Raw genomic sequence first — 57,671 nt, forward strand, 5'->3', positions numbered from 1 at the left:
TACAATGCAAACACCACGGTTTATGTAAGAACTATTTCTGCTTTCTGTCCGATAGAGGTGAAAACCATTGATTTTAAAATTGGTGCGAAAATCAGTTTAATAAAAACGATTCATCTTGATGAAGAATGTGATACAGATTTTGACGGAATAAAAACCGTTGATTTAAGTGTTTATATTTCGAAATTCACCATTGAAAATGGGGTAACTCCAACCTACTTCAAAACGTTAGCTGACGCACAAAATAATGTAGGATCAATTCCTAGTAATGTTTCAATTACCAATAGCGGCACCTATTATCTGCGTTTTCATAAGAATGGGATTTGCGATAATATCGCCACTATAACAATTAAAATTAAAGTTCCAAAGAAATCAACCATTCTGTCCGATAAAAATATCTGTCCTGAAGCAAAAATTACTTTAGACGCAGGTCCTGGTTTTAGCTCTTATTTATGGAGCAATGGTTCTACGGCGCAGACCATTATCGTTCCCGTTGGCGATTATTGGGTTGATCTTACTTTCGATGGTTGTATTTATAGACAAGTTGTTTCTGTAAAAGCAGTTTCACTCCCGATAATTACAGGTGTAGAAATTCAGGGCGGTACGGTAACGGTCTTGGTATCTGGCGGAAAACCGCCCTATCAATATTCCATCAATGGCGTTGATTATCAAGCATCGAACATCTTTAGCAATCTTCCTTCTGGTGATTACACGATCTACGTAATTTCTGCCGATCAATGTCTTCCGACTACTACAGAAATCAATATTCTTAGGATTTTAAATGTAATCACCCCAAATGATGATGGCAAAAACGACATTCTGAACTATTCAGATTTGCTTCGAAAAGATAATCCGTCTTTAGAAATATTTGACCGGTACGGAACATCTGTTTTTAAAGGTGATAAAAACAACAGCTTTTCCTGGGATGGTAAAACTGCCGGAAAAACAGTCGCTACAGGAAGTTACTGGTATGTATTGCAATGGCAGGAACCAGGCTCACCAACCATTTCCAAATTGACCGGTTGGGTTTTGGTGAAAACCAGAGAATAAATTTCTTATCATATTATAAAAAAACCTGAACTCGATTGAATTCAGGTTTTATATTTGGCCAAAACTTTAGTTATAGCGCCGTTATTTCAGTCAGTATTTTCTTTGTTTCTGCTTCCAGTTCTTCTAAACCATCATTATTAAAAATAATATAATCAGCTAATTTCACTTTATCTTTCTCTGGCATTTGTTTTAGCATAATCGATTCAACTTCCCGATAGGTTTTGTTATCGCGATCCATCACTCTTTTTAATCTGCTGTTATCATCAGCCGTAACCAATAAAGATTTATAGCAACTTTCATTCAATTTAAGTTCAAATAAAAGCGCGGTTTCTTTAAAAACAAATCCAGCGGTTTGCCGTGCAACCCAATCTTCAAAATCGATTTTCACTGCAGGGTGAATCAGTGAATTGAGTTTTAAGAGTAATTCATTATTGTTAAAGACCATCTCCGAGACGTACTTTCGATCATAAAAACCATTATCATCATAAGAATTTGGCCCTAGGATTTCTTTAATCTGTTGCTGAAGCTGTGGATGATCATTCACAATATTTTTCGCACGTATATCTGAATAATATACAGGATAACCCGCTTCTTCAATCAGTTTCGACACGGTTGATTTCCCGGAGCCAATTCCGCCCGTGATACCAATAATTTTTGATTTCCCCCTGGGTTCAGGTTCGGCTTCTTCTTCTATCATACTTATTTTTTAATTTTCTAAACTATCTAATTTTAAATAAAGAGGCAACTTCTTTATCTCCTTCTTTTTGATTTAATTCTGCAAAAGTACGCAAAATTGCAATTTAAGATTTTCACAATGGAAGATTGCATTTATGAAAATTTATGGTGAAGTCTCGAACTTGGTTGATCCTCATCAGAAGACAATGATAACGATAATTTAATAACCGAAAACCTCATTCATACTGAAGGTTTCATCCAATCGAATTCCTTTTTCTGTCATTTTTAAAGAAGCGAGTTCGTTGTGCGCATCATGTTCAAAAAACAGAAGATATTCATTATCAATACATTGTTTCAAAAATTTCGCTTTTTCTTCCATCGTCAAAAGTGGTCGGGTATCATATCCCATCACATAAACTTGCGGAATATGTCCAACCGTCGGAATTAAATCTGCTGCAAAAATAATCGTTTTTTCTTGATATTGTATGACAGGAAGCATTTGTTTTTCCGTGTGTCCATCGACAAAAATGACATCCATTTTCAAGTCTGGCGCAAAACCATAATTTCCATTTTGTGGAGTTGGCAAAAAATTCAATTGTCCACTTTCTTGTATCGGCATAATATTCTCCTTCAAAAAACTTGCCTTTTCTCGCGGATTTGGTTGTGTTGCCCATTTCCAATGTTCCTCATTCGTCCAAAATTGTGCATTTTTGAAAGCCGGTCTGTAACCAGTTCGGTCATCATTCCACTCGATTGCTCCACCACAATGGTCAAAATGAAGGTGCGTGAGAAAAACATCGGTAATATCTTCTTTTACAAAACCATATTTTTTTAAATTTTTATCCAAAGTATCATCGCCCCAAAGTGAATAATGCCCGAAGAATTTTTCGTCTTGCTTGTTTCCAAGTCCACAATCAATTAAAATTAATTTTTTGCCATCTTCTACCAAAAGTGAACGAGTTCCCAATTCGATGAGATTTTTTTCATCGGCTGGATTGGTTCTTTGCCAAAGAGATTTCGGAACAACGCCAAACATTGCACCGCCATCAAGTTTAAATTTTCCGCATTGGATTGGATATAGTTTCATAATATTTTTTTTATACAAAGTTTTCACCACTGTTTTTTTCTTAACGCGAAGAACGCAAAGATTCTTTTTACTTAAATGCTGTTTTCAATCTTCTAAGAAGATCGCAAAGGCGTTTCACTTAGCAATGGGATCATTTTTCATAATTTGTTTACAATTCTTTTTACACCATTTTTGAATAATATAGAATGAAAATTTAAAATCATTCCTAATTTAACATTGGTAATTCTCAAATAATTTAGCAACTGAAAGGAGTGATATTCATTAATTTCCGGGACTGCTTTAATTTCGACAATCACTTTTCCTTCAATCAACAAATCTACTCTAAATGCTTTTTCTATCGTGAGTTCTTCATATTCGATCGAAATATTCTTTTGCGGTTCAACTTTTAAACCTTTCTTTCGTAATTCATAAATCAAACATTCTTCATAAACTGCTTCATAAAGACCAATCCCAAGTTTTCGATGAATTTTTAATCCACTTTCAAAAATAACCTTAGAAATTTCATTTTCAGTCATATTTAAACAAATTTTCATTTAAAAATTTTACCTTTCCAAAGTGAAACGCCTTTGCGAACGGAAAATCAGAACATCAAATATTATTACTGTGCGTCTATTGCGTTAAAAAAACATTCTAATTCTTAATACGTTACTTTTCAACATCATTTGCGAAAGCCCTTGCTGAGTGAAACGCCTTTGCGAACGGAAAATCAGCACATCAAATATTATTTCTTTGCGTCTATTGCGTTAAAAAAACATTCTAATTCTTAATACGTTACTTTTCAACATCATTTGCGAAAGCCCTTGCTGAGTGAAACGCCTTTGCGAACGGAAAATCAGCACATCAAATATTATTACTTTGCGTCTATTGCGTTAAAAAAAATTATATTCACGAATTTTCTTCATTTTTTCCGCGATTTGTTTTTCGTTTTCTTGAGGAGATTGCTCTAAATTAAGAATTATATTTTGATAATCTGCTTCTTTTCTATTTTGAGATAATTTTTGTGAAATATCAATTTCGGTCGGATAAATTTTAATTCCGAAGGCACCTCTCATTTCATTTTCCACGTAATCTTTTCCCATTTTTTCTACCAACATTGGACATTTTTGCGAATTTTCATATTTTGCTGTCAGTTTATCGAGATGGTTGTAAAGTTCGTCATTATTCATCAATTCAATTTTTCCGTAAATTTGAACTGCTTCATAATTCCACGTCGAAACATTTTTATGGTCATACCACGAAGACGAAATATAAGAATGAGCGCCCAAAAAATCACATAAAACCTCATCGCCATTTTTGATTGTTTTCGCTTGTGGATTCGCTCTGGAAATATGCGTTTCCAAAAAAGGAACTTCACTTTCATTCCATAAAAACATCGAATGTGAAGCCAAAATTTTATGAGTTTTATTTGAAATTAAAAGCGCAAAACCATTTTCATTAATGATGGATTTCATTAATATTTCGTCTTCGCTTTTGTAGATTTTTGGAATGTACATTGGTTGTAAAACAATAGTTTAAAACTACAATTTCCGTTTTAAAATTCAATTATAAATCAGTTTTCATCAATCATTAGAAAAGTTCATCCGGTCTTCTTGGAACCGCAATTTTCAAGTGTTTATACGCTTTTTCCGTTACTTCTCTTCCTCTCGGAGTTCGAATAATAAATCCTTCCTGAATCAAAAATGGTTCATAAACTTCCTCCAAAGTTTCGGGATTTTCTCCGATCGAAGTTGCTAAAGCCGAAATTCCTACCGCTTTTCCACGGAAGTTTTCGATCATCACGCGCATAATTCTGTTATCCATATCATCCAATCCGAATTCATCCACATTCAAAGAATTGAGGGCAAATTTGGTAATATTAATTTCGATTTCTCCATTTCCTTTTATTTCTGCAAAATCTCGAACTCTTCGCAAAAGTGCATTTGCAATTCTCGGCGTTCCTCTACTTCTTCTTGCAATTTCAACTGCGGCATCTTCATAAATTTTCACATCCAAAACCCGCGCACTTCTCTCGATAATCATGGATAAAAGTTCAATCGTGTAATATTCTAATCTGCTCTGAATTCCGAATCTTGCGAGCATTGGTTTGGTCAACATTCCGCTTCTTGTTGTTGCACCAACCAAAGTAAAAGGATTTAATCCGATCTGAACACTTCTTGCATTGGGACCACTTTCGAGCATGATGTCGATTTTATAATCTTCCATGGCGGAGTACAGATATTCTTCTACGATCGGCGAAAGTCGGTGAATTTCATCAATAAATAAAACATCATTTTCCTCTAAATTCGTGAGTAATCCCGCCAAACTTCCCGGTTTATCCAAAACTGGACCTGAAGTTATTTTGCAACCAACTCCCAATTCATTGGCGATAATATTGGCTAAAGTTGTTTTTCCCAATCCTGGTGGACCATGTAACAATACGTGATCCAGAGCACCACCACGGTTTTTCGCGGCGGCCACGAAAACCTCCAGATTGTCTAAAGTTTTACGTTGGCCGGCAAAATCCTGAAAACTCTGCGGGCGGATTTTTTCCTCGTGCAGTAATTCTTCGTCAGAAAAATTCTCTTGATCGGGATGCAGAAAATCGGGCATTTTATTATTTTAAATTTTAATCATTCAAAGATAAGTTTTTTAATAAACTTTGTCAAAATGATAAACCTTTACTTTATCAAAGTTTTGTTTTTAGCGTTTTGCACTTTGTCAAAGTTTTCAGAAGCATTTTTGTTACTTTGACAAAGTTTTAAAATAAAACATAAAATTCTTATTTTTACCTCATGAAGATAATCGGACCTTTCAAACAAATCGTTACACTTGCCAATCTTCCTTTGCGTGGAAAACTTTCGGATCATCAATTAGAAATCATCGAAAACGGAGGGGTTTTATTGAACGAAGAAAAAATCGAGAAAGTAGGGTTTTTTCAAGATTTAAAAAATGATTTTCCCAATGCTAAAATAGAATTCGTTGAAGGCGAACAAATTGCACTTCCTGCTTTCACCGATTCTCACACGCATATTTGTTTCGGTGGAAATCGCGCGAATGATTTTGCCATGAGAAATGGCGGAAAAACATACCTTGAAATTGCAGAAAGTGGTGGCGGAATTTGGAGTTCGGTTCAACACACCAGAATTGCGACCGAGGAAGAATTATTAAAAACAACTTTAGACCGAATAAATTTCCTGATTTCCCTCGGAATTACCACCATTGAAATAAAATCTGGTTACGGGTTGGATGTGGAAAATGAGTTGAAAATGTTGCGCGTCATCAAAAAAGCTCGAACTTTCACAAAAGCGACTTTGGTTCCGACATGTCTTGCAGCACATTTGAAACCGCGAGATTTTGAAGGAAGTTCTACTGAATATTTACAATTTATCGTCGACGAAATTTTACCTCAAGTAAAAGAAAAAAACTTGGCAAATCGGGTGGATATTTTTATTGAAAAATCAGCGTTTTTACCCGACGAAAGCAAAGCGTTTTTATTAAAAGCGAAAAATATGGGTTTTGAAATTACGGTTCACGCCGATCAATTTACTTCGGGAAGTTCCAGAGTTGCAGTAGAAGTTGGCGCAAAATCTGCCGATCATTTAGAAGCAACTATTGATGAAGATATTTTGTTTTTAGCAAAATCAAATACGGTTGCAACTGCACTTCCTGGAGCAAGTTTGGGTTTGGGCGAAAAATTTACTCCAGCTCGAAAAATTTTAGATGCAGGTGGAATTCTCGCCATTGCTTCGGATTGGAATCCCGGTTCTGCACCGATGGGAAACCTCATCAACCAAGCGAGTATTTTGGCGACTTTCGAGAAATTATCAACTGCAGAAGTTTTGGCGGGAATTACTTTCAGGTCTGCTTATGCCTTAAATTTAGAAGATCGAGGAACTTTAGAAAAAGGAAAGAAAGCCGATTTCGTCACTTTTAAAACCGATAATTTTCAGAATGTTTTATATCATCAAGGAAGTTTGAAAGCAGAAAGTATTTACATTAATGGAGAAAAATATACAGTATGAATGAAAATATAAATCAAATGAATGCAACATATTTAGAGTTCTGGAACTGGTTTGAAAAGAACGAAAAAGACTTTTTCAATGAAGTGAAAAATCATGAAAAAATCGAGGAGAAATTTTTAGATATTGTTCTTCCTAAACTTCAGGAAATTAATGAAAACTTTTATATTCTCACAGGAATGTGTGATGATTCTACGGCGGAACTAATCGTAACAGTGGATGGAAATATCAAACAAATTGTTTACGCAGAAGACTTTATCAACACTGCACCGCGTTTAGAAAATTGGAAATTTACCGCCTTAAAACCCGAAACGGATATTGAAAATGTAAATATTAAAATGGGTGATTTTCATTTTAATAAAGACAATATCTTTTTTTATTCGGAAGAGGATCCCACTTATCCGGATGAAATTATTTTAAAACTTGTTCATGTAGATTTAAATGAGGAAAATGCAAATGAAATAAGCAACGGCACCTATATTTTTATAGATAATTATTTGGGTGAACTTAATTTTGCCACTCAAATAGATAGTTTTGAGATTATTGGACAAAGTGAAGCCGAAAAAGAACTGGTTCCGATCTGGAAACTGAAAGATTTTTTGAGTTGGCGGGAAAGAGAATTTACCGAAAAATACGCTGGAACCAAAGTAACTATCGAAGATTCTCATTCTCTTCTGGAAGGAACTTTGCACAACGATTTACCCATAATTGCAGTCTTGAATACGGATTTATTAAAATGGGATTTGAAAGCATCGCATCCATGGCTTTCTGTTTTGCGAATTGAATTTGACGGAGAAAACACGAATGGATTGCCCGATACCGAAGATTATGAAAAAATGAATGAAATTGAAGATGGATTAATCAGCCAACTTACTTCCGAAGAAGGACATGTAAATATTGGCAGGCAAACCGCAGAAAATATACGGGAAATTTATTTTGCGAGCAAAGATTTTAGGAAAGTTTCGAAAATTTTGGACGAAACAATCAAAGAGTTTTCTGCGTATAAAATGTCCTCGGAAATCTATAAAGATAAGTATTGGCAGTCCTTTGAGCATTTCGGAATCAATTAAAATCCTTAACTTTAAACCATCAAAATTACAACAATGAGCAACTTAGATCTATGGGAAGTTTTCATCCAAACAAAACCGGGACTTTCGCATAAACACGCCGGAATTGTACAAGCAGCAACTGCAGAAATGGCGCTACAAAGCGCACGAGACGTTTATACCAGAAGAATGGAAGGAACTTCAATTTGGGTAGTACCTAGTAAATATATCGTGACCTCTGAAGGCGTTGATAAAGAAGCGTTTTTTGATCCAGCTGACGATAAACTTTATCGCCACCCGACCTTTTACGAAATTCCAAATGATGTGAAGAATATGTAGAATTAGATCGGAGATGGGGAGATTTTAGATATGAGACTTTCTTATTCTTAATTATTAGGTAATGATAAAGACTTACAGAAAATTTCACCCACCTTACTAACAGTGGAAATCATTTACTTTTTACTTTTTACTTGGCTCTTTTATTATTAATTCTCAAATCTCATATCTCTTAATCTAATGTCTAAAAATTTAATAAGATGAATCCACTATATAATTACACTTTAAAATTAGCCGATGATACTTTGATTTTTGGTCAAAGATTAGGCGAATTGTGCGGACAGGGACCTTATCTGGAAGAAGATATCGCCTTGACGAATATCGCTTTAGATTATCTCGGACAGTCCAATAACTTTTACAAATACGCAGCCCAAATTCAAAATCAAGGAAAATCGGAAGATGATTTGGCTTTCTTACGATTAGAAAAAGAATACCTGAATTGCCAGTTATCCGAACTTCAGAATGGTGATTATGCGAACACCCTTTTGAAGGTCTATTTCTTTTCGGTATATCAGAAAATTCTTTACGAAGAATTAATGAAAAGCAGCGATGAACAAATTGCGGCAATTGCTGAAAAATCTTTGAAAGAAGTAAAATACCACTATACCCACACTTCAACTTGGATTAAAATGTTTGCCGGCGGTACCGAAGAAAGTAAAATGCGTGTAAAAAATGCGGTTGAAAATCTTTGGGAATATACAGGCGGAATGTTTGCGGAAACTTTTGGAGAAGAAGATTTGGTTAAATTAGATGTCGTTCCCGAGGGAAAAAACATTCATGAAATCTGGAAAAAAACGATCATCGAAGATTTCAAAAATTTCGGCCTTGAAATTCCAGAAAGTGACTTTATGCAAAAAGGTTCACGAACTGGTTATCATACCGAATATTTTGGTTTTATTTTGTGCGAATTGCAATATATGCAAAGAACATATCCAAATTGCGCGTGGTAACTATTAGTTGATGGTTGATGGTTGATGGTTGATGGTTGCAAAATTCTTAATTTTTGACTTAAACTTCACTCAGCGATATCTTTACCAAAAAAAATTGTAAACTTTGTGTTTAAAATATTAAATCAAAAAATTCGTGGTTAAAATAGAAAATAACTTATTCGAACTCCTTTCCCAAATTCCCGATCCCGAAATTCCGGTGATTAATATCGTGGAACTCGGAATTGTTCGAGACGCCAAAATGATTTCTGAAAACGAAGTTGAAATTGTAATTACTCCAACTTATTCGGCTTGTCCGGCCATGTTTAATATTGAAGAAGATATTGTTAAACTTTTTAGAGATAAAGGAATTTCTGCTAAAGTAATCACGAAAATCGCTCCGGTTTGGACTACCGATTGGATTACCGATGAAGCTCGGGAAAAACTTAGAGCCTACGGAATTACACCACCAGAAAAAGGAAATCACGAAGATCATTTGAATGTTCCAAAAAAATGCCCAAGATGCAATTCTGAAAACACCAAGCAAATTAGCCGATTCGGTTCTACGCTTTGCAAAGCCAGTTACCAATGCAATGACTGCTTGGAACCTTTCGATTATTTCAAATGTCATTAATAAATGGAACAGTTTATCAATTTACCAGTGTAACGATTATTAGGCGGTGTTTTAGTTGATCCAAAAAATAGGATTTCGAAATTGATTTTAGTGATGCTTGTTCCCTATTTTATCGACATCAAAAATTGACAATAGAATTTAAACTGCTTATAGCATAGAAAATTTATGTGAATATAAATCTATAATTGGTATATTGGTAAATTAATAAATTGGTAAATTATATAAACATGTACACACATCTCGAAATAGAATCTCACCTTGATGGGAAATTACAAATCGCTTATCTGAATGACGAGAAAACCTTTAACAGTTTAAACAAAACTACGCTTGCTGAACTTCGCACTTTTATTTATGAAGGAAGTCGGGAGGAAAAAGTTCGTTGCCTTGCCATTTCAGGTCGTGGAAAAGCCTTTTGTTCCGGCCAGAATTTGAAAGATGCTATGTCATTCAGCGATCCTGATGAAGAACGAGTGATCCAGCGAATCGTAATCGATTATTACAATCCTTTGGTAAAAGAAATTGCTGAAGCCAGAAAACCTGTTATTTCTTTGGTCAATGGTCCGGCAGTTGGCGCTGGAGCAATGTTGGCTTTAATTTGCGATTTTACTTTGGCGACAGAATCATCTTACTTTTCACAGGCATTTGTCAACATCGGATTGATTCCAGATACAGGTGGAACGTATTGGCTACCAAAACTTTTGGGACGACAACAAGCGAACTATTTAGCTTTTACAGGCAAGAAAATATCGGCGCAAGAAGCAAAAGATTTAGGATTAATTGCCGATGTTTTTTCTGATGAAAACTTCTCGGTAAATGCGATGAGTATTTTAACTGAAATCTCTAATTTGCCGACCAAAGCCATTTCGCTCACGAAAAAAGCCTTCAATGAATCGTATGATAACACCTTAACACAGCAACTGGATATTGAAGGAATTTTACAGCAGGAAGCCGCAGAATCGGAAGATTTCATGGAAGGCGTTTCGGCATTTTTAGAAAAAAGAACACCGGAATATAAAGGCAAATAGCACATTGTAGCGTGTCGGAGGTACAAAGTAAAATGTAATTAAATACTTTCTACCTCCGACATTTTACTTTTTAAAAAAAATAGAACAATGAATAAAATTGGAATAATAGGCTCTGGGACCATGGGAATTGGGATTGCGCAAGTTGCCGCAAGTTCTGGTTGTGATGTTTTTTTATACGATGCAAATAGTGCACAAACCGAAAAATCTTTAGAAGGATTACAAAAAATTTTAGCAAGATTAGTGGAGAAAAATAAAATCGATTTTGACGAAAGCGAAAATATTTATAATAGAATCCAATTTTGTACGGAGTTAAAAGATTTCAAAGATTGTGATTTGGTCATTGAAGCGATCGTCGAAAACAAAGAAATTAAGACCAAAGTTTTTCAGCAGTTAGAAGAAATTGTTGCTGACAACTGCATTATTTCGAGCAATACGTCTTCGATTTCAATTACTTCCCTATCTTCAGAATTAAAAAACCCGAAACGGTTTATTGGGATTCATTTTTTTAATCCAGCACCATTAATGCCTTTGGTGGAAGTAATTCCGGGATTATTAACCGAGAAAAATTTAGCCCACGAAATTACAGCTTTAATGGAGAGTTGGGGGAAAATCCCTGTGATTGCGAAAGATGTTCCTGGATTTATTGTGAACAGAATTGCGCGCCCTTTTTATGGAGAAGCCTTGAGAATTGTCGAAGAAAACATCGCCACGCCGGAACAGGTTGATGAGGCCATGCGAACCTTAGGGAATTTCAAAATGGGACCCTTTGAACTGATGGATCTAATTGGAATTGATGTTAATTTCTCGGTCACGAAAACCGTTTTCGCTGATTATTTCTACGATCCGAAATACAAACCAAGCTTGCTGCAACAAAGAATGAGCGAGGCGAAATTACACGGTCGAAAGACCGGAAAAGGATTTTATGATTATGCCGAAAACGCACAAAAACCAGCGCCAGAAAAAGACGAAGAACTCTACCATGAAATTTTCATGCGCATTATATCAATGCTCATCAATGAAGCGGTAGAAGCAAAACGACTGGGAATTGCCAACGATGAAGCCATCGAACTGGCGATGCAAAAAGGGGTGAATTATCCCAAAGGATTATTGCAGTGGGGATTTGATATTGGCTTCGAAAAAATTTCAGAAACGCTTCAACATCTATACGAAACGTATCAGGAAGAGAGATACCGACAAAGTCCGTTGCTACGTAAATTGTAGCAACCCATCACCTCATCACACGGGAAAATCAACTTTAAATTATGAGCAATGGAACCAAAAAATAAACTTTCTGAACTGTCTGATGAAAAATTACTTCAACGGCGTGATATGTTTAAAGGAATATTAATCGGAATGTACGTGGTCTGCGTGGTATTGATCGTTCTCCTCGTTTATATTTTTTTCAACAAAGGTTTCAGCGCCATATCAATAGCCAGCTTTGTGCCGGTTTTTATGTTGCCGGTGATTACCATGCCCTTATATTTTCAGGTGACGCTATTAGAGAAGGAGGTTAAAGCCCGAAATTTGAAATAAATCTTGTCCGCATTCTAATACGCAATTGCAATTCAACCAAACAGAACATTACCTTATGTCTCCACTCGACCTCGCTCAATACATGCTCAATCAGGATCATTTCTCGCAATGGATGAGAATAAAACTCATTGAAGTGCGTGAAAAATATTGTTTGATCGAAATGCCCGTCAAACAGGAAATGATCAACGGATTGCGAACCGTTCATGGTGGCGTCACGTTTTCGCTGGCGGATTCGGCTTTGGCTTTTTCGAGCAATAATACGAATGAAGCTTCGGTGGCTTTACATTGCTCGATGAATTTTACAAAAGCGGTGCGGTTGGGAGATACTTTAACCGCAGAAAGTGTACTGATTTCGGATACCAGAAAAACCGGGGTTTATGATATTTCGATTACGAATCAGCATCAAGTTTTGGTGGCGACATTTAGAGGAACGGTTTATAAAATTGAGAAGAAGGTGACAGATTTGTAAAATACTTTGCAGCCCGACTTGAACGGAGCTCTTTTTTGCAAAACGAAGTGACGCAAAAAAAGCGGGAGTGGAAGGCGGATTAAGCTGCCCAAATAAAAATTATCATTCGAAAAATTGCTCTAAAACTGAACTTCAAAAACTATTTTGAAGTTTTTTTTATTTTGATGTAATATAATCCTGAAATTAGTTGTCTTACTTTTAGAAACGAAACTATGACCCACGAAATATTCAAAAATACGGTATTCTGTCTCAAGGATGAGATGTATCGTTTTGCGAAAAGATTCGTGATCAGCAGTGATGAAGCCGAAGATGTTGTACAAGATTTGATGATGAAGTTCTGGCAGAAAAAAGAGGAAATCGCCAACCTCGGAAACCTGAAATCTTATGCCATGAAATCGGTAAAGAATGAATGCCTGAACCGCTTGAAACACGAAAATGTAAAAATGGGTTTTGCTGATTTTGAAAAAAACAGACCTGAAAGTCATGAAGTGGAAGCCAATAATATGAAAGAACAGATTATCGGTTTTATCAACCAACTTCCAGAGAAACAAAAAGCAGTGATTCATTTGAAAGATGTTGAAGATTTTGATATTGCAGAGATTTCTGCAATATTGGAAATGGAGCAGAATGCCGTGCGGGTCAATTTAATGCGCGCTCGCCAAAAAGTGAAAGAAAAAATCCAAACACTCATGGATTTTGAACATAAAATGATCGAAAATTTATAAAATTTTTACCATGAAAAATGACCAATCTCAAGATAAATACGAAGAAATCACCCGATCACTCAAAGAAGAGAAAATGAAGTGGGAGTTTGATGATTTTCTAAAAAAAACAACACAAGAAGATAAAATGATCCCTTTGGTCACTAAGACGAAAGGTGGATCGATCCCAAAAATATTTTGGATGGCGGCGAGTGTGATCTTGTTACTGTCAGCAGGGTTCTTCTTTAAGTATGAAAACGCAAATACTATTTCTGAAAACGATCAGTTGGTTCAAAATGAAATTTTAAAACAAAAAGACACTTTTCAACAAGACTCAAACTTAGCCGTTAACCTAATTAACGATACTTTAAAAGTAAAATCTGACCGTATTATTTCTGATTCCACGTCAACCGTCGATCAAAAAGAGGGCGATATTATGGATCAAATTTTACCAAAACGCGGCCGCATCAACAGAAATGCACGAGAAAGTTATGCTGAAGTTACAACACCGACAAAAATCAAAGAAAAAACCCAAACCATTGGATATGAACCCAATTACGTAATTATTAATGGGCAAAAAATAGAAAACGAACAGGAAGCCATAGACTTGACGAAATATTCCTTCCGTATTTTATCTGAAAATGTATCAAAAACGGTAGCCCAAACCGAGATTCTTAACTCTTTTACCAATGATTACTAAAATTAATATCATGCAAAAAACACTAATCATATTCGCCCTATTTTTTTCCTATTTCTTTCTAATGAATGCACAGAAAGAACAACTGGATCAACTTTTTGAAAAATACCAGAATACGGAAGGCATAACTTCCATAAAGATTGCAAAACCAATGTTCAACCTCCTTAATAATTTGAACATTGCAGATGAAGAATTGGCTCAAATCAAACCTTTGCTCAGTAAAATTAATGGATTGAAAATTTTGATTATCGAGAAATCTGATAATGAAAAACCGCTTTTACAGGTTGAAAAACTGCAAGCCGATATTTCTTCCTCCATCAAACTGATGAAATATGAAGAATTGATCACCGTAAATAGCAAAGGAAATAAAATAAAATTTCTAGCGGCTGAGGCGAAAAACGGTTTTTTAGACAACCTTCTATTGAGTATCAACTCCGATGGAAATATCTTGCTGATGATGCTCGATGGTAAAATCTCCATGGATGATGTGAACAACCTCATCAATGAAACTCAAAAATCCACCACACAAAGTATTGTAGCCACAGAAAACAAAACTTCCACCGGTATTATGCAGGTTCGAACCGTTGGTCAATTCTCTGGAGTTTCAGCTTCAAGTGGAATTAAGGTGAATTTCACCCAGGGGAAAAACCAATCTGTTGTCGTAGAAACCGATCCGAATTTACAAGAATACATTTCTACCGAAGTAGAAAACGGAATATTAGTCATTGCAGTAAAAAATAAAAACAACCGTAAACTCAACTTCAAAAAACTACTCGTGACGATTGAAGCACCGCACCTTTCTTCGGTTAAAGTGAGTTCAGGTTCAGTGCTAACCACTTTAAATACGATTTACGAAAATGATTTTCAAGCAGCTATTTCTTCGGGCGCAGATTTGAACGCCGATTTAAATATTCAAAACAAAACGAACGTCAGTATCAGTTCGGGATCTTCCATGAGAATGACTGTAAAAACTACTAATTTCGACTTGGAAGGAAGTAGTGGATCGATGGCCTCGATTGTCGGAAGTGCTGAAAATACATCCATAAAAGTATCGAGCGCAGCAACTTGTAATGCTGAAGGTTTGGTTTCTAAAAACGGCAGTGCCATTGCTTCATCTGGTGCAAATATAAAAATCAACGCCATGAGTACACTTACGGCTTCAGCGAGTTCAGGAGCGGTTGTACGCTATATTGATCATCCTCAAATGACGGATAAAAAACTAAAATCATCAAGCGGAGGAAGCATTAAACCTATAGATTAAAATCATGAAAAAGCATCTTATTATAACAATACTCATTCTTATTACGTTTATTTTTCAGTCGTGCATCATCTCGCAAAAACCCAATGTAAGTTTTTTTGATGATCCTTCGTACAATTACGGTACTGCACGATTTACCAGCATTAATGTTCCGATGTTTCTGGCAAAACCTATCGTTAAAAAATCGTTACGCTCAGAGGCTGAAAATGAAGAACTCATCAAACTCATTAAAAAAGTATCGGAGGTAAAAGTGATGACCATTGAAAATAGCAATGCCGAAATGGTGTCTGATTTTGCAAAATATTTAAAAAATGAGCAGTATGAAGAATGGATGACCGTAAAAAAAGAAACGGAAACCGTAAATTTTCAGGCCAAACAAAAAGGCGATGAAATCAGAAAATTAATGATTAGTATTTCTTCCGGAAGTGAATTGGTTTTGGTTAACATCTCCGGAAAATTCACTGCTGACGATATTTCGCGCTTGATTAATTATTCAGAGAAGAATGACCTGTATAAAAAAGTATTGCATTAATTATTTAATCATGAACAACGCAAATTAAATTTATGTTAATAAAAAGCAGAAATTTTCATTTTAAACAAAAATAACTTAATTTCGCGCAGAAAGTAAAGATGTCTATCCACAACAAAATCGTAGAAACGGCCATCACTTTCGATGACGTACTTCTTATCCCTTCTTATTCAGAAGTTTTACCTAATCAGGTTTCCCTAAAATCACGCCTTTCAGATAAAATCACGCTTAATGTTCCCATCGTTTCCGCAGCGATGGACACGGTCACAGAAGCCGAAATGTCTATTGCCCTAGCGAGAGTGGGAGGTCTAGGTTTCATCCATAAAAATATGCCCATCGAAGAGCAGGCTGCACAAGTCTATCGTGTAAAACGTTCTGAAAACGGGATGATTTCTGATCCAGTTACTTTAACCAAAGACCATACTTTAAAATATGCCAAAGACTTAATGGCAGATTATAAAATCTCTGGTTTACCCGTGGTTGACGATGAAAATACTTTAATAGGAATCATCACCAACCGCGATGTAAAATACCAAGAAAATCTAGAAGCAAAAGTCGAAGAATTGATGACCAAAGACAAACTCATTACTTCTGATAAAGCTACTACTTTGGAACAAGCCAAAGAAATTTTGTTAAAAAACCGCGTCGAAAAACTTCCTATCGTTGACAAAGACTTTAAGCTGGTGGGTTTAATTACCATTAAAGATATCGATAATCAGATGGAATATCCTAATGCAAATAAAGACAGCAAAGGAAAATTAATCGTTGGAGCCGGTGTTGGCATTGGTGTAGATACGATTGACCGGGTTACCGCGTTGGTAAAAGCTGGCGTAGATATTATTGCAGTAGATTCTGCACATGGCCACTCAAAAGGTGTTTTAGATAAAATTACCGAAATCCGTCAAAACTTTCCTGACCTTGATATTGTAGGCGGAAATATCGTAACGGCAGAGGCTGCCAAAGATTTAATTAATGCTGGGGCCAACATACTGAAAGTGGGTATCGGTCCGGGATCGATCTGTACAACACGCGTGGTAGCTGGAGTTGGTGTACCACAACTTTCTGCGATTTACAATGTGTTTGAATATGCGAAAAGTCAAAATGTAGCCGTCATTGCTGATGGTGGTGTTAAACTTTCGGGTGATATTGTAAAAGCGTTGGCATCCGGCGCAAGTGCGGTGATGCTCGGTTCATTATTAGCCGGCACCGATGAAGCACCAGGAGAAGAAATTATTTTTCAGGGGAGAAAGTTCAAAGCCTATCAAGGAATGGGTTCCCTTTCAGCCATGAGGCGCGGTGGTAAAGAAAGATACTTTCAAAGTGAAGCGAAAAAATTCGTTCCGGAAGGAATTGAAGGACGAGTTCCGCACAAAGGGAAATTAGAAGATGTTGTATTTCAATTAACGGGCGGAATTCGTGCTGGAATGGGATATTGCGGCACCAAAGACATTGATACTTTGCAAAAAGATGGTAAGATGGTCATGATTACCGGCAGCGGTTTAAAAGAATCACACCCGCATGACGTCATTATTACGCAGGAAGCACCGAATTATTCTTTGTAATAAATAAGCAAATACCAAAATAAAATGTTGGTATTTGCTTTTCAGTCCAATATTGATTATTATATATTTTTAAAATTAAAATGAAACGATTCGCGCTGCTTATTTCATTGGTGTTTATAACAAGTTGCGACGTTTTTCCCACAGGGAATACGATCTACAGCCCCAAATCAAATTCAGGCAACAGTTCAAACGAGACTAAAGAGTTCGCTGCCTTAATAGAAAAAGATCAACTTTATAAAAAAGAAGTGAATGCAAAGGTGCTTACGTACCTGCTTAGTGATACTGATTCGAAAGATAAAAATACGGCAATTATTATTGAAAATGCGTCGAGATGTGACATCATCCTAAGGGTCGTCAATATTACGAATGGTAAAATTTATAACCTCCCAATTTCGAGAAATAGTGAAAATCAGTTTGTAATACAAAAAGGAAATTACACGCTTAAATCTAATATTTGCCAGGCAAAATACTATTCGCAGAAAAATATTATAGAACCTCTTATTTTAAAATTGTCTCAACAGTAATTTTTTTCTGCAAAATTTCACTTAGCTGATTAGCAATTGTTTTGGATGCTATCTTTTGAAAAAAGATCACCCTATTTTATTTTTAATCTGACAAAACTCATATCGCAAAATTTCATAGAATAAATTAATTCGGATAAATTTGTCCTATTAAAAACAGTATAAAAATCAATCAATGAAACAAATCGTAACCTGCTTTGCATTAGCCCTTTTAACTTTACAGGCATGTAAACAAAACCCGACAGAAAACCCGACAAAATCTGAAAACACCATGGATATTAAACTAAGTGGTGAAACCGAAACCCAAGCCATTGTGAATCCACCAATGGTTCCTGCGCCAATTGGAGATCGCGCCGCTAAAAAAGTAGTTGTTCATTTAGAAGCAACGGAAGAGGTAGGTGAATTGGCAGATGGGGTAACTTACAAATTCTGGACTTTCAATAGTACTGTACCCGGAACTTTTATCAGAATTAGAGTTGGTGATGAAGTTGAACTTCATGTAACCAATAGAAGCGACAGTGTGATGCCACATAACATTGATTTACACGCAGTAAACGGCCCAGGTGGTGGTGCAGAAGCGACCAATGTTGCACCAGGGAAAGAAGCAATCTTTAATTTCAAAGCCCTTAATCCAGGTCTATATGTTTACCATTGCGCCGCAGCACCAGTGCCTTTGCATATTGCCAACGGAATGTATGGTTTAATTTTAGTAGAACCTGCTGGCGGATTACCAAAAGTTGACCGCGAATATTACATCATGCAAGGGGAATTCTATACCAAAGGGAAAACCGATGAGAAAGGACTTCAGGAATTTGACCAAGACAAAGGAGTCGATGAAAGACCTACTTACGTTGTTTTCAACGGGAAGAAAAATGCCTTGATGGGCAAAAATGCCTTGGAAGCAAAAGTGGGTGAAACCGTAAGACTTTTCGTAGGAAATGGTGGGCCAAACTTGGTTTCTTCTTTCCACGTAATTGGTGAAATCTTCGATAGGGTTTATGTAGAAGGTGGAAGCAAGATCAACGAAAACGTTCAAACTACGGTAATTCCATCAGGCGGCGCAGCGATTGTAGAATTTAAAGTGGAAGAACCTGGAGATTATATCTTAGTAGACCACTCTATTTTCAGAGCGTTTAACAAAGGTGCCATCGGAATCTTGAAAGTAACTGGTGAGAAAAATCCAAAAGTTTATAACAAAGTTCAATAAATCAATTATTATTAATAAAGTTAAAGAAACCGCCATGATCAAAATTGCTAAAATATTCTTGTTCCTTGGTGGTTTCTTTTTTCTAATGGTTTCCTGCGAAAAAGCAAATACACTTCAATCAAAAGAAATAGCATCAAATAATACCACTGAAAAAGATGCCGCAATTACACCAGATGTTCAAATGGTTTTAATTAAAGGCGGGGATTACCAACCTTTTTATGGTGAAGACAGCACGTTGGTTAAAGTAGATGACTTTCTTTTGGATGAAAGACCTGTTACCATTGCAGAGTTTCTTGATTTTGTTAAAAAGAATCCGCAGTGGAAACGCAGCGAGGTTCAAACAATTTATGTAGATGACACCTATCTGAAAGATTGGCAGGACGATGAAACACTGCCTAAAGATGCAGATCCAAATGCAGCCGTAGTGTATGTTTCTTGGTTTGCTGCCAAAGCCTACGCAAAAAGTGCGGGCAAAAGACTTCCTACTTTAGATGAATGGGAATATGTCGCAATGGCAGATGAAGAGACTGCAAATGCCAGAGACAAACCGGACTACTCTGCTCATCTGATTAACCTTTATAACGAAAAAAATCGACAAAAAAATAAAGTGAAAATTTCTGCACCCAACTATTGGGGCGCTTACAATATGTTCGATTTGGTTTGGGAATGGACGGACGATTTCAATTCTATCATGACTACCAGCGACTCCCGAACGGCGGAGTTTGATGACAAAGGTTTGTTCTGCGCCTCGGCGGCCACAACCACAACCGATGTTCTAAATTATGCTTCGTTTATGAGATACGCATTTCGCTCCAGTTTAAAAGCAAATTACACCGTAGGAAATCTGGGGTTTCGATGTGCAAAAGATCCTCAAAATACTTCAAAATGAAAAATCTATTCCTCACCTTAATTTCGATTCTATTTCTTTTTTCTTGTTCAGAAAAAAAGACGGAAAAAATTAATGAAAAAGAAACTTCTACAGGTTCTATTTTTGTCTTAAATTCTACCTGGCAAAATCAAGACGGCAAAGAACGTCAACTCAAGGATTTGAAAGGAAAAAACATGGTCGTCGTGATGATTTTTACGAGCTGTACCACAGCTTGTCCACTTTTGGTGGCCGAAATGCAAAAAATAGAAAAGAAAATCGACAAAAATAAACTGAAAGAAACAAACATGGTTTTGGTATCCATTGATCCTGAAAATGATACGCCAGAAATTTTGAAAGCGTATGCCAAACAAAATAATATGGAAGGTGAACCTTGGATCTTCCTACGCAGCGATAAAGATGCAGTGCGAGAATTGGCAAATGTTCTGGCAGTAAAATATAAAAAAATATCACCCATTGTTTTCTCTCATTCCAACATCATTACCGTATTTAATAAAAATGGTGAAATGGTGAACCAGCTGGAAGGGATCACGAATTCCGATGAAGTTGCAAAATCAGTTAATGGCCTGAATTAAAATAACACTCAATCAGCCATCGATACCTGCTTAAGAAATTTCGCAGGTATTTTTTTGTAGGCAATGGTAGAAACTATTTCAAACAAAATTGTGCTTTCATAACATCAATTTCTTTGTTTTCATTTGCGGTATCAAACTGATCTGCTTTTTCTAATTCTACGCAAGCTTCAGTAATTTTATTCAATTTAAGATAGGAAATACCACGTCCGTAACTGGAGTCTAAATTTTCGCCACCCAGTTTCACCATGTGATTTATTTCAGCTAGCGCCGCCTCATACTCGCCTTTATCATAATAAGTGCTTGCAATCATGTTATAAATTTGCGGATTTCCAGGATTGGTAATGAGCATTTTCCTAAAATTTAGAATCGCTTCATCATAATTCTTTTGCTGTCTCAGCACGGTTGCGATCCGCAAATAAAGTCCCGAATAAATTGGATTTTTCTCTTGTCCTTTTCGATAATAAACCAAAGCCTCATCAGCATTTCCTGTTTGAAATTCACAATCTCCTAAAATGGTGTAGGTTTCCCAGGTCTTATCGCCTTTTTCTAACAACTTTAGGTAATTCACTTTGGCTGTACTAAAATCTCCGGTTACAAAAGCAGCCAAGCCAGTTCGCTTTATTTCTTTTTTTGACTGTCCAAAACTAAGCGACAGCATTAGCAATGAAAAGAAAACAGTATAATATAATTTCATTAATTTTTTTAATAAATCTACAAATTATTTTTGCAATTTATCTTTAAAATCATCAATTCTAAAAACGGTTAACGCATTGCCTTTCTCAATTTTCTCTTTGGCGTATAATTTATAATCATTTTCTGTTTTTTCTAAAAGATGATCATAAGGTCCAACTGCCGAAATTAATTTTACCAGAACCGGAGCAATCTCCAAAGTAATAAATAGTCCCATGATAAATGCAGCGGCAATGCCAATAATTGCAGAGTTTTTGCCGAGTTCATCTAATGCTTGTAGTCTGGCAGCAAAGCCATTAAACTGATCTTCAAAAGTTTCGGTTTTGTCTCTTTCTTTTTCGATATTGGTATAGACTTTAGACACTTCTTGATCCAAATACACCACCCGCGGTGCTATTTGTTTCTGATAATTTTCTAAATCTTGGCGGCGTTGTTCTTTCAATTCTGCTTTGCGTTTTGCATTAGACCCGTAGCCCACTTTCCCGCTAGTCAGCCCACTTTGTTTGCCCAGAATTTCTTTTTCTAATTCTACCGCAGCAGAATCATACGATTTTTGATAATCATCGATTTTGGTTTGAATCTGCTTTTTTTCTGTTGCAAATGGCCCTGACTGTTGTAGAATTCGTCCGTTCATTTCCTTTTGCAGTTGGGTTTTATTCCGTTGAATAATCGTGTTCAATTGTTTGTTCACTTCTTTTTCAAACACTTTCAGCTCTAAAGGTTTAGAGATGATAATTCCTAAAAAAGCCGCTAATATCAACCGTGGAATCGACATTAATAATTGATTCCACCAGGTTCCGGTCTTTTTAATGGAAGACACGATATACCGGTCTAGGTTAAAAATCATTAAACCCCATAAAATTGCAAAACCAATAGAAATCCACAGATCATCAAAAACGGTAAACATCGCGTAGCCGGCAGATAGCGTTGCGAAAACTGCGGTAAATAGTACAATCCCACCAATGCCAGAAAATTTATTCCATTCACTGGGAGTTTTTTTTAAAATATGAATACTCCCGCCAGAGCAAACCATCAAGAATTTTTGAAACCAATTCATGGTCTGATTAGTGTGGGTTAAAGGATTTATAGGTTGATTTTTCATAATTGTAAATTTTATTGTCTCCTAATTCGTCTTTTAAAACGCAACAATGTTACAGATAGTATTAGGTTTAGCCAAGTAAAACTATTGTGAAGTTCTTGTAAATTAGTTTTACAAAATAAAAAACTGATAATAAGTCTGTTGTATTATTTCAATCGCTCAGGATTCTGTTTCAGAAAACTATCCCACCCTGTATACGATTTCTCTGTTGAAACGCTTGCAGAATTAAAATGATGGCAAACCGCAACCGCTAAACCATCAGAAGCATCAAGGTTTTTGGTCGGGAATTCTTTCATGTTAAAAAGATTTTTCAGCATTCCGGCGACTTGTTCTTTGCTGGCATTTCCGTTTCCGGTGATTGCCATTTTTATTTTCTTCGGAGAATATTCGGTAATGGGAATATTTCGGTGGAGAGACGCTGCCATTGCAACGCCTTGCGCTCTTCCCAACTTCAACATACTTTGAACATTTTTACCAAAAAACGGTGCTTCCAAAGCAACCTCATCGGGGTGAAACTCATCAATTAATGCCAAAGTTTTATCAAAAATAATTTTCAGTTTGGTTTCATGATTGGGATATTTCTTTAGAATTAATTCGTGCATCACCACCATTTTCATTTCGTTTTTTAACACCGAAATAATGCCAAAACCCATAATTGATGTTCCTGGATCTATACCCAAAATTATTTTTTCCACTCGCATTTTGTAAATGTAAAATCTTTTATATAAAATAAAGAATTATAGATAAATTTCTTTTAAAAAAAGTTACTTATCCGCTGTGCATTTATCATGGTATGATTTCGTGTCATCTGTTAAAATACATGATATGCTACTTTCCTATTCCTTTATTTCTTTTCTTAATTGTTCGCTTTTCTAGTTGTGATTCTCAAAGAATGAGTGCTGATCATACTTAAAATTCAACCGATCTTACTCATGAAGAATATCCAATAAAACTTAAAAAGAAGAAACTAAGAATAATAGGAAATTTTCTGTAAATACTGAGGAACTTTTGCCTCAAACTTTTATTATCAAAATAGATGAAAACAAAGCATTAACCATTACTTAAAAATTTCTTAAATAATAAAATCCTTTTTAAAGCAGATTAAAATATACTTTCTTCAAATTAAAAAGCCAATTCATTGAAATTTAACAAATATTTATACTTTATATTAAACAATAAAGCCTTTATCTTCTTAAATTTGAGCATTAATTAAAAACAGAAACCATGAAAAAAATGCTATTCAGCTTAAGTTTGATGCTGGTCTTCACAATTCCTGCTTTAACTTTTGCACAAAAAACAGAAACACCAAAATACATCGGAAACGTAGAAGGAATAAAAGAATATTCCCTGAATAACGGAATGAAAATTTTGCTGATTCCAGATGGATCGCAAAGCAATATGGTCGTGAATATCGTCTATAATGTTGGTTCCAAAGACGAAGGATATGGCGAAAAAGGAATGGCGCATTTGCTGGAACATATGCTTTTTAAAAGCACCAAAAATTTGGGCGACATCAAAAAGCAACTTTCCGACAAAGGTGGTGTTGCAAACGGAACAACCTATTACGACCGCACGAATTATTACGAAATTTTTCCGTCCAATGATGAAAATCTGAAGTGGGCGATCAATATGGAAGCAGACCGAATGGTCAACGCCACTATTTTACAATCTGACCTCGACAAAGAATTTTCTGTGGTAAGAAATGAGTTTGAGATTGGGGAAAATCAGCCCACTGGAGTTTTGATGGAAAAAGTTTTTTCAACTGCTTATATGTGGCACAACTACGGTAATTCAACCATCGGAAGTAAAGAAGATATCGAACGTGTAAAAGCGCCAACTTTAAGAAAATTCTACGAAAAATATTATCAACCCGATAATGCAACATTAATCATCGCCGGAAAATTTGATGAAGCAAATGCACTGAAATATATTGCAGAGAATTTCTCCATCATACCAAAACCCACCAGAACTTTAGGGGGAACTTACACGGTAGAACCACCGCAAGATGGAGAAAAAACGGTAGAGGTAAAACGTGCAGGAGAAAGTAAACTGGTTTCTGCGGCGTATCACACTGCTGCTTATGCTGATAAAGATTTTGCTGCTTTGGCTGCATTGGGTGAAGTTTTAACTGCAAATCCTTCCGGATATTTATATAAAAGTTTGGTAGAAACTCAAAAAGTTTCCAGCATTTGGGTTTATTCACCCGAAGTAAGAGATCCTGGATTGATGTATTTCAATTTTGATGTACCGAAAGACAAAGATTTGAATGTAACTGAAAACCTCGTAAAAACTGAACTCGACAAAATTGCAGACATTAAATACACCAATGAAGATTTGGAAAGAGCAAAATCGAAATTGCTCAAACAAATTGCCGATAATAAAAATAATACCATTAATTATACGATTTCGCTAACGGAAATTATTGGCGCTGGAGATTATAAACTCGCTTTTTTGTACCGCGATAATGTAGAAAACTTAACTGTTGCGGATCTTAATAGAGTTGCCCAAAAATATTTCAAAAGCAATAACCGAACAACTGGTCTTTTCGTGCCTTCTGCAAATGAAACAAGAGTAGAACCCGCAGAATTTCTTCCCAACCAAATCGCTTCATTAACTGCCAATTACAAAGGAAAAGCATTAGAAAAAGAGGTGGCTCCTTTTGAAGCAAGTATTGCGAATTTGAAAAAAAACCTTACCGAAGGAGTTCTTTCCAATGGCATGAAATACGGCTTAATTAATAAAGAAGTGAAAGGCGACAAAGTGATAGCAAATTTCAAATTTCTTCTCGGTAACGAAAAAGATTTAGCCGGTAAAAACCAAATCGGAAGTTTTACTGCCTCACTTTTAAATGCCGGAACGAAAACAAAAACCAAAGAGCAAATTCAGGATCGACTCGACCAACTGAAATCTTCAATTAACACCAGAATTTTTGGACAAAATTTGATAATTTCTATAAATACTTACAAAAATAACTTCCCAGAAGTGATGACGATTTTGAAAGATATGTTGACTAATTCTACCTTTCCACAAAATGAAATCACCAAAAGTATTTCTGAGGAAACCACTTATTTGGAAGGACAATTGAAAGACCCACAAGCAATTGCAGGAAATGAATTACAAAGAATTTCTGCACCTTATCCGAAAGAAAGTGTTTTCTACACCCCATCAATGCAGGAAGAAATAGACAACAGCAAAAAAATTACCCGTGATCAAATCGTAGATTTTTACCAAAATATTTTGGGAGCCAATAATGGGTTCGGAACGGTTTTAGGAAATGTAGATGCGAAAACCGCCGTTTCTTCTTTGGAAAACACTTTCGGGAAATGGAATGCAAAATCAAAATATACCGAAGTGAAACCGACCTATTTCGAAACCAAAAAATTAGATAAAAATTTCATCACTCCAGACAAAGAAAATGCAATGGCATTGGGAACAGAGAGTTTCAAAATGGATCAGAAAAGTGCAGATTATCCTGCCTTAGTTCTAGCGAATGAAATTTTGGGAAGTGGCGGATTTTTATTAGCAAGACTTCCGATGAGGTTGCGCGAAAAAGAAGGAATCAGCTATGGAGTTGGTTCTTTCCTTGATATTCCAGTTTCCAATGAGGTCGCTTCTTGGGGATATTACGCTTTACTGAATCCAACAAAAAGAGATGCCGTAGAAAAAGCGGTGAAAGAAGAAGTAAGTAAAGCTTTGAAAGATGGTTTCACCGAAGATGAATTGGTAACCAACAAAAAAAGCTACGCAAACATCCAAAAAACCATGTTGGGATTAGACAACACCTTGATTAATTTGGTCAACAGAAAATTGCAATATGGCGTTTCTTTGGATGAATATGATGCACTTCAAACCAAAATTCAAGGATTAAAATTAGAGGACGTAAATGCTGCACTCCGAAAATATTTGAGTTTAGACCGATTAACTTCGGTGTATGCAGGAGACTTTAATAAGAAATAGATCGTATTTAAATAAATATAATCCGACTTAGAAATAGGTCGGATTATTTTTAGCGCTAAAGTATAGGTTTAACCATTTCCTTTCTTAATTCGCTCACCGTTTGCTGAATAACATCAGTAATTTTTTTCACCTCTTTGTGTGGGTTAAAAATTGCGTTTTTACCCGTCAATTCATTGGCGATATTCGATAAAATAATCGCTGATGTTTCGCTCTCTGGATAATAAATCAAAAGCGATGGTGCACCCTTCACATAACCCGTATGAAAGTAAGCGAGTGGTTTTCCTACATTCATCATGATCCCAAAACCGTAACCCATTTTCCCTAAAATCGGATGATTTCGATCGGAAGATTTTTCCAGCAACTTTTTTAAAGATTCTGGCTTTAGAATTTTTCCTTGATATAATGAAGAATTCCATTGGTGCAGATCATTTACACTTGATAAAATTCCGCCGGCCGGAACACTGATGGATTCATGAGCGAGTCGTTTCGGCATGTTTTCAACTTCAGTGAAGTTTTTGGAATTTCCTACAAAAGCACTTGCCAAATTTTTTCCTTGATAAGTATTGGCCGTGAAGGAATTTTTCATTCCCACTTTCTCAAAGAGTTCTTGTAAATTTTCATCATATGATTTTCCCGAAACTTTTTCGATGATTTTTCCTAAAAGGAAATATCCTTTGTTGGAATAATTAAATTTTTCACCGGGTTTCGAAAGTAAACCATGCCCGAAATCACTGATTCCCGAAGTGTGATTCAATAATTCTTTGATCGTGATATTTTCAAATTCTTTTGGTTGAAATTCCGTCAAATATTTTGAAACTTTATCATTGATAGAAATTTTCCCCAAATCTTCCTGCAGTAAAATAAGGACTGCCGTAAATTGTTTACTCACCGAAGCTATCGCAAAAACAGAATTACGGTCCAGATTTTTCTTTTGCTTAAAATTCTCAAAACCATTTTCTTTTTGATATAGAACTTCTCCATTTTTAAGAACGGAAACAGAACCATTAAAATCATACTTTGAAAAAACGGAATCAATCTGTTGTTTCAATAATTTTTTCTGGAAATTGGAAATGGTAGAATCAATGAGCGCATTTCTTGCCGTAGTATGTTCAGCCATTTTTTCTACTTCAGACTTGCAGGAAAATAGGAACATTAATAAAAACAGAAAATAAATCGCGCGAATATTTTGAATCACTTTTTGAAATTTTGATAAAAATAGAGAAATTATTTGAATGGATAAATTAGAAAAAATAATGGATAACAATCCGGATCAGCCTAGAAATTAAATTTTTTTTTAAAGACACCAAATTTAAAGCAATGACATTTGTCATTTTCAAGTAAAGCTAATGGCTATTTTTTTGAAAAAATAAAGATAAGCGGTAACTTTAAGTAAAGAAAGACAGAGGCACAATTTTACACGAGCATTTCTGATTGTACTTTTTTGAAAGATGAAATTTTTAACATCTACATGTTTTTAAGTAAAATAGGCAGACTTACTGAATGCTGATAAAATAATAACTTTAAATACTACACAATGAAAACACATCTATTGATAACAGGCTTTTTGTTACTTCCAATTTTATTTTTTGGTCAAGTATTGGTCAATGATCATTTCGAAGATGATGCATTAGGAGCACTTCCTGCGGGTTATGTCATTTCATACAATGGAACAGGAACCGCAAATCAAAAAGTGGTAGACAATCCTGTAAAAAACGGATCGCACGCCTTTCAATTGGAAGGCAGAAGCGGCTGGTCGTCTGAAATCAACAAACCCGTAACCTTTCCCGATTTGGTAACCACCGAAACTTGGCTGAATGTAACTTTAGCTGCAGATGGCATTTCTGCAGGATTCGGAATCGGCGATATGAACACGGGAACTTGGGGGACTAGGGTTTCTCGACTAGAATTCATGAACAATGGGAGAATATACATGACCTATTACGCCGGCTCTTCTGGACCACGCTATCTTTTGTCTGTTCCTTACCAAGCCAATCAGTGGTATCATGTAAAAATTGAGCATAATTTAACCACCAAAAAAGCAAAGGTTTATATTGATGGAGAGCAGGTTACCGGATCCTTAAACGGTCTGGGCTATTACGAATTTGATTTACAATCAAGCATTACTCCTACTCAGCTAATATTGATGGCCGGAAATGCAGGAAACACGAGGGCTATTTTTGATGATGTGAAAGTTTATCCTACCGATGGCTTAGCTACCTTTGAAAGTACAAAAGGGCAAATCGCCATTTATTTAACTGAAAATCAGGAGGAATTATTTGTTAAAAACATGGAGAATCCATTCGCTTATAAGGTGTATGATGCCACAGGAAAACTCATCAAAAAAGGTGAATTAGTTCAAAACTCAATTCCTATTTCTCACCTGAAACCCGGAGTTTATATTTTAACAGGGACTGATAAATATGGAAAAGAATTTTCTAAAAAATTTCTGAAAAGGAAATAATTTGAATGATTAACCTAAAAAAGAAAATCTCCCAATTTGTAGGAGATTTTCTTTTTTTTAAATTATTTTTACTGACAATTTACATATTTCTCCTATACATTCCACCCACTTCAAACAACGCATTTGTAATCTGTCCGAGTGAACAATATTTCACCGCTTCCATCATTTTTTCGAAAAGATTTTCTTGGTTGATAGCTGCAGTTTGCAAATCTTTCAAAATCTGCTCGCTTTTATCGGCGTGAGATTTCTGGAAATTTTCTAAATTCTGAATCTGCAGTTGCTTTTCTTCTTCAGTAGAACGAATCACTTCTCGTGGTAAAACGGTCGGTGAACCATCTTTTCCGAGGAAAGTATTTACACCAATAATCGGATATTCTCCGGTATGTTTCAGCATTTCGTAATGCATCGATTCTTCCTGAATTTTCGAGCGTTGATACATGGTTTCCATGGCACCCAAAACGCCGCCTCTTTCGGTGATTCGGTCGAATTCGCTATAAACAGCTTCTTCTACCAAATCAGTTAATTCTTCAATAATGAAAGAACCTTGCAGCGGATTTTCATTTTTAGCTAAACCTAATTCTTTATTTATAATCAACTGAATTGCCATGGCTCTTCTCACAGAATCCTCAGTCGGAGTCGTGATTGCTTCATCATAAGCATTGGTGTGCAGTGAGTTACAATTGTCATAAATCGCATACAAAGCCTGCAAAGTAGTTCGGATATCGTTAAAATCAATTTCTTGTGCGTGCAAAGATCGTCCGGAAGTTTGAATATGATATTTCAACATCTGGCTTCTTTCGTTTGCGTGGTATTTGAACCTCATCGCTTTTGCCCAAATTTTTCTTGCAACACGACCTATTACGGCGTATTCTGGATCGACTCCATTTGAAAAGAAAAAAGATAAATTTGGTGCGAAATCATTGATATTCATTCCGCGACTTAAGTAATATTCCACGTACGTAAATCCATTTGCCAAGGTAAATGCCAACTGCGTAATCGGATTTGCGCCCGCTTCTGCAATATGATAGCCGGAAATAGATACGGAATAAAAATTTCGAACTTTCTGATCGATAAAATATTGCTGTACATCACCCATCAATCTCAAGGCAAATTCCGTAGAAAAAATACAGGTATTTTGTGCTTGATCTTCTTTTAAAATATCTGCCTGAACCGTACCGCGAACGGTTGCGATGGTCTCTAATTTTATTTTGTTGTACGTTTCGGCATCAATTACTTCGTCGCCGGTAAGACCTAACAATTTTAAACCTAACCCATTATTTCCTTTTGGAAGTGCTCCTTCGTAAGCAGGTCTTTTCAAACCTTGATCTTCAAATTTAGCTTTGAGTTTTTCTTCTACTTTTTCCCAAAGATTATTTTCAGACAAATATTTTTCTACATTTTGATCGATGGCTGCATTCATAAAAAACGCCAACAGCATTGGTGCAGGTCCATTAATCGTCATTGAAACCGAAGTCATGGCATTGACCAAATCAAACCCGGAATAGAGTTTTTTAGCATCGTCCAAAGTCGCAATGGAAACACCAGCATTTCCGATCTTACCAAATACATCGGGCGGGAAACCAGGATCCTGACCATATAAAGTCACCGAATCGAACGCGGTAGATAAGCGCTTTGCATCCATATCTGCAGATACGTAGTGGAACCTTCGGTTCGTTCTTTCGGGGCCACCTTCTCCGGCAAACATTCTGGTTGGATCTTCACCGGTTCTTTTGAAAGGGAAAAGTCCGGCGGTATAAGGAAATTGACCAGGTACATTTTCCTGTCCTTTCCATCGAAGCAAATCTCCCCAATCCTGAAATTTGGGTAAAGATATTTTTGAAATTTTTAGATGGGATAAAGATTCATATTTGGTTTCCACTTTAATTTCTTTGCCACGAACGAAATAGGAATAAGCGTCTCCCGACATTTCTTCTTTAAAGTTTTTCCACCCTTTTAGGAAAGCTATATTTTCTTCGGATAATTCTTTTTTCGTTTTAAGGAAAACCTTCTCTAGTTTCTCTGTGGTATGCAGATCATCGGTGATGAGAACTTTTGCACCTTCTAAAAGATACATTCTTTTGGCGATGAGCGCCTGACTTTCAACCTCTTTATCATATACTCGATTACTTTCCACAATTTCTGAAAGATAGCGGACCCGCTTGGGAGGGATCACCGTAGAATCTTCGGAAACATTTTGTTCAACATATTCCTGAAGGTTTAAATCTCTAAATTTTTCGTTTACTTTTTGAACCAAGGCATTATACAATTCCGTCATGCCGTAATCATTAAATTGGCTTGCTTTCGTTGCAAAAACCGGCATTGCTTCTAAGGGTTGGTCAAAAGCGGTATGGTTTCTCTGATAGGTTTTCCGAACGGCTTGGAGTGCATCTAAAGCACCACGTTTGTCGGATTTGTTTAAAGCGATCAAGTCGGCATAATCCAGCATGTCAATTTTTTCCAATTGGGTAGACGCTCCGTATTCAGGTGTCATCACATACATGGAAACATCTGCAATATCGGTAATTTCCGAACCTGATTGGCCGATTCCTGAAGTTTCGAGAATGATGACATCTGGTTTTGCCAATTTTAAAACATCTAACGTAGAATGAATGAATTTGGAAACCGAAACATTATTCTCGCGGGTCGCCATGGAACGCATATAAACGCGCGGATCATTAATGGAATTCATACGAATACGGTCGCCTAAAAGCGCTCCACCTGTTTTCTTTTTAGAAGGATCTACGGAAACAATCGCGATTTTTTGAGCTGGATTTGCACGTAAAAAACGCCTAACCAATTCATCGGTTAAGGATGATTTTCCAGCACCACCAGTTCCGGTGATTCCGATAATTGGGATTTTGGAATCTTTCGCTTTTTCGTTTATGGCTTTTACCAGATCCTGCTTTTCATCTGAAAAATTTTCAACAGCGGAAATAACTTCAGCGATGGATTTTGAATCTTCGAATTTAATTTTATCCAAATCTGAAACTTCAATTTTTTCACCGGTTGCAAAATCTGATTTTTGCACCAGATCATTGATCATTCCCTGTAATCCCATTTCACGACCATCGTCGGGCGAATAGATTCGGTCAATGCCGTATTCCATTAATTCTCGGATTTCTTCGGGAAGTATTACACCGCCACCGCCGCCAAAAATTTTGATTTGAGGTGCCCCTTTTTGGCGCAAAAGATCATAGATGTATTTAAAATATTCATTGTGACCCCCTTGATAAGATGTTAAGGCAATGGCGTTGGCGTCTTCCTGAATCGCACAATTCACTACTTCTTCCGCAGATTTATCATGACCAAGATGAATAACTTCCGCTCCGGTTGCCTGAATCATTCTTCGCATAATATTGATGGCAGCGTCGTGTCCATCAAATAATGAAGCTGCTGTAACGACTCTGACTTTATTTTTGGGCGTATATTTTTGGGATTCCATAATTGAATTTAGGTTGTTTTCAAAGATAAGAAATTTTGAAAGTTATAGAAAAGAAAAACCCTTTCGAATTTCTCAAAAGGGTTTTAGGTAAAAATTATTCTTTCTTTAGTGTCCAAGTTCCAAGATTTGCGTCATCTATTTTCCAAGAACCAGAATAAGAATTGGGCGGTGTATTTAAAATATTTCCTAAAACGGTAAAGCCAGAAACACGAGATTGCACTTTATTGAACGACGGTCCAATTAATCCACCTTCAAAAGTTTCCGAAAAAGAATTCGTTGTAGAAACCCTTTTTACTTGAACGTAATTTTTCGCAGAAATTTCTATTCGCAACGTTCCTTGATCTGAACCGGAATAGGCTCCAACATAAACTCCTTTATATGGAGAAACGTAATTTTCTTCTGCTTTGCGATCCCAATAATTATCGGCCAATTGCTGACAAGAAGTAAAGGATAAAATAATCAGCAATAAACCTACTTTATAAAATCTCATTTGTTTTTTGTGCAAATATATATTTTCGAAATAAAATTTACAAGAGAAAAATCCCTTAAAAATCTTCATCAAAAAATAAAAAACACTTGGAATAAACGTTTTATTTAAAAATTGCTCAAACTTTAAAATTGAGTATTTTTGCTGAAATTAAATTCAAATGCAAAGAGCCTTACTTTATTTAGTCGCAGGAACCGGAATCAGTTTTTTATTGAACTACTTTCTTTTGGGCAGCCAAGGTTGGGAATTGGATTTATATTACGGCTTTGCTTTTGGTCTGGCTTGGGGTGTTGCTTATTTTCTGGATGATGAAAAGTTTGCTCTTCCGCAGAAATTAATGTACTCTTTTTTAGGAATGGGGATTTTGATGGTCATAGGTTACTTCCTTTTTAATTTGGAATTGGCGGTGCCCTCGCTCATCAAGTTTTCTATGGTTTTTGTTGCCTATTATTTGATAGCGAGTTTTCGATCTTCGAAATCATTACGATCTTAATTTAATTTTTCGGAATTGAAGACGCTTTTTGAGTGAAAAAATTATTTTGATCATTTGATAAAAGTCGGTATCGTGTTTGGTTTCCCCAACTTGCAGGTCGATCAGAAAGCGTCATATCTTCTCCAGTATCATTGGTAATAAATGCAGAAATTTTCCCTTGCCAATTCAAAATTCTTTGTTGGCTGTAAGTGCTGTAGAACAAATCGTATTTTTTGTCAACTAAATCATTCAAATATTTCACGTACTGCGTTTTGTATTCTGGAATGGTTAAAATTTTTGCGACTAATGGATTCTCGGCATCTTTTCCCCATTGCAAAGGATTTTGCAAACCTGAATCAGTCATCAAATAAGAAGTTCCCAAAGTGTTGTCATAATCATAAGGAATGAAATAAAATTGATTATCTGAATCGAAATAAAAGTAAAAATTATTTTTGTTATTCCAGTAATCATCCCACATTCCGAGAGTTACGTTGACTGCATAAGTTTTCAGGAAAAGATTCACATCCATTTTGGTAGCCACATAATTTTTAAGATCAGTCCCAGATTTTGAATTGATTTGGGTGATAAAATCAACCAATTGGGTTTTTGCATTTTCTAAACCACTGCTTTTTCCTTTGAAATCATAAACTGGTGAATAGTTAGATGTTAAAGTTACTTTCTCGATTCCCATTCTTTCCGGCGCAGTTGAAATATTTTTAAGATCGGCTCCATAACTTGCTTTCCATAAATTTCCATTGGTATTATTAAAGAAAGAATTTCTGTTTGCCAAAAACGTATCATCTACGGGTTCAATCATTTGATAAACTCCGAAATAAGCGGCTTTTGCATCTCCTTTAATTTTAATGGTCAATTTACAATAGCTCGACTGTGGCGCAGTCCAAACTCCAAATTTTTCAAATAAATCATAGGAATACACCTCTCGAACATAATTGGGATCGTCCTTAAACCATTTTAAAATTACTTTTTCCGAATCATGAAATTGTTGGGTTTTCCGATATTTTTTAAAGTTTACGGTAAAACTTGCGTGTTTCCAATCGGGATTGGTTGCATTATGCATTTCTCCTGTATTTCCTTCTGGTCTTCTTCTGCTTGTATTTCCGCGCAATCTTACGCCAATACTGTCTAATTTTTCTGGAGTTCCATTTTTATTAAAGGAGAAGTTTCCCACGATATATTCTTCGTTGTGGGGATTTTGGTCGTAATAAGATAAAATTTTGTTCCATTCTTCTTTAGAAATCTCCAGGTTAATATCAGGGACAGCATTTATATCATAAATATATTTTTGCGAAGCAGAAAGAGTGTATGGATTATCGTAAGGCTGTTGCACGAGTTCAATAGGTGGCTTGGGCTCTTCTGGTTTTATGGGAATAATTTCGCTATTTCGACAAGAAATTATAAGAAAAACACTAACGATAAGAAGAAAATATTTGGAATAAAATTTCATGAATACATTTTAAACAAATTTAAACCAAAAATAATGATGCTGATCGATAAACTTATTCGATTCAAAAATTTAGCTATGTATTTGTGAATTCAAATTTATGAAGACTCATAAACACAATCCCTAAGGGCTGGAATCTTGATGAATGTTAAAGAAATTTTTCAATCTTTTGGGGAAGAGGAAAAAAATACCTTTTTTCAGTCTAATTGTAAGGGGAATTTTGATAAACTCATAAATATTTTTATGAATCTATATTATATAATAGAAAAAAAATTCATACCTTTGCACACCCGTTTTGGGGAAAATTATGTTTAATCGTAAACGAAAAAGTGTGAATACATTAAGTTACAAAACCGTCTCAGCTAATAAAGCTACCGCAAATAAAGAATGGGTTGTGGTAGACGCTGAAGGACAACCTTTAGGAAGATTGGCTTCCAAGGTTGCAAAGATTTTGAGAGGGAAGCACAAAACGAATTTTACGCCTCACGCAGACTGCGGAGACAATGTAATCGTTTTGAATGCTGGAAAAATTACCCTTTCTGGAAACAAGTGGGCTGACAAAACTTACATTTGGCATACTGGCTATCCAGGTGGTCAAAAGTCAATGACTGCGCTCGAACTTCAAAAGAAAGATTCTTTGAAGGTATTGGAAAAATCTGTTAAAGGAATGCTTCCAAAAACCAAATTGGGATCTCAATTGTTTAAGAACCTTTATTTATATGAAGGAACCGACCACAAGCATGAAGCTCAGACACCAAAAGTAATTAATATTAACGAATTCAAATAATTAATATGTCAATAGTTCATAAAATTGGAAGAAGAAAAACTTCTGTTGCTAGAGTTTATGTGAGACCAGGTTCTGGTGTTGTCACCATAAACAAAAAGGATTCTAAGGAATACTTTGGAACTGACGTTTTGGTTTACAAAGTGAATCAACCATTTTTGTTAACAGAAACAGCAGGTCAATATGACGTGACTGTAAATGTTTTCGGTGGTGGAATCACGGGTCAAGCTGAAGCAATCAGACTCGCTATTTCTAGAGCCATGTGCGAAATCAACGAAGAAAACCGTTTGCTTTTGAAGCCACACGGATTGCTTACGAGAGATGCAAGAATGGTGGAAAGAAAAAAACCAGGTCAGAAAAAAGCGAGAAAGAAATTCCAATTCTCGAAACGTTAATACGAGACTTGAGATTATAAGATTTAAGATTAGAGACTTTCTTGTCTCATGTCTAATATCTACCAATCTCAGATCTAAATTAATCTATTATCTAACAAACAAAAATGCCCCGTTAGTTTAGCACCCAAACATTTCTCCCATCAAAGAAATTGTTGATTGCATAAAGCGGCACGTAAACTAAAAACAAAAAAGAGACATGGCAAAAGCAAATGTTAAAGACCTTTTAGAGGCAGGCGTACACTTCGGTCACATGACCCGTAAGTGGAATCCAAATATGGCTCCATACATTTTTATGGAGAAGAACGGTATTCACATCATCGACTTACATAAAACAGCTGTGAAATTAGATGAAGCTTGTTCAGCTTTAGAAAAAATCACTTCTGCAGGTAAAAAAGTTCTTTTCGTAGCAACTAAAAAGCAAGCGAAAGAAGTAGTTTCAAAATATGCTGCTGAACTTAACATGCCTTATATTACAGAAAGATGGCCAGGAGGAATGTTAACAAACTTTGTTACCATCCGTAAAGCCGTTAAAAAAATGAACCATATTGATAAAATGAAGAAAGACGGTACTTTCGAAACTTTATCTAAAAAAGAAAGACTACAAGTTGATCGTCAAAGAGCAAATTTGGAGAAAAACTTAGGTTCGATTTCTGACATGGTTCGTCTTCCATCAGCATTATTTATTGTTGATATTATGAAAGAGCACATCGCAGTAACTGAAGCGAAAAAATTAGGCATTCCTATTTTCGCAATCGTTGATACGAATTCTGATCCAAGAAAAGTAGAATACGTAATCCCAGGTAATGATGATGCTTCTAAATCAATTGATATGATCTTGAGCATTGTTTCATCATCAATCAAAGAAGGTTTATCTCAAAGAAAAGCCGATAAAGAAAAATCGAAAGAAGAAGGAGAAAAAGTATCAGCAGAAACTGATGCAGATTTTACTTCTGAAACTCCAGCTCCGACTGCAGAATAAGATTTTATCTACATACTAAAAAGAGCAGCGTTTTAAGAAACGTTGCTCTTTTTGTGTTTAATTTAAGAATTTCTAGGCAATCACTTTCTAGGCAATCACTTTCTCCCCATTCACAAAAACCTCATAATTCACCGTCACATTTGGTTCCATTGTTTTAGAAACCGAACAGTATTTTTCAAAAGAAAGTGAAGCGGCTCGTTCTGCTTTTTTTGGATCGATATTTCCGTCAACAAAAAATTTCACCAAAATAGTTTTGAAAGGTTTTGCTTCATCCACTTCAATTCTTTCGCCTTCTACTTCAGCAGAAAATTTTGTGATTTCTTGTCTTTGTTTTTTTAGGATCGAGACCATATCAATCCCGCTGCAACCTGCCACAGCCATCAAAATAGTTTCCATGGGCGAAACTCCTTCTGAGCTTTCAGATTGTGAATTATTGTTTAAAAGAATGGTGTTTCCTACAGCGTTTTTGCATTCAAATAAATAATCATCGTTGATTCTATTAAGGGTAATTTTCATATAATTTGGGTGATTTAACGGTTAATGAAAACCAGATTTTTTACTAATTTAGTCAAAAATACAACAAAGATGAACTGGTTTACTACGCTGCTAATTATTTTGGCTATTTACGGGATTGTGAACTATGCAGCGCACAAAACAAATAAATTTTAATTTACAAAATTCCTCTTGCTTTAATTTCCAAATATTTATTAATGACTTCGATGTTCAAATTTTCCGGTAAAGTATACAACGAGTAAATTCCATACTTCCGAAGTTCCTGAATAATGAGTTTCTTTTCGTATTCAAATTTTTCAGCAATGATTTCATCATACACTTCCTGGATGTTTTTCGGATTGCTATTGATTACCTTTTGCAGTTCAGAGTTTTTAAAGAAAACAATCACCAACAAATGATTTTTCGCAATTCCTCGCAAATATTTCATTTGACGGTTTACCGCATCTAAAGTTTCAAAATTGGTGAACAATAAAATCAAACTTCTTTGCCCAATCGTAAATTTTACATCTTGATACAATCGGTTGAAATCGCTTTCGTAGAAGTTGGTTTGAACATTATACAACATTTGAGAAATCTTTTTCAATTGCCCCGATTTGTTGTCGGCTGCAATTTTATTTTCGGCTTTTTTGGAAAATGTCATCATTCCGGCTCGATCATTTTTTTTGAGGATGATATGACTTAACGCCATCGTTGCATTGATCGAATAATCGAGTAAACTTAACCCATTGAAAGGCATTTGCATCGTTCTTCCAGTATCAATCAACATAAAAATACGTTGCGATTTTTCATCTTGAAACTGATTCACCATCAATTGATTTCTCTTGGAAGTTGCTTTCCAATTGATTGTTCGAACATCATCTCCTGGAACATATTCTTTGATTTGTTCAAATTCCATGGTGTGTCCGAGTTTTCGAACTTTCTTAATTCCACCCAAAAGAAATTCGTTTTGAAGTGCCATTAATTCGTATTTTCTTAGATGAATAAACGACGGATAACTCGGCAACATTGCATCTTTTTGAAAAGTAAATCGTCTGGAAACAAGTCCTAACGGAGATTCTGCAAAAACATTCAGATTCCCAAAACTATATTCGCCACGTTCTTTCGGTTCGAGAATATATTCAAATAATATGTTTTTGCGACTGGCTATATTTCTTTCAATCAAGAAATCTCGTTTTTGAAATTGAAACGGAATTTCATCAATTATTTTGGTTTTTACTTTAAAAGGATAATTATTTTTAATATCAATTTTAATGGAATTTTGATCGCCATTTGATAATTTTTCGAGCAAAACTCTTTGCGCTTGAATGGCATTTTTTTGGTTAAACAAAAACAGATAATCGACCATAAATGTAAGAATAACCAAGACCAAAAATCCATGAGTAACATTCATTAAAACCGGAAAGAAAAAAGCCAGAACATAGCAAATTCCCACTCCGAAAAGCGTGAAGAATAAGCGGTTATTGAGGTGTAGTTTTTTCATTTTTTTGTATTTAACCACAAAAGTTTTTCATTTTTAAAAGTTACTTTCAATCCGTTTTAAAGGTAGAAAAAAGCGTTGTTTTTATTATTGTGGGATATTTTTTTTAACCACAAAAGTCACAAAACTTTACTCATCCCAAAGACAAAACTTTTATGCCTTTTGTGGTTAAAAATTTTCTATCTCGGAATCTCAATCACTTCCAAGATTTGTCGGATGATTTCATCGGCGGTTAAACCTTCCATTTCTCTTTCGGGAGAAACCATCACTCGATGTCGAAGAACAGCAAAACTGGCTTCTTTGATGTCTTCTGGAGTCACAAAATCTCGTCCACGAACTGCGGCGAAAGCTTTTGAAGCCGTCAATAATGCCAAACTTGCTCTCGGTGAAGCTCCTAAATATAAGAACTGATTTTCTCTCGTATTCACAATAATTTTCGCAATATATTCTAACAATTGTTTTTCTACAATCACGTCTTTCACCAGATTTTGATAGTTTTTCAATTGCGTTCCAGAAATCACTTTTTGTACCGCATCTGTTTTATCTGCCAATTTATTTTCATGCTGGTTTTTGATGATTTCAACTTCCTGCGAAAGATTCGGATAACCCACATTTATTTTGAACAAAAACCGGTCGAGTTGCGCTTCAGGAAGTCGATACGTTCCTTCATGCTCAATCGGATTTTGCGTGGCAACCACCAAAAATGGTTCTTGCATTTCATATTGTTTTCCGTCCATTGTGATTTGTCTTTCTTCCATCACCTCAAACAAAGCAGATTGCGTTTTTGCTGGAGAACGGTTAATTTCATCAATCAAAATAAAGCTGGAAAAAATGGGTCCTTTTTTAAACTCAAATTCAGAATTTTTTACATTAAAAATGGACGTTCCCAAAATATCTGAAGGCATCAAATCGGGGGTAAACTGAATTCGGCTGAAACCAACATCAACGGTTTTTGCCAATAATTTTGCGGTAATGGTTTTCGCAACTCCTGGAACACCTTCGATGAGCACATGACCATTGGATAACAGTGCGACTAAAAGATGTTCGATCATTGATTCTTGACCGATGATGACTTTTCCAATTTCTGCTTTTACGTTTTCCAAACTTTGTCGAAGTTCGGTCATGTTTAAACGAGACTGAAATTCTGTATTGAGGTTTTCTTGATTTTGGTTTTCTAAATTTTCCATAATTATATTGCGTTGAATGGTCTGGTATTTTTATTAAAGTTGATGGGATTTTACAGCAAGATCTCATCCAATAATCTATTCATTTTTATTAAATCCTCTTTCATTACAGTGGCATAAGGGTCTTGTCCTTTCTTAATCAACACTGTTGCTTCATTTATTTTTTCGATGCTTTTTCCGGTTTTTAAATGAAGCAGATGGATGAATTTTTCATCTAAATTCTTGGTATCAATCAACAAATCCATTCTTACTCGGTTGAGGAAATACTGGGCTTTCTTCGCCATCATGTCATGGAAATCACCTTCTTGCAAATAAAGATTCCCGATGCTTTTTACAAATTCTACCGATTTATTTTTCAGAGGTTCTACGATGGGCACGATTCTTTGTTTCCGTTTCGCATTAAAAATAATGAAGAGCACAAGTCCAGCCAACAGCAACCACCACGCATAACGCAACGGCGGATTCGCTAAAATGAAACGCAATGGCGAGCGAGACTCCGCTACATTTTTATTCGCACCGGAGAACCAAACTGTTTCCCGCTCAGAAAGATAAGAAAATACATCTTGCACGTAATTTTTAGATTCCGGTTTTAGCAAATAAAAGTTGGTTACAATTAAAGGTTCTGAATGCAAGTAAAGATGCCCTCTGCCGTGCCTCATTTTAATAAAATTTGCCATTTTAGCATCGCTTTCTTCTTTTCCTAAAATTTCATCTTTCGCTTTTATGAGTTCAAACCCCATTCCTGAGGGTAATTTATCCAACTGCAAAGAATCCTGAGCAAATTTTTCATCGGTCAACTTTAACAAATTAGTCTCTTCATAACTTATTTTTGAAGTCGTAAAACTAAGAGAGTCTGTAATTTCACGATGAAAAAAATCTGAAATAATGAGCGCATCTGATCCTTCCTGTACATTTTGCAGGATTTTATTCCAAGATTCCACATCAATTTCGGACTGGACAATCAATATATTATGAGGCGGTAATTTTTGAGCTTTATAGAAATCATACGGCGAAAGATCGGTTCGCTTAACTTTATTTTGTAAAAGATGATCCACTTCTTTAGAAAAGACAAATAAGCCAAATGGTGTTTTTTCATTAACATCAAAATTCTTACGCCAATCGGTCACCTCGGATTTGCCCAATTCTAGCAACGCCAAAACCACCATCACGATGATGAAAATTAAACCATATAATTTGACTGTTTTATTCATGTTTTCCTTAAACCATATTAGATTTTAAAATTTAAAAATTTCTGCTTGAAGTTATGATAATGTTCTTCATCAACCTGGAATTCACCATACCAAACATAATCGAAAATATAAGCCAGTTCTTTGAAACCCATTTTTAATTCTTTGGTTTTTAACTCTGACAAATAATCTTTATTGGTTTTTTCAGGATTCCAGTTGATGAGTTTTTTATCAGCCAGTTTTTTCAAAACCATGAGAAACTGATACCGAATTGCGAATCGGTACTCCTGTTGACTTTCAAATTTCAGAATCGCCTCATTGAAGTTAATTTCATGGATATTTTCGTGAAGATCTTGGTTTTCAATATTAAATTTTTTATTCTTTTTGCTGAAAAAGAAATTGCCGTCTTTGCCCAACAAAAATTTAATTAAAAAATACAGTACAAAACCAATAATGATTACCGCGAAGATCCGAATAAAAATTTCTGCGTATTGCCCGGTTTTGTTTGGATCAACTTTCCCAAAAATAGATTCTAAAATTTTGCGGATTCTCTTCTGAATTTTCTCCCAGAGTGATTCTCGTGGTTTAATGGTTGTGTAATCGTATTCTGCGCCTCGGTATTTGGTCTGAAATTTTTCCTCAAAATTTTTCGGGAACACTGTATTATTGGTGGTCGGCTTTTCCAACAAAAGAGAATCGGTATAAAATTGTGGATCGTAGGAGGTTGCCGTGGAATCTTGGTAGTTGGCCAGGTCAGCCTGCGGAAGTTCCTGAGAATTTCCGGATATAAATAATACTGTAAAAATGAAGAAGAGTATCCTAAATTTCATGGGTGCCAATCGTATCGATTTCTGATAAGTCTAAATTGCGGTGAAGGTCTGTACGGCTGTCGTAATACTGCAATCCGGACATAACGAAAATAACATTAATCATCAAAAACGAAAATAAGAGCGAAACGCCGTACAGCAAAAAAATAAAAATTCCCATGGGACCTTCAAAAGGATTTTGTTGCATTTCTCCCGTCTGCGGAACGGTCATCATCCCACCAAATATAAACATCATCGGAATCATCGTGAAAATAGACGACACTGTTTGAATGATAAAATACATCACGATGGTAGAACCCCAATATTTCCAAAACGGCGATTTTTCCCGACCATTTCGATATGAAAACTGCGCTCTAATGGAATAACTTAAAGATTCGAAAAAGCCTTTTTTGGTATGTAAATAATCGAACATTAAAAAATTAACCACATTCATTAAAGCCGGCCCCATGATGATGATTAAAAAGAAACCAATCAGAATAAACATCAACACCACAGAGAGTCCAAAAACAATCATTGCCAACGGCGTTACAATAAATAACATCCCCAGGAATAGGAGTAAAAACCGTCCGACATTGCTTTTCAAATCGCTTAGAATATCATCAGCTTTGATGTCTTTATTGCCGGTCTCACTCAATCTTTTCAGATACAAAACAGGATATGAATAAGAAACCATGGTAACGGCCAAGAACAAGAAAAACACAATGCTGGAAACCAAAATGAGCATCGCTTGGTTTTCCTGAAAATAGGCTTCAAAATAATAATTCTGTCCAGCGGTATTGGATCCCATCATCTGTGCGAAAAACTCGCGATAACCCAGCACAAAAATCACAACCATCAGAATTAATAAAATCCCATTGATTAAAAGATAATTTTTAAAGTAATTTTTTCCGTGTTCTTTGAAAAAAGCAAACGTGTCGCTAATGAAGGTTCCGAAGTCCCTTTTCTGATAAAACTGCATCATGTATTTTTGTATTTTTTGCTACTAAATAAGGATAGATTAAATAATAAAATCCGATCAATGAAAGCGTCCCAAAGATGAGAAGTATATTGATAATCCCAGGCATCACCAACGCATAACGCGTGACATAACCCTCTATAATTCCCGCCACAATCGTAAAAGGAACGGTGCTTAAAAATATTTTAAAGGAATCCTTAAAACCCAATTTAAAGGAATTGAATCGCGAATAAGTTTTCGGAAACAAAATGGAAGCCCCTAAAATTAAACCCGCCATCGCTTCTACAACCATGCTGAATATTTCGAAAACGCCATGCAGCCAAATCCCACTGGCACTTTCTTTTAAGGCACCATGTTCATGAAAAAAATATTGAAAAGACCCGAGCATAATGCTGTTCTGCAACAAGGCATACAAAGTTCCGACCCCACCGAAAACTCCGTAAATAAAAAGAACGGCACCCACTTTTAAATTATTAAAAATAATAGCAATCGAAGTGCCCCAGTTAGAACCCTGCTGATAAACTCCGACCGCATTTCCTTTTTCTATATTCTCAATGGTTTTATTTACATATTCATCGCCTAAAATAATCCGAACAAATTCTTTATCGTAATACGCGGAAATAAAACCGATTAACGTAAATACAATAAAAAAACCGAAGGCATAAAACAAATACCTGCGGTAATGATGAACCAAAAGTGGCACTTCTGTTGCGAAAAACTGTCGCAAACGATTTTTTTCAGTTCTTTTGGTCTTGTAAATTCGTTGGAAAATAAGTGATGAAAGGTTGTTCAGATAAACGGTCGTTTTGCTTTTGGGATAGTAGGTCTGGGCAAATGACAAGTCATTGACCAAATTAATGTACAGTGAAGAGAGGTCATCCGGATTTTTTTTAACTTTTCCTGCGATAACCTGCTCGATTCCCAACCATTTTTCTTTATTTTGTTTGATAAATGCAACCTCTCTCATCCGATGCTAAAATAATAAAAATATGTCGCTCATTGCTATAAATACTTCACAAAATGTAAATATAAATTTCAATACCGCTAGCATTGGCGAAAGAATATTGGCCTTTTTTATCGATATTCTGATTAAGGCAGCTTATATCATCATTCTTTTTTGGTTTCTATTTAAGGTTTTTAATTTCGGGGCGTTCATTGATAGTCTCGACAATTGGTCGCAAATGGCCGTGTATATCGTTCTCACCATGCCAATTCACGTGTACACTTTGGTAAGCGAAAGTCTGATGGAAGGCCAAACCTTTGGAAAAAAAATGCTCAAAATTAAAGTCGTCAAGATTGATGGATTTCAAGCCAGTTTCGGCGACTATTTAATGCGTTGGTTTTTCCGCCTGATCGATGTTTTTTCTAATTCTGGAGTCGTTGGCTTAATCAGTATGATCGTTTCCAAAAACAACCAACGACTGGGCGACATCGCCTCCGGAACCGCCGTAATTTCACTGAAAAATAAAGTGAATATTTCCCATACCATCCTGGAAAACCTGAAGGAGGACTACATTCCACTTTTCCCGCAAGTCATTGCCCTGACTGATAACGACGTGCGAATCATTAAAGAAAATTATCAAAAAGCACTTAAAATAGATGACCGCGCCGTGGTTTCTAAACTCTCCACGAAAATCAAAGAAATCCTGAAAATTGAAGTTGATCCCACCAAAATGACGGAGCGACAATTCATCAATATCATCATCAAAGATTATAATTTCTACACGGGAAAAGATCTTTAATTTAACTCTTATGATTTAGGAAACCATTTGTCAAAGTAGAGTCTACTTTAATTTTTTATTGTTTTTTATGGCAGCGATTTCCGCCTTCCGTTCCCGCTTTTTTATTCCACTGCGTTCCATAAAAAGAGCTCCACTCAAGTCGGGCTGCAGAGCTTGCAACCTTAGGAGGTCAGTTAAAATGATAAAAACCTGTTTTCATTTATTTTCCTTAAATTTAAGCAACTAAAAAAGATTACGATGAAATACGAAAATAACAGATCCGGAAACGGCGGCGTTTTTACTTTGCATAATGAAGAAGAAGAAGTGGGCAGATTAACCTACACGATTTTCCCAGAGGAAAACAAACTCATTATTTCTTTCGTTTTGGTTCATTCAAAATTTGAAGGAAAAGGGATGGGGAAATACTTGGTCGACGAGGCCATCAAGTTTGCCCGAGAAAATGAGTGGAAAGTTTACCCACATTGCTCCTACGCGCGATCCGTGATGAGCAGAATGAAAGATGTTGATGATATTTTACTGGAGCGTTAAAATGCAAAACCCATAGAAATCTATGGGTTCACTTTTATTGGTTTCTAACTTCTTAGTTTTTGCTGATGTGATAATATGCCAACATTTTGTAGTACAATTTTGCGGCTAAGAAAGCAGTTGGTTTTGGCATTGGAGAATCCATTAATTCTACAATATCAAAAGCGACAACATTGCATTTTTCAAAAACTTTTCTCAACAGTTCCAAAGTTGGATACCATTGCAAACCGCCTGGCTCAGGCGTTCCTGTTGATGGCGCAATCGAAGGGTCAAAGGCATCTAAATCAATGGTGATATAAACATTACCAGAAACTTTTTCCAGAACTTCATTGATCCAGTTTTCATTATTTGCAATTTGGAGTGCCCAGAAACACTGTTCTTTATTCACATATTCCATTTCCTCAACATCCATAGAACGAATCCCGACTTGAACCAAATTATGTTTTTGGCTGGCTTCGTAAACTGCGCAAGCATGATTAGAAGTGGAACCATGAAAGTCAGGACGTAAATCGGTATGTGCATCCAATTGTAAAACGGTTAGATTTTCATACTTCTCACCCACCGCGCGAATGGAACCAATCGACACCGAATGTTCACCACCGAAAAGGGTAAATAATTTTCCGTCGTTCGCAAGGAGTTCTTTGGTTTTATTGTAAACCGCTTGGGTCATTGCTTCGGGCGAAGATTTTTCCGTGATTTCTCCTGCGAGATAAACGCCTTCTAAATAAGGTTCTGTAGAAGTTTCGATATCATACAATTCCATATTTTCCGAGGCATCTAAAAAAAGTTCCGGTCCTTTGTCAGCACCTTTTCCCCAAGTTGAAGTTCCATCGTAAGGAACCGTAACCAACATTACTTTTGAGGTTTCTAATTGCGCATTTTCTTCTGGAATATCTGCGTATGTTTTCATTTTATTTGAGATTTTAGATTTTTAATAAATAGAACTTCAAAGATAAATATTTCATCATGAATTTAAGATGATCATCAATTCAAATTTTATCTGTGAAAATTAATTTGACATTTATTAAACAAATATTCTTCAATATCAATATTATTTTTAACTTTGTTAAATAAATTTTTAATTTTGTTAAAATAAAAATCAAGAAAGCAATGAAAATCCCGATACTTTGTCCAAGTTGTGATAATTCACTAAATGTAAGTCAGATGAAATGTAATCATTGCGACACGACAGTCAACGGTAATTATGATCTACCGCTCTACTTACAACTAAGTCGTGAGGAGCAGGATTTTATTCTGGAGTTTTTTCTGTCCAGCGGAAGTATTAAAGAAATGGCCAAGCAAGCAGAACTCTCCTATCCGACCATGCGGAATAAAATGGATGATCTGATCCAAACCATTAACAATTTAAAAACAAACTAAGATGAACTGGAAATATGTGTTCAACCCGTTTTTAAAATTTTCTGAAAAGCAAATGTTTCTGCTTTCCCTGGTCGGACTTTTGGGTTTTGGGTTTTTCGGTTCCGTATTTGAAAGTCCGTTAATCAGCATTTTCAAAATTGCAAATGTGGAAGAAGTCAGCATCTTAAGTTCTATTTTTTACGCTGCATTAAGTTATGGCTCGGCGATCGTAATGCTTGTTATTCTAGGGAGATTTTTTAATTCAAAAACCAGAGTTGTGGATATTGTCAATACAGTCGGAATCTCGCAACTGCCCCTATTATTTGTAATGTTTATCTATAATATTCCTTTTTTTAAAAATTTTAATGAAAGAATAAGTAATTCTATCGATTTTTCTACCAGACCTCACCTGGAAATAGGGGACATTTTCACTTTGTCCATTTTTCTTGTTTTAGTATTACCTTTCCTAATTTATAGTATCGCGCTGATTTACAACGGCTTCAAAACAGCAACAAATATTAAAACCTGGCAAAATATTTCAGTTTTTGCCGGCGTCCTGATCTTATTTTTGATTATCTACCAACTAACCATTTTAAATTTGAACCTATGAAAACAAAAATTTTCTCCACCGCTTTTTTATTGATGCTGCATTTTGTATTTGCTCAAAATATTTTGGGAACCTGGTACGGAATTTTGGACATTCAAACACAAAAACTTCCACTTGTTGTTCACCTTGAAAAAGAGGGCAACAATTACAAATCGACTTTCGATAGTCCGATGCAGGGTGCGAAAGGAATTGCCGTTCAAACCACCACTTTTATTAATAATGAATTAATTCTAGATGCTTCCAATATGGGAGTCAGTTTCAAAGGAAGTTTTAATGGTGAAGTTATTGACGGAACATTTTCTCAAAACGGCATGAATATCCCCTTCGTACTTTCCCGCACAAACACGGCAGCAGTGATGAACAGACCGCAAGAACCAAAACCACCATTCAATTACGATACAACAGATATTAATTTTAAGAATGACTCCGACGGCAATTTGCTAGCAGGTACACTTGCAAGTCCAAAAAATTTCAATAAAAAAAATCCAATTCTTATAATGATCACCGGAAGTGGTGCACAGGATCGAAATGAAGAGCTGTATGGCCATAAACCTTTTTTAGTGATGTCCGATGATCTGGCAAAAAAAGGGATCGCCACTTTACGGATTGATGATCGTGGTGTAGGAGGATCTGAAAAAGGAAAAGATGGCGCTACAACAGCAGATTTTGCTACGGATATAAGTTCGGCGGTCAATTATCTTGCAAAGCAGGGTTATCAAAACATCGGTCTCATCGGTCATTCTGAAGGTGGCATGATTGCGCCAATGGTTTCCGGTGAAAATACAAAAGTCAAGTTTTTGGTTTTGCTTGCAGGTCCGGGAATCCCGATTGAAGATCTCTTACTACAGCAAACCAATGATATTGCGAAAATTTCGGGAGAAGATGATAAATCTATTGCGGTGAAAGAACTATTGAACCGAAAAATGTTTTCATACATTAAAAATTATCAAGGAGGAAACCTAAAAGATGACTTAAAAAAAATAGTTATCTCCGAACTGCAAAAATTGCCTGCAGATCAAATATCTCCGGATCAAATAGATGCCGTTGCGGAGCAGCAAACAAAACGTTTTTCTGATGGATGGTTTCGGTATTTTTTAAAATTTAATCCGGATGATTATCTATCTAAGGTTAAAATTCCTGTTTTAGCAATCAATGGAAGTTTAGATCTGCAGGTTTCTGCGAAAGAAAATTTAGCCGGAATTAAAAACTCACTGACGAAAGCAGGAAACAGAAATTTTGAAATTGTAGCGTTTAAAGGTTTAAATCACCTTTTTCAAACGGCAAAAACCGGAAACCCTTCTGAATACGGACAAATTGAAGAAACTTTTTCACCCAATGTTTTAGACAAAATAAGTTCCTGGATTTTGCAATTACAAAAATAGCACTCAACCCTTGAACCCTTTGAAAGACTGAAAGGGTTTTAAGAAAAGTAAATAATTGTTTTCCTAAATTTGTAAAAATTTTTGAATGCCATTAAAAGCAGTACTATTCGACATGGACGGTGTAATCGTTGATACCGAACCACTCCACCGAAAAGCATATTTCCAATTATTTCAGGATTTGGGAATTCATGTTTCTGAAGATTTGTACACCACTTTCACCGGCGCCTCCACCAAGAGAGTTTGCCATACGTTAATAGAAAAATATAAGTTATGTCAGTCGTACGAAGAATTGGCAATGATTAAAAGAAAATATTTCAAATATTACTTTTATCACGATGCCGAATTTAATTTAATTATGGGCGTTAAAGATTTGATTGAAAATTACTATAAAAACAGGATAAAACTTGTTGTAGCATCGTCTGCCAGCATGACCACGATTAATATGGTTTTTGAAAAATTTGAGCTGGAGAATTATTTTGTCGGAAAAATCAGTGGTGCCGATTTGAAAGAATCAAAACCGCATCCTGAAATTTTTTTATTAGCGGCAAAAATCGCAGCAGAATCTAAGGAAAATTGTATGGTGATCGAGGATTCTACCAACGGAATTATTGCTGCTCATGCTGCCGGGATTTTCTGTACGGCATATAAAAGTGAACATTCTGTGGGTCAGAATTATGATCAAGCAAACTTGGTTATCTCCGATTTTTCTGAAATTGAATTCGAGAAAATGGGGGTAATTTTTAATAGAAATGCAGGTTGTAATTTGTAAGGGGTTGGCGCGAGCGAAGCGAGCGCCAATCAGCATTTTATTAAAGCGTCCTTTGTAAAAAAACCTACGAGTTATCCTTAGCCCCGATGGAAACGGCATCCTTTTTCTTTTCACGACAGTAAAAGAAAAAGATATAGTGGACAGCGGGACCGAAAAGTAAAAAGGAGCCCCAATTCTGTGCTCCTAAATAAATTTAATATCCCAATAACTTCAAAACTTCTTCTGGCTTTTGTTCCTCCCGGAAAACCGTGTAAACAAAGTTCCCTTCTTCGTCTTTATCGATTAAAATATGTTTGGGCTGAGGCATCAAACAGTGGTGAACACCGCCGTAACCTCCGATGGTTTCCTGATAGGCTCCCGTATTGAAAAAACCGATATACAAAGGTCTGGTGTCGCTGAAAGTCGGCAAATAAATCGCATTGGTATGTTGTTCAGAATTGTAATAATCATCTGAATCACAAGTCAAACCACCCAGAAAAACACGTTCGTAGGTATCTTCCCAACGGTTGATGGGCAGCATGATAAACTTACGTGAAATCGCCCATGTATCGGGCAAAGTGGTCATGAAAGACGAGTCGATCATATTCCATTTTTCTCGGTCGTTTTGCCTTTTTTGGGAAATAATTTTATAGAGATGGCCACCACTTTCACCTACGGTAAAACTGCCAAACTCCGTGTAAATATTTGGTTCTTCAACCCCTTCTTCTAAACAGAATTTCTTGATTTGAGACACGATTTCATTCACCATATATTGGTAATCGTAATCAAAATTAAGCGACGTTTTAATTGGAAAACCACCACCGATATTGAGGGAATCAACTTCCGGTGCGATTTTTTTCAAACGGGCGTAAACGCGTAAACATTTGTACAATTCATTCCAGTAATACGCCGTGTCCTTGATTCCGGTATTGATGAAAAAGTGCAACATTTTTAATCTCGCATTGGGGTGTTCTGCAATTTTCTGGCTGTAGTAGGGAATAATATCTTTGTAACCGATTCCCAATCTAGAGGTATAAAATTCAAATTTCGGCTCCTCTTCAGCCGCAATTCTTATCCCGATATTAAATTTGCAATCGATGCTTTCCGTCAATTTATCTAACTCCCGATAATTATCTAAAATCGGGGTAATATTTTCGAAACCGTGATTTATTAAATCAGAAATTTTCGCCAAATAATCATCGGTTTTAAAACCGTTGCATATCACTTCTACGTTTTTATCAAACTTACCTTTGTCGTAAAGGGATTTTACAATATCGATATCGTAGGCTGAAGACGTTTCCAAAGAAATATCATTTTTAAGCGCTTCTTCTAAAACAAATGCAAAATGACTGGATTTTGTGCAGTAGCAGTACCGGTAGCTTTTTGTGTAATCATTGATTTCAAAAGCTTCTTTGAACCACGCTTTTGCGCGTTGAATATTCATTGAAATTTTTGGCAGATAATTAAATTTCAAAGGAGTACCAAACTGCTCAATCACTTCCATTAAAGGAATATCGTGAAATTGAAGAATATTTTCCGCCACATTAAATTCTTCGGTAGGGAAATACAAAGTTTGGTCAATAAGTTCTGAATATTTAATCTTCATTTTTAGGAAAAAGTATAAGTGTTTTGAGTTTGCAAAGTTGAGAAAAATAGTTGGGTTTCTATTTTAAAATTCCGTTAAAATTCCGTGAAATCTTAATTCCCGATAAAGACGACCAAATTTCCAGTGTCGAATTCAATGGTCACGCTATTTTCTTGGGCGAAATTTCGGGTTCCGATTCTATTGGTTATTTCTAAATTCTCTTTAATTAAAGACCATTTCAGACCCTTTGTTGTAATATTTTCTGCCTTCGGGAACGGATATAAAGAGATTAATTTATTTTTTACATCGTTTAAAACTAAGATATTCGGTGCGAAAAAATAGTGCGAATGGTCATCAAAAAAAGTAATTTTTAAATCGTCTTTAAAAATAAAAGCTACCGTGAGATTTCCTAAAAAATGATCCATTTCTCCACCGCTCCCACCGTAAACATCTACTTCTTTATAACCTCTTTCTTTGATGATTTCCAGTGATTTCTCGAAATCAGTTTTATTTTGATCTGGAGTGAAAATAAATTTCTCGTGATAAATAGTCTCATCTTTTCCCGAATGAGAATCGAAATCTCCTGAAATAAAATCGAGTTTTTCAAGCGGAAAACCTTTCTCTTTTAAATAATGAAAAGCACCATCGGAACAGGCAATCAAAGAATAATTAATAGTGTCGGGAAGATTTTCTGGTGGAACTCCATTAATGAAAAGAAGCGCTTTATCGGTCATTTGGATTCCAATATTCTTCGGTTTCATTATTCAGTTTTGAAACATAACGTGCTAAAACAAATAAGTAATCAGAAAGTCGGTTCAAATATTTAATCAATTCTGGGCGAACTTCTTCTTTTTCATTCAGGAAGACCAAGCTTCGCTCTGCGCGCCGACATACCGTTCTGCAAACATGAAGTGAAGTTGCCGAACGACCACCACCAGGAAGAATGAAGTATTGAAGGGGTTTTAATTCTTTTTCAAACGCATCCATCCAATGTTCTAATTCTTCAATTTCTTTATCAGTAATCATCAAAGCCAAGCGGGATTTTCCGTTGGCTAAAGTTAATTTATCCGTTGGAGTCGCAGATTCCGAACCAAGCGTAAATAAATCGAACTGAATTTTCTTCAATTGATTTAAAACATGCTCGTCTTTAACTTCACTTTTTGCCACTCCGATAAAAGAATTTAACTCATCGATGGTTCCATAAGATTCAACTCTTGCGGATGCTTTGGAAACACGGGCTCCGCCGTAAAGTGCAGTTTCTCCTTTGTCGCCGGTTTTGGTATATATTTTCATTGAATTTTCTTTGAGGTAAATTTAATGATTTTAAAACCGTTGCATCAAATGAAAATGAAATTCATTTCTATTAAGAAATTTGAATCGATCTATAATTCATCAAATACGACCTTCCACAAGATTTTATTATACGTTCTAAAAAAATTAATATGTCCAATTTCCTGTTTTTCAGATTCAGAAATTTTAACTTCTCTAAATCGTTTATTCAGGTTGGGATACACTGTTTTCATTAAACTGTTCATGCCTTTATCTGTCACCCAAGTGTCGTCTTCCGCATGGATGATGAAGGTTTCTTGCGTTAAGTTTTTAGAAAAATCACTATCAATTTTCTCATACAGTTTGCTGGTGGATTTATTGTTTAAAATTAAAGTCTGCCAATCGTAGGCAACTCCTTTGGGCAAAGATTCTCCCAGACCAAAACGATGAGCGGGGAAATAACCAAAAAATTGAGTCATCACCGGAAGAGCCAAGCCGAAACCGAATAACGCGGTTACGGCCACTTTAAATTTCAGATTTTTAAGCGTGGCATCCTGCGTGGCCACAAAAACGAATTTCTTAAAAATCCTCGAATCTTCATTCATCCCAAGAATTAACGCACCCACGGAATGACCCAAACAAAATTTGGTGTAATCAGGATAATCCTTTTGAATAAAATCAGTTAAAGTTTTGAAATCTATCGCTCCCCAAATCCTCATGGTTGCTACAAATCCCTTCATTTTTTTCGGCTTAGATTCGCCAATTCCGCGGTAGTCGTAGGTAAGGACTGTAAATCCGTTTTCCGCCATATATTTAGCAAAAGAAAAGTAGATCTGTTGTTTTACGCCAGTTGCTGAATTGATGAGCAGTAATTTTCCGTTAGAAGTTATCGGTTCAAAAATTTTTACCGCAAGTGGAAATTGGTCGGGTGTTTTTAAGGTCAGTTCTTTCATTTCATAAAAATTCCACTTGTAAATAAGTGGAATTATTTTTTTAAAAATATTAATTTTAAAGGTACTAAAAAAGAAAAACCGATATGCTCAATATAGCATTCTTGATTTATACAATATCTTTAAGGTACGGAAGTCCACTTTGTGAACCTCGATTTTTAGTCACTTTCAAAGAAACATCGTTTCCGAATTTTACACAATTATCAATGGTATTTTGGTGGCAAAGTGCCACGGCAAATCCAGCGGTAAATGCGTCGCCCATACCCATTTTATGTAGTACAGAATCGTGATCGTTGCGGTAATATTTCATTTCGGCACCATTAAAATAGGTGGTGGAGTTGGTATCGTCTCTTACAAATAATTTATTCGGATACTTTCGTAAGATTTGCTCTCTCGGTTCATCTCCAAAGATGATTGAAAGTTCGTTACTTTTGGCAACAATGAAAGCCGCGTTATCGATAACATCTTGGGAAAGTTTCTTTGCTGGCGAGGCATAAATTCCCATTTTATTTCCATTTATTTTAACCAATTGTGCGGTGTATTCTATAACATCCATAGGGATTTCAAGTTGGACAAGCACCAAATCAGCTGTAGTAAAAAACTTTTCTGCATCTGCCACATTTTGTGGTTTTAAGCAATAGTTAGAAGCAGGAACTACGACAATAGAATTCACTCCTTTTGCCGCGACCACGTACGCGGTGCCAGTATCAGCTTCCTGAGTTTCGATCACGTACCCTATATTCACTCCTTCATCAACTAAATTCCGTAAAATTTGCTGCCCGAAGGGATCCATCCCAACAGCTCCAATAAAGTATACACTTGCTCCTAATCTGGATGTTGCGACCGCTTGATTGGCACCTTTCCCGCCAAAAAAACTTTCTGATTTTTCAGCCATAACCGTTTCATTAGGCTGTGGAAGGTTGGCGGTATTCAAAACTAAATCTATAGATGAACTACCAATTACAATAATTTTCGGCTGTTCGGAAGTTATATTCATTGTGTGTATTAGTTATCTTTCAAATGTACTTAAATATGAAAGGATTAAGAACGATTTTAATTTAATTAATTTCTATGAGTTCACAAACTACTTTTACAGGGACATTTTGCTCATCAAAACCGATATAACTGGCATAGAATCCTTCACCGTAGCCGGTTTCAAACGCAAAAATATTTCCAGATTTATCTTCATTCGGTTTTAAAAAAGCATATTGGTTAATTGCTCCCTCTTCTTGAAAAAAGTGCTCGTGAAAAAATTCTTCATAAATTCCCATGAAATCATCTCCTTTCCGCTTGAACAAATGTTGTTCCAACAAGTTCAGATTTTGCTGCGTTTCAAAATCCATCAAACATCCCATTCCACTTTCTACCGGAAAACCAAAGATTTCGCCCTCCTGCAAGTTACCGGTATTTTGTCCTTCTGAAGTAGCGAGTTTCCAACTTGCAATTTCAGAATTGCTAAACACGATTTCTACATAGGCTATACAGTTGCTATCAATTTCTTTATGAACCAAAACGGGGAAATTTCCTAGCGGAAAATCCGTCGTAAAAGCAGGCATTTCGCTGGTAATAAGCGGATCGCTGACTGCCAGTTTTCCAGATGTAAGTGTGATATCTCCTGCTTCAAAAGATTCGACGAGCGGACTTTCTACAAAATTTCTATCAAATAGTTTTTTAATATTTTCAATGTGGATCATGATAATGTTTTCAGTTTTTCTTCGAGCAAGATTAATTTATCCTCGGCATCTTTTTTCTTTTTCAATTCATTATCAACTACTTGCTGAGGCGCTCCTGCCATAAACTTTTCGTTGGATAATTTTTTATCTACAGACATCATAAAACCTTTTAGATATTTGATTTCTTCTTCAGTTTTAATTTTTTCTTCGCCTAAATCTAAGTTCTCACTTAAAGGAATTGAAACTTCCGTTCCTCCAATTAAGAAAGAGAACGTCGGTTTATCTGTTTTTTCAGCGAAATAAATCTGCTCAATATTGGCTAGTTTTTTAACTAAATTTTCATTGTCAAAAGAAACTGCATTGGTAAAAACCTCTACACTTTCACGTGGCGAAATACCTTTGCTCTGGCGGTAATTACGTACCCCGGAAATCAGTTCTTTAGAAATTTCAAACTGCTTTATTAGGTCCGAATTGTAAGGCTGCACCTTTCTTTGCTGGGCAATAACCAAAGCGTTTTCTATGGAACGCTCAGAGATATTCTGCCATAATTCTTCCGACAGAAACGGCATAAATGGATGCAGCAATTTCATTAATTCCTCGAAATATTGAATCGTACGATCATAAACCTCGGTGGAAATCGCTTCTCCATAATTGGGTTTAATGGCTTCTAAATACCATGAACAAAAATCATCCCAAATCAATTTATACACCAAATGGAGCGCATCGGAAATTCTAAATTTGTCGAATTGGTCTGCAATTTCCGCGATGGTTTTATCCATTTGGTTTCCGAACCAATCGATGGCTTGCCGATCAGCTTTATTCGCTTTAATCGCATCATCTTTTTTCCAACCTTGAATGAGTTTATTGGAGTTCCAGATTTTGGTTGCGAAATTTCTTCCCTGCAACATTAATTCTTCATCGAAAAGCAAATCGTTTCCAGCAGCAGAACTCAATAAAATTCCGACGCGAACACCGTCTGCTCCATATTTCTCAATCAACTCAATTGGATCGGGAGAATTTCCGAGTGATTTCGACATTTTACGTCTTTGCTTATCACGCACAATTCCGGTGAAGTATACATTTTTAAAAGGAACTTCTTTTCGGTATTCAATTCCCGCCATAATCATGCGGGCTACCCAGAAAAAGATAATATCCGGTCCGGTCACCAAATCAGAAGTTGGATAATAGTAATTGATATCTGTATTTTCAGGATCCGAAATACCGTCGAAAACAGACATTGGCCACAACCAAGAAGAAAACCAAGTATCAAGTGCGTCTTCATCCTGACGAAGATCTGAGATTTTTAGATCCGAAATTTGAGATTTTTCTTTTGCTAAAATTAAAGCTTCTTCGATTGTTTCTGCAACAACGAAATCATCCTCGCCCCGACCATAAAAATAAGCTGGAATTTGCTGCCCCCACCATAGTTGTCGTGAGATATTCCAATCGCGGATGTTTTCCATCCAATGTTTATAAGTGTTCTTGAATTTTTCCGGGTGAAATTTCACCTCATCATTCATCACCACCTCCAAAGCAGGTTTTGCCAGTTCAGACATTTTTAAAAACCACTGCACCGAAACTTTAGGTTCTATGACTGCACCGGTTCTTTCCGATGTTCCAACTTTATTTACGTAATCTTCTGCTTTTAACAACAGGTTATTTTGCTCTAATTCTTTCACAATTTCTTTTCGAACGACAAATCGATTTTTACCCGCGTAATGTAAACCGTGATCATTCAAATTAGCATCATCATCCAAAGAATCAATCATCGCTAAACCATGACGTTTACCGATCTCGTAGTCATTGGTGTCGTGAGCTGGCGTAATTTTTAAGGCGCCCGTTCCGAACTCAATATCCACATAATCATCTTCAATAATGGGAATCAATCTGTTGACAATCGGGACTATTACCTTTTTCCCTTTTAAATGAGCATATCTTTCATCATTCGGATTGATACAAAGCGCAGTATCCCCGAAAATCGTTTCCGGGCGGGTTGTTGCGACGGAAAGGAATTCCTCAGTTCCTTCTATTTTATATTTTAAATAAAACAGTTTCCCATTTTGCTCTTTGAAAATAACTTCTTCATCAGAAATATTGGTTTTGGCTTCAGGATCCCAATTGACCATTCGGTAGCCTCTGTAAATGAGCCCTTTTTTATATAAGTCAATAAAAGATTTCACGACCTGCTGAGAGAGTTTTGGTTCTAGCGTAAAGCGGGTTCGCTCCCAGTCGCAAGAACATCCTAGTTTCTTCAATTGCTCCAAAATGGTTCCGCCGTATTTATCAGTCCAATCCCAGGCGTGCTTTAAAAATTCTTCCCGCGACAAATCTGCTTTATTGATGCCTTCTTCTTTCAATTTGGCTACCACTTTCGCTTCTGTTGCGATTGATGCATGATCAGTTCCTGGCACCCAGCAGGCATTAAAACCTTGCATTCTGGCTCTACGAACCAAAATATCTTGAATGGTATTATTCAACATGTGGCCCATGTGTAGGATGCCGGTCACATTGGGTGGTGGGATTACGATGGTATAAGGTGGTTTCTCGTTGGGTTCGGAATGAAAATAATGATGTTTCAGCCAGAAATCATACCATTTCTGTTCTGTTTCGTGGGGTGTATATTTTTCTGAAATCTGCATATAATATATCTTTGACTTAATAGCTGCAAAAATAGGGAAATAAAAAAAATTGACCGTGTTATTAAAATTATTTTTAACTTTGTTTGTTAAATTCAATCAAATAACCACT

Annotated in this window: 58 protein-coding genes; 31 read left to right on the top strand and 27 right to left on the bottom strand. The window is 36.0% G+C overall.

What is annotated here, in order from left to right; translation table 11 throughout:
• On the top strand, positions 1-1,047 hold a 1,047-nt coding region (locus QWY78_RS00890; RefSeq protein ID WP_290215783.1), incomplete at its 5' end, for a T9SS type B sorting domain-containing protein.
• Positions 1,048-1,117: 70 nt separating this feature from the next.
• Here QWY78_RS00890 and coaE read toward each other — a convergent pair.
• The 5 genes from coaE to ruvB form a co-directional block, all read right to left on the bottom strand.
• A complete protein-coding gene (coaE, locus tag QWY78_RS00895; RefSeq protein ID WP_290215784.1) occupies positions 1,118-1,744 on the bottom strand; it encodes a dephospho-CoA kinase in 627 nt (208 codons plus the stop codon).
• Positions 1,745-1,942: 198 nt separating this feature from the next.
• Positions 1,943-2,809 (bottom strand): MBL fold metallo-hydrolase, encoded by an 867-nt coding sequence (locus QWY78_RS00900; protein WP_290215785.1) that lies wholly within the window; start codon positions 2,807-2,809, stop codon positions 1,943-1,945.
• A gap of 137 nt (positions 2,810-2,946) precedes the next feature.
• Positions 2,947-3,324, bottom strand: a complete 378-nt coding sequence (locus QWY78_RS00905) for a GxxExxY protein (RefSeq protein WP_290215887.1) — start codon at positions 3,322-3,324, stop codon at positions 2,947-2,949.
• A gap of 354 nt (positions 3,325-3,678) precedes the next feature.
• Entirely contained in the window at positions 3,679-4,302 is a 624-nt protein-coding gene (locus tag QWY78_RS00910; RefSeq protein ID WP_290215786.1) for an FMN-binding negative transcriptional regulator, read from the bottom strand.
• Between the two features lie 73 nt (positions 4,303-4,375).
• Complete coding sequence (gene ruvB / locus QWY78_RS00915; protein ID WP_290215787.1) at positions 4,376-5,398, bottom strand: Holliday junction branch migration DNA helicase RuvB; 1,023 nt, start codon at positions 5,396-5,398, stop codon at positions 4,376-4,378.
• 182 nt (positions 5,399-5,580) lie between these two features.
• On the opposite strand from ruvB, the gene hutI reads away from it, so the two are divergent.
• The 18 genes from hutI to QWY78_RS01005 all read left to right on the top strand — a co-directional run bounded on the left by hutI (position 5,581) and on the right by QWY78_RS01005 (position 20,712).
• Complete coding sequence (hutI, locus tag QWY78_RS00920) at positions 5,581-6,810, top strand: imidazolonepropionase (protein WP_290215788.1); 1,230 nt, start codon at positions 5,581-5,583, stop codon at positions 6,808-6,810.
• Positions 6,807-7,877, top strand: a complete 1,071-nt coding sequence (locus tag QWY78_RS00925; protein WP_290215789.1) for a DUF695 domain-containing protein — start codon at positions 6,807-6,809, stop codon at positions 7,875-7,877. Before hutI ends, QWY78_RS00925 begins: the two co-directional genes overlap by 4 nt.
• Before the next feature lie 33 nt (positions 7,878-7,910).
• Positions 7,911-8,192 carry a 1,2-phenylacetyl-CoA epoxidase subunit PaaB gene (paaB, locus tag QWY78_RS00930; RefSeq protein WP_290215790.1) on the top strand — a complete coding sequence of 94 codons (282 nt, stop codon included), beginning with the start codon at positions 7,911-7,913 and terminating at the stop codon, positions 8,190-8,192.
• 197 nt (positions 8,193-8,389) lie between these two features.
• Positions 8,390-9,139, top strand: a complete 750-nt coding sequence (gene paaC, locus QWY78_RS00935; RefSeq protein WP_290215791.1) for a 1,2-phenylacetyl-CoA epoxidase subunit PaaC — start codon at positions 8,390-8,392, stop codon at positions 9,137-9,139.
• A 133-nt stretch (positions 9,140-9,272) separates the two neighbouring features.
• Entirely contained in the window at positions 9,273-9,749 is a 477-nt protein-coding gene (paaD, locus tag QWY78_RS00940; RefSeq protein WP_435389029.1) for a 1,2-phenylacetyl-CoA epoxidase subunit PaaD, read from the top strand.
• Positions 9,750-9,976: 227 nt separating this feature from the next.
• The gene (locus QWY78_RS00945; RefSeq protein ID WP_290215792.1) at positions 9,977-10,774 is read left to right on the top strand and encodes an enoyl-CoA hydratase-related protein; all 798 of its coding nucleotides are present in this window, start codon (positions 9,977-9,979) and stop codon (positions 10,772-10,774) included.
• Positions 10,775-10,861: 87 nt separating this feature from the next.
• On the top strand, positions 10,862-11,995 hold the full coding sequence (locus QWY78_RS00950; RefSeq protein WP_290215793.1) for a 3-hydroxyacyl-CoA dehydrogenase NAD-binding domain-containing protein: 1,134 nt from the start codon (positions 10,862-10,864) through the stop codon (positions 11,993-11,995).
• A gap of 48 nt (positions 11,996-12,043) precedes the next feature.
• Positions 12,044-12,307, top strand: a complete 264-nt coding sequence (locus QWY78_RS00955) for a hypothetical protein (protein WP_290215794.1) — start codon at positions 12,044-12,046, stop codon at positions 12,305-12,307.
• A gap of 55 nt (positions 12,308-12,362) precedes the next feature.
• Positions 12,363-12,776, top strand: a complete 414-nt coding sequence (locus tag QWY78_RS00960) for a PaaI family thioesterase (RefSeq protein ID WP_290215795.1) — start codon at positions 12,363-12,365, stop codon at positions 12,774-12,776.
• Positions 12,777-12,988: 212 nt separating this feature from the next.
• Positions 12,989-13,501 (top strand): GFO_1088 family ECF-type sigma factor, encoded by a 513-nt coding sequence (locus QWY78_RS00965; protein ID WP_290215796.1) that lies wholly within the window; start codon positions 12,989-12,991, stop codon positions 13,499-13,501.
• A 10-nt stretch (positions 13,502-13,511) separates the two neighbouring features.
• Positions 13,512-14,177, top strand: coding sequence for a hypothetical protein (locus QWY78_RS00970; protein WP_290215797.1), 666 nt, complete (start codon positions 13,512-13,514; stop codon positions 14,175-14,177).
• Positions 14,178-14,187: 10 nt separating this feature from the next.
• Positions 14,188-15,435 (top strand): DUF4252 domain-containing protein, encoded by a 1,248-nt coding sequence (locus QWY78_RS00975; protein ID WP_290215798.1) that lies wholly within the window; start codon positions 14,188-14,190, stop codon positions 15,433-15,435.
• Positions 15,436-15,439: 4 nt separating this feature from the next.
• Positions 15,440-15,964, top strand: a complete 525-nt coding sequence (locus QWY78_RS00980; RefSeq protein WP_290215799.1) for a DUF4252 domain-containing protein — start codon at positions 15,440-15,442, stop codon at positions 15,962-15,964.
• Positions 15,965-16,062: 98 nt separating this feature from the next.
• Positions 16,063-17,523, top strand: coding sequence for an IMP dehydrogenase (gene guaB / locus QWY78_RS00985; protein WP_290215800.1), 1,461 nt, complete (start codon positions 16,063-16,065; stop codon positions 17,521-17,523).
• 80 nt (positions 17,524-17,603) lie between these two features.
• Complete coding sequence (locus tag QWY78_RS00990) at positions 17,604-18,047, top strand: DUF6759 domain-containing protein (RefSeq protein WP_290215801.1); 444 nt, start codon at positions 17,604-17,606, stop codon at positions 18,045-18,047.
• Between the two features lie 172 nt (positions 18,048-18,219).
• The gene (gene nirK / locus QWY78_RS00995) at positions 18,220-19,251 is read left to right on the top strand and encodes a copper-containing nitrite reductase (RefSeq protein WP_290215802.1); all 1,032 of its coding nucleotides are present in this window, start codon (positions 18,220-18,222) and stop codon (positions 19,249-19,251) included.
• Positions 19,252-19,285: 34 nt separating this feature from the next.
• Complete coding sequence (locus QWY78_RS01000) at positions 19,286-20,140, top strand: formylglycine-generating enzyme family protein (RefSeq protein ID WP_290215803.1); 855 nt, start codon at positions 19,286-19,288, stop codon at positions 20,138-20,140.
• Positions 20,137-20,712, top strand: a complete 576-nt coding sequence (locus tag QWY78_RS01005) for an SCO family protein (protein ID WP_290215804.1) — start codon at positions 20,137-20,139, stop codon at positions 20,710-20,712. Before QWY78_RS01000 ends, QWY78_RS01005 begins: the two co-directional genes overlap by 4 nt.
• Positions 20,713-20,785: 73 nt before the next feature.
• On the opposite strand, the gene QWY78_RS01010 is transcribed toward QWY78_RS01005, so the two are convergent.
• The 3 genes from QWY78_RS01010 to ruvC form a co-directional block, all read right to left on the bottom strand.
• Positions 20,786-21,406, bottom strand: coding sequence for a tetratricopeptide repeat protein (locus QWY78_RS01010; RefSeq protein ID WP_290215805.1), 621 nt, complete (start codon positions 21,404-21,406; stop codon positions 20,786-20,788).
• 24 nt (positions 21,407-21,430) lie between these two features.
• On the bottom strand, positions 21,431-22,504 hold the full coding sequence (locus tag QWY78_RS01015) for a DUF4407 domain-containing protein (RefSeq protein ID WP_290215806.1): 1,074 nt from the start codon (positions 22,502-22,504) through the stop codon (positions 21,431-21,433).
• A 143-nt stretch (positions 22,505-22,647) separates the two neighbouring features.
• Entirely contained in the window at positions 22,648-23,202 is a 555-nt protein-coding gene (ruvC, locus tag QWY78_RS01020) for a crossover junction endodeoxyribonuclease RuvC (RefSeq protein ID WP_290215807.1), read from the bottom strand.
• 523 nt (positions 23,203-23,725) lie between these two features.
• On the opposite strand from ruvC, the gene QWY78_RS01025 reads away from it, so the two are divergent.
• Positions 23,726-26,458 (top strand): M16 family metallopeptidase, encoded by a 2,733-nt coding sequence (locus QWY78_RS01025; protein ID WP_290215808.1) that lies wholly within the window; start codon positions 23,726-23,728, stop codon positions 26,456-26,458.
• A 55-nt stretch (positions 26,459-26,513) separates the two neighbouring features.
• Here QWY78_RS01025 and QWY78_RS01030 read toward each other — a convergent pair whose 3' ends face one another.
• Positions 26,514-27,653, bottom strand: a complete 1,140-nt coding sequence (locus tag QWY78_RS01030) for a serine hydrolase domain-containing protein (RefSeq protein WP_290215809.1) — start codon at positions 27,651-27,653, stop codon at positions 26,514-26,516.
• A gap of 339 nt (positions 27,654-27,992) precedes the next feature.
• On the opposite strand from QWY78_RS01030, the gene QWY78_RS01035 reads away from it, so the two are divergent.
• Positions 27,993-28,919, top strand: a complete 927-nt coding sequence (locus QWY78_RS01035) for a LamG-like jellyroll fold domain-containing protein (protein WP_290215810.1) — start codon at positions 27,993-27,995, stop codon at positions 28,917-28,919.
• 79 nt (positions 28,920-28,998) lie between these two features.
• On the opposite strand, the gene QWY78_RS01040 is transcribed toward QWY78_RS01035, so the two are convergent.
• On the bottom strand, positions 28,999-32,361 hold the full coding sequence (locus QWY78_RS01040; RefSeq protein WP_290215811.1) for a methylmalonyl-CoA mutase family protein: 3,363 nt from the start codon (positions 32,359-32,361) through the stop codon (positions 28,999-29,001).
• 94 nt (positions 32,362-32,455) lie between these two features.
• Positions 32,456-32,851: a hypothetical protein gene (locus tag QWY78_RS01045; protein ID WP_290215812.1), complete on the bottom strand. Its 396-nt coding sequence runs from the start codon at positions 32,849-32,851 to the stop codon at positions 32,456-32,458.
• Positions 32,852-33,008: 157 nt separating this feature from the next.
• Between QWY78_RS01045 and QWY78_RS01050 the strand changes: the two genes are divergently transcribed.
• A complete protein-coding gene (locus tag QWY78_RS01050; protein ID WP_290215813.1) occupies positions 33,009-33,341 on the top strand; it encodes a hypothetical protein in 333 nt (110 codons plus the stop codon).
• 1 nt (position 33,342) lies between these two features.
• Here the strand turns inward: QWY78_RS01050 and QWY78_RS01055 are convergent, their stop codons facing one another.
• Entirely contained in the window at positions 33,343-34,785 is a 1,443-nt protein-coding gene (locus QWY78_RS01055) for a CotH kinase family protein (RefSeq protein WP_290215814.1), read from the bottom strand.
• Between the two features lie 328 nt (positions 34,786-35,113).
• Between QWY78_RS01055 and rplM the strand changes: the two genes are divergently transcribed.
• The 3 genes from rplM to rpsB all read left to right on the top strand — a co-directional run bounded on the left by rplM (position 35,114) and on the right by rpsB (position 36,940).
• Positions 35,114-35,569: a 50S ribosomal protein L13 gene (gene rplM / locus QWY78_RS01060; RefSeq protein ID WP_290215815.1), complete on the top strand. Its 456-nt coding sequence runs from the start codon at positions 35,114-35,116 to the stop codon at positions 35,567-35,569.
• A 5-nt stretch (positions 35,570-35,574) separates the two neighbouring features.
• Entirely contained in the window at positions 35,575-35,961 is a 387-nt protein-coding gene (gene rpsI / locus QWY78_RS01065) for a 30S ribosomal protein S9 (RefSeq protein WP_143851895.1), read from the top strand.
• Between the two features lie 196 nt (positions 35,962-36,157).
• Positions 36,158-36,940 (top strand): 30S ribosomal protein S2, encoded by a 783-nt coding sequence (gene rpsB / locus QWY78_RS01070; RefSeq protein ID WP_290215816.1) that lies wholly within the window; start codon positions 36,158-36,160, stop codon positions 36,938-36,940.
• Between the two features lie 87 nt (positions 36,941-37,027).
• Here the strand turns inward: rpsB and QWY78_RS01075 are convergent, their stop codons facing one another.
• The 7 genes from QWY78_RS01075 to QWY78_RS01105 form a co-directional block, all read right to left on the bottom strand.
• On the bottom strand, positions 37,028-37,456 hold the full coding sequence (locus QWY78_RS01075; RefSeq protein ID WP_290215817.1) for an OsmC family protein: 429 nt from the start codon (positions 37,454-37,456) through the stop codon (positions 37,028-37,030).
• A 154-nt stretch (positions 37,457-37,610) separates the two neighbouring features.
• A complete protein-coding gene (locus tag QWY78_RS01080) occupies positions 37,611-38,933 on the bottom strand; it encodes a DUF58 domain-containing protein (protein WP_290215818.1) in 1,323 nt (440 codons plus the stop codon).
• Positions 38,934-39,109: 176 nt separating this feature from the next.
• Entirely contained in the window at positions 39,110-40,117 is a 1,008-nt protein-coding gene (locus QWY78_RS01085) for an AAA family ATPase (RefSeq protein WP_290215819.1), read from the bottom strand.
• A gap of 50 nt (positions 40,118-40,167) precedes the next feature.
• Positions 40,168-41,325, bottom strand: coding sequence for a DUF4350 family protein (locus QWY78_RS01090; protein ID WP_290215820.1), 1,158 nt, complete (start codon positions 41,323-41,325; stop codon positions 40,168-40,170).
• A gap of 17 nt (positions 41,326-41,342) precedes the next feature.
• Positions 41,343-42,131, bottom strand: coding sequence for a DUF4129 domain-containing protein (locus tag QWY78_RS01095; RefSeq protein ID WP_290215821.1), 789 nt, complete (start codon positions 42,129-42,131; stop codon positions 41,343-41,345).
• Positions 42,121-43,089, bottom strand: coding sequence for a DUF4013 domain-containing protein (locus QWY78_RS01100; protein WP_290215822.1), 969 nt, complete (start codon positions 43,087-43,089; stop codon positions 42,121-42,123). Before QWY78_RS01100 ends, QWY78_RS01095 begins: the two co-directional genes overlap by 11 nt.
• On the bottom strand, positions 43,046-44,050 hold the full coding sequence (locus QWY78_RS01105) for a stage II sporulation protein M (RefSeq protein ID WP_290215823.1): 1,005 nt from the start codon (positions 44,048-44,050) through the stop codon (positions 43,046-43,048). The genes QWY78_RS01100 and QWY78_RS01105 overlap by 44 nt, the downstream gene beginning before the upstream one ends.
• Positions 44,051-44,072: 22 nt before the next feature.
• Between QWY78_RS01105 and QWY78_RS01110 the strand changes: the two genes are divergently transcribed.
• Together QWY78_RS01110 and QWY78_RS01115 are read left to right on the top strand one after the other, a co-directional pair.
• The gene (locus QWY78_RS01110; RefSeq protein WP_290215824.1) at positions 44,073-44,825 is read left to right on the top strand and encodes an RDD family protein; all 753 of its coding nucleotides are present in this window, start codon (positions 44,073-44,075) and stop codon (positions 44,823-44,825) included.
• Between the two features lie 237 nt (positions 44,826-45,062).
• On the top strand, positions 45,063-45,353 hold the full coding sequence (locus tag QWY78_RS01115) for a GNAT family N-acetyltransferase (RefSeq protein ID WP_290215825.1): 291 nt from the start codon (positions 45,063-45,065) through the stop codon (positions 45,351-45,353).
• A gap of 52 nt (positions 45,354-45,405) precedes the next feature.
• Here the strand turns inward: QWY78_RS01115 and speB are convergent, their stop codons facing one another.
• Positions 45,406-46,260 carry an agmatinase gene (gene speB, locus QWY78_RS01120; protein WP_290215826.1) on the bottom strand — a complete coding sequence of 285 codons (855 nt, stop codon included), beginning with the start codon at positions 46,258-46,260 and terminating at the stop codon, positions 45,406-45,408.
• Positions 46,261-46,460: 200 nt separating this feature from the next.
• On the opposite strand from speB, the gene QWY78_RS01125 reads away from it, so the two are divergent.
• The 4 genes from QWY78_RS01125 (at position 46,461) to QWY78_RS01140 (ending at position 49,467) form a co-directional block, all read left to right on the top strand.
• Positions 46,461-46,730 carry a DUF2089 family protein gene (locus QWY78_RS01125; protein ID WP_290215827.1) on the top strand — a complete coding sequence of 90 codons (270 nt, stop codon included), beginning with the start codon at positions 46,461-46,463 and terminating at the stop codon, positions 46,728-46,730.
• A 1-nt stretch (position 46,731) separates the two neighbouring features.
• The gene (locus tag QWY78_RS01130) at positions 46,732-47,319 is read left to right on the top strand and encodes a YIP1 family protein (RefSeq protein ID WP_290215828.1); all 588 of its coding nucleotides are present in this window, start codon (positions 46,732-46,734) and stop codon (positions 47,317-47,319) included.
• Positions 47,316-48,698, top strand: a complete 1,383-nt coding sequence (locus tag QWY78_RS01135; RefSeq protein ID WP_290215829.1) for an alpha/beta hydrolase family protein — start codon at positions 47,316-47,318, stop codon at positions 48,696-48,698. The genes QWY78_RS01130 and QWY78_RS01135 overlap by 4 nt, the downstream gene beginning before the upstream one ends.
• Before the next feature lie 85 nt (positions 48,699-48,783).
• Entirely contained in the window at positions 48,784-49,467 is a 684-nt protein-coding gene (locus QWY78_RS01140) for an HAD family hydrolase (protein WP_290215830.1), read from the top strand.
• A gap of 193 nt (positions 49,468-49,660) precedes the next feature.
• Here the strand turns inward: QWY78_RS01140 and QWY78_RS01145 are convergent, their stop codons facing one another.
• The 7 genes from QWY78_RS01145 to QWY78_RS01175 form a co-directional block, all read right to left on the bottom strand.
• Complete coding sequence (locus tag QWY78_RS01145) at positions 49,661-51,052, bottom strand: type III PLP-dependent enzyme domain-containing protein (RefSeq protein WP_290215831.1); 1,392 nt, start codon at positions 51,050-51,052, stop codon at positions 49,661-49,663.
• A 92-nt stretch (positions 51,053-51,144) separates the two neighbouring features.
• Positions 51,145-51,792, bottom strand: coding sequence for a thiamine diphosphokinase (locus tag QWY78_RS01150; RefSeq protein WP_290215832.1), 648 nt, complete (start codon positions 51,790-51,792; stop codon positions 51,145-51,147).
• On the bottom strand, positions 51,755-52,324 hold the full coding sequence (locus QWY78_RS01155; RefSeq protein WP_290215833.1) for a cob(I)yrinic acid a,c-diamide adenosyltransferase: 570 nt from the start codon (positions 52,322-52,324) through the stop codon (positions 51,755-51,757). Before QWY78_RS01155 ends, QWY78_RS01150 begins: the two co-directional genes overlap by 38 nt.
• Positions 52,325-52,413: 89 nt before the next feature.
• Entirely contained in the window at positions 52,414-53,253 is an 840-nt protein-coding gene (locus tag QWY78_RS01160; RefSeq protein WP_290215834.1) for an alpha/beta hydrolase family protein, read from the bottom strand.
• Positions 53,254-53,359: 106 nt separating this feature from the next.
• On the bottom strand, positions 53,360-54,247 hold the full coding sequence (locus QWY78_RS01165; protein WP_290215835.1) for a ribokinase: 888 nt from the start codon (positions 54,245-54,247) through the stop codon (positions 53,360-53,362).
• A 61-nt stretch (positions 54,248-54,308) separates the two neighbouring features.
• Positions 54,309-54,944 (bottom strand): DUF4241 domain-containing protein, encoded by a 636-nt coding sequence (locus QWY78_RS01170; RefSeq protein WP_290215836.1) that lies wholly within the window; start codon positions 54,942-54,944, stop codon positions 54,309-54,311.
• Complete coding sequence (locus QWY78_RS01175) at positions 54,941-57,562, bottom strand: valine--tRNA ligase (RefSeq protein ID WP_290215837.1); 2,622 nt, start codon at positions 57,560-57,562, stop codon at positions 54,941-54,943. The genes QWY78_RS01170 and QWY78_RS01175 overlap by 4 nt, the downstream gene beginning before the upstream one ends.
• Positions 57,563-57,671: the final 109 nt, after the last annotated feature.

This window comes from Kaistella yonginensis (genome assembly GCF_030409525.1).
Classification (GTDB): Bacteria; Bacteroidota; Bacteroidia; order Flavobacteriales; family Weeksellaceae; genus Kaistella; species Kaistella yonginensis.

Excerpts from the sequence above, each read along its gene's own strand:
- coaE (WP_290215784.1), bottom strand. The coding sequence starts at position 1,744 with ATGATAGAAGAAGAAGCCGAACCTGAACCCAGGGGGAAATCAAAAATT.
- QWY78_RS00900 (WP_290215785.1), bottom strand. The coding sequence starts at position 2,809 with ATGAAACTATATCCAATCCAATGCGGAAAATTTAAACTTGATGGCGGT.
- QWY78_RS00905 (WP_290215887.1), bottom strand. The coding sequence starts at position 3,324 with ATGACTGAAAATGAAATTTCTAAGGTTATTTTTGAAAGTGGATTAAAA.
- QWY78_RS00910 (WP_290215786.1), bottom strand. The coding sequence starts at position 4,302 with ATGTACATTCCAAAAATCTACAAAAGCGAAGACGAAATATTAATGAAA.
- ruvB (WP_290215787.1), bottom strand. The coding sequence starts at position 5,398 with ATGCCCGATTTTCTGCATCCCGATCAAGAGAATTTTTCTGACGAAGAA.
- hutI (WP_290215788.1), top strand. The coding sequence starts at position 5,581 with ATGAAGATAATCGGACCTTTCAAACAAATCGTTACACTTGCCAATCTT.
- QWY78_RS00925 (WP_290215789.1), top strand. The coding sequence starts at position 6,807 with ATGAATGAAAATATAAATCAAATGAATGCAACATATTTAGAGTTCTGG.
- paaB (WP_290215790.1), top strand. The coding sequence starts at position 7,911 with ATGAGCAACTTAGATCTATGGGAAGTTTTCATCCAAACAAAACCGGGA.
- paaC (WP_290215791.1), top strand. The coding sequence starts at position 8,390 with ATGAATCCACTATATAATTACACTTTAAAATTAGCCGATGATACTTTG.
- QWY78_RS00945 (WP_290215792.1), top strand. The coding sequence starts at position 9,977 with ATGTACACACATCTCGAAATAGAATCTCACCTTGATGGGAAATTACAA.
- QWY78_RS00950 (WP_290215793.1), top strand. The coding sequence starts at position 10,862 with ATGAATAAAATTGGAATAATAGGCTCTGGGACCATGGGAATTGGGATT.
- QWY78_RS00955 (WP_290215794.1), top strand. The coding sequence starts at position 12,044 with ATGGAACCAAAAAATAAACTTTCTGAACTGTCTGATGAAAAATTACTT.
- QWY78_RS00960 (WP_290215795.1), top strand. The coding sequence starts at position 12,363 with ATGTCTCCACTCGACCTCGCTCAATACATGCTCAATCAGGATCATTTC.
- QWY78_RS00965 (WP_290215796.1), top strand. The coding sequence starts at position 12,989 with ATGACCCACGAAATATTCAAAAATACGGTATTCTGTCTCAAGGATGAG.
- QWY78_RS00970 (WP_290215797.1), top strand. The coding sequence starts at position 13,512 with ATGAAAAATGACCAATCTCAAGATAAATACGAAGAAATCACCCGATCA.
- QWY78_RS00975 (WP_290215798.1), top strand. The coding sequence starts at position 14,188 with ATGCAAAAAACACTAATCATATTCGCCCTATTTTTTTCCTATTTCTTT.
- QWY78_RS00980 (WP_290215799.1), top strand. The coding sequence starts at position 15,440 with ATGAAAAAGCATCTTATTATAACAATACTCATTCTTATTACGTTTATT.
- guaB (WP_290215800.1), top strand. The coding sequence starts at position 16,063 with ATGTCTATCCACAACAAAATCGTAGAAACGGCCATCACTTTCGATGAC.
- QWY78_RS00990 (WP_290215801.1), top strand. The coding sequence starts at position 17,604 with ATGAAACGATTCGCGCTGCTTATTTCATTGGTGTTTATAACAAGTTGC.
- nirK (WP_290215802.1), top strand. The coding sequence starts at position 18,220 with ATGAAACAAATCGTAACCTGCTTTGCATTAGCCCTTTTAACTTTACAG.
- QWY78_RS01000 (WP_290215803.1), top strand. The coding sequence starts at position 19,286 with ATGATCAAAATTGCTAAAATATTCTTGTTCCTTGGTGGTTTCTTTTTT.
- QWY78_RS01005 (WP_290215804.1), top strand. The coding sequence starts at position 20,137 with ATGAAAAATCTATTCCTCACCTTAATTTCGATTCTATTTCTTTTTTCT.
- QWY78_RS01010 (WP_290215805.1), bottom strand. The coding sequence starts at position 21,406 with ATGAAATTATATTATACTGTTTTCTTTTCATTGCTAATGCTGTCGCTT.
- QWY78_RS01015 (WP_290215806.1), bottom strand. The coding sequence starts at position 22,504 with ATGAAAAATCAACCTATAAATCCTTTAACCCACACTAATCAGACCATG.
- ruvC (WP_290215807.1), bottom strand. The coding sequence starts at position 23,202 with ATGCGAGTGGAAAAAATAATTTTGGGTATAGATCCAGGAACATCAATT.
- QWY78_RS01025 (WP_290215808.1), top strand. The coding sequence starts at position 23,726 with ATGAAAAAAATGCTATTCAGCTTAAGTTTGATGCTGGTCTTCACAATT.
- QWY78_RS01035 (WP_290215810.1), top strand. The coding sequence starts at position 27,993 with ATGAAAACACATCTATTGATAACAGGCTTTTTGTTACTTCCAATTTTA.
- QWY78_RS01040 (WP_290215811.1), bottom strand. The coding sequence starts at position 32,361 with ATGGAATCCCAAAAATATACGCCCAAAAATAAAGTCAGAGTCGTTACA.
- QWY78_RS01045 (WP_290215812.1), bottom strand. The coding sequence starts at position 32,851 with ATGAGATTTTATAAAGTAGGTTTATTGCTGATTATTTTATCCTTTACT.
- QWY78_RS01050 (WP_290215813.1), top strand. The coding sequence starts at position 33,009 with ATGCAAAGAGCCTTACTTTATTTAGTCGCAGGAACCGGAATCAGTTTT.
- QWY78_RS01055 (WP_290215814.1), bottom strand. The coding sequence starts at position 34,785 with ATGAAATTTTATTCCAAATATTTTCTTCTTATCGTTAGTGTTTTTCTT.
- rpsI (WP_143851895.1), top strand. The coding sequence starts at position 35,575 with ATGTCAATAGTTCATAAAATTGGAAGAAGAAAAACTTCTGTTGCTAGA.
- rpsB (WP_290215816.1), top strand. The coding sequence starts at position 36,158 with ATGGCAAAAGCAAATGTTAAAGACCTTTTAGAGGCAGGCGTACACTTC.
- QWY78_RS01075 (WP_290215817.1), bottom strand. The coding sequence starts at position 37,456 with ATGAAAATTACCCTTAATAGAATCAACGATGATTATTTATTTGAATGC.
- QWY78_RS01080 (WP_290215818.1), bottom strand. The coding sequence starts at position 38,933 with ATGAAAAAACTACACCTCAATAACCGCTTATTCTTCACGCTTTTCGGA.
- QWY78_RS01085 (WP_290215819.1), bottom strand. The coding sequence starts at position 40,117 with ATGGAAAATTTAGAAAACCAAAATCAAGAAAACCTCAATACAGAATTT.
- QWY78_RS01090 (WP_290215820.1), bottom strand. The coding sequence starts at position 41,325 with ATGAATAAAACAGTCAAATTATATGGTTTAATTTTCATCATCGTGATG.
- QWY78_RS01095 (WP_290215821.1), bottom strand. The coding sequence starts at position 42,131 with ATGAAATTTAGGATACTCTTCTTCATTTTTACAGTATTATTTATATCC.
- QWY78_RS01100 (WP_290215822.1), bottom strand. The coding sequence starts at position 43,089 with ATGATGCAGTTTTATCAGAAAAGGGACTTCGGAACCTTCATTAGCGAC.
- QWY78_RS01105 (WP_290215823.1), bottom strand. The coding sequence starts at position 44,050 with ATGAGAGAGGTTGCATTTATCAAACAAAATAAAGAAAAATGGTTGGGA.
- QWY78_RS01110 (WP_290215824.1), top strand. The coding sequence starts at position 44,073 with ATGTCGCTCATTGCTATAAATACTTCACAAAATGTAAATATAAATTTC.
- QWY78_RS01115 (WP_290215825.1), top strand. The coding sequence starts at position 45,063 with ATGAAATACGAAAATAACAGATCCGGAAACGGCGGCGTTTTTACTTTG.
- speB (WP_290215826.1), bottom strand. The coding sequence starts at position 46,260 with ATGAAAACATACGCAGATATTCCAGAAGAAAATGCGCAATTAGAAACC.
- QWY78_RS01125 (WP_290215827.1), top strand. The coding sequence starts at position 46,461 with ATGAAAATCCCGATACTTTGTCCAAGTTGTGATAATTCACTAAATGTA.
- QWY78_RS01130 (WP_290215828.1), top strand. The coding sequence starts at position 46,732 with ATGAACTGGAAATATGTGTTCAACCCGTTTTTAAAATTTTCTGAAAAG.
- QWY78_RS01135 (WP_290215829.1), top strand. The coding sequence starts at position 47,316 with ATGAAAACAAAAATTTTCTCCACCGCTTTTTTATTGATGCTGCATTTT.
- QWY78_RS01140 (WP_290215830.1), top strand. The coding sequence starts at position 48,784 with ATGCCATTAAAAGCAGTACTATTCGACATGGACGGTGTAATCGTTGAT.
- QWY78_RS01145 (WP_290215831.1), bottom strand. The coding sequence starts at position 51,052 with ATGAAGATTAAATATTCAGAACTTATTGACCAAACTTTGTATTTCCCT.
- QWY78_RS01150 (WP_290215832.1), bottom strand. The coding sequence starts at position 51,792 with ATGAAACCGAAGAATATTGGAATCCAAATGACCGATAAAGCGCTTCTT.
- QWY78_RS01155 (WP_290215833.1), bottom strand. The coding sequence starts at position 52,324 with ATGAAAATATATACCAAAACCGGCGACAAAGGAGAAACTGCACTTTAC.
- QWY78_RS01160 (WP_290215834.1), bottom strand. The coding sequence starts at position 53,253 with ATGAAAGAACTGACCTTAAAAACACCCGACCAATTTCCACTTGCGGTA.
- QWY78_RS01165 (WP_290215835.1), bottom strand. The coding sequence starts at position 54,247 with ATGAATATAACTTCCGAACAGCCGAAAATTATTGTAATTGGTAGTTCA.
- QWY78_RS01170 (WP_290215836.1), bottom strand. The coding sequence starts at position 54,944 with ATGATCCACATTGAAAATATTAAAAAACTATTTGATAGAAATTTTGTA.
- QWY78_RS01175 (WP_290215837.1), bottom strand. The coding sequence starts at position 57,562 with ATGCAGATTTCAGAAAAATATACACCCCACGAAACAGAACAGAAATGG.